This window comes from Micromonospora sp. NBC_00389 (assembly GCF_036059255.1).
Lineage (GTDB): Bacteria > Actinomycetota > Actinomycetes > Mycobacteriales > Micromonosporaceae > Micromonospora.
The window spans coordinates 1,988,637-2,044,435 of sequence record NZ_CP107947.1; the positions used below are offsets into that span (position 1 = coordinate 1,988,637).

Consider the following 55,799-nt stretch of genomic DNA (forward strand, 5'->3'; position numbering starts at 1 on the left):
CCTCGACCTCCTTGATCAGGCGGGCTCGGGTCGGCAACAGGTCTGGCTGCCAGGTCTCCGGCTGCCACAGCGCGGACCGCAGGAACGCCTTGGCGCAGTGGTAGAAGATCTGCTCGATCTCCACCACCACCGCGAGCACCGGCCGGTGTCCCTTGACCACCATGTCGTCGAACCACGGCGCGTCCCGTACCAGCCGGGCCCGCCCGTTGATCCGCAGCGTGTCGGTCCGCCCCGGGATCATGAAGAGCAACCCGACGTGCGGGTTGTCCAGGATGTTGCGGTAGCCGTCGGCCCGCTTGTTGCCCGGCCGCTCCGGCAGCGCGATGGTCGTGTCGTCCAGCACCAGGGCGAACCCGGCCGGGTCGCCCTTGGGCGAGACGTCGCAGCTGCCGTCCGCGCCGGCCGTCGCCACCAGGCAGAACGGCGCGGCGGCGAGCCAGTCGCGGTCCCGCTCGTGCAGGCGGGTGCGCTCCTTGTTCACGGCCCGCGCGTTCGGCACGCCGAGCAGATCGCGCAGCTCCTCGTGCGAGGTGATCTCCACCGTCACGTGATCCTCCCCCAGCCGTTGACCCGGGTGGCGGGTGCCACCGTCCCAACGGCGTCAGTCACCAGCCTAGGCCCGCGCGGCCAGCGGGAGGTTTGCGCCCGGTTGTCGGGGGTACGGCCTCACGCGGACGCTCCGCCGCACGAACCGTCACGCCAGGCAAAGCCGACCAGTGGAGGCCGGGAGATGGAGAGCCGACTCAAGGTGCTGGGCCACCCGGTCCATCCGATGCTGGTCATGTTCCCGGTCGCGCTGCTGGTCACCGCGGTGCTGTTCGACCTGGTGGACACCCTCGGCGGGCCCGACCTCCTCGGCGAGGTCGCGTACTGGAACATCACCGTCGGCCTGATCGGCGGCCTGCTGGCCGCGGCGGCCGGCACGTTCGACCTGCTGGCCATCCCGACCGGCACCCGCGCCAAGCGGGTGGCGTTGCTGCACGCCGGGGCCAACCTCGCGGTGATCCTGCTCTTCGCCGCGATCTGGGTGGTCCGGCTCAACGCCGACTCCCGCGCCGCCGGCGGAGCGTTGCTCGTCGTCGAGGTGGTCGCGGTAGCCATCCTCGGCATCAGCGCCTGGCTCGGCGGCGAGTTGGTGGACCGGCTCGGCGTGGGCGTCGACCGCGACGCCGGCCTGGACGCCCCGAGCTCACTGCGGCCGACCGCGGCCCCCCACCGGATCGGAGAGGTGTGATGAGCGAGCAACAGCAGACCGGCGGCTTCGGCCGGGGATGGCGGGGCCGGCAGCAGGGCTGGGACCCGATGGGCGAGCTGCAGTCGCTGCGCACCGAGCTGAGCCGGCTGGTCGGTGGCCGGGCCGGAGCGTCCGACGTCGAGCTGACCGAGACCTCGGACGGCTGGGAGGTCGTCGTCCGGCTGCCCGGGGTGGCGCCGGAAGAGGTGGCGGTCGAGCTGGACGACCGGGAGCTGTGCGTGCGGGCCCGATCCGAGGCGGAGGTCAACGCCGACCAGGGCATCCCGGGCGGCTTCGAGACCCGCGGATTCGAGTACCGCGTCGACCTGCCGTCCCGCGTCGACCCCGAGGGCATCGACGCGGTGATGGACCACGGCCTGCTCCGGGTCCGGTTGCCCCGCGCCGCCCGGCCCACGCCGCGCACCATCACCGTCGGCCGCACCGGGCCGCGCTCCGGCGGCCTCTCCCGTGGTACGCCGATGCCAGCCGATCCCGCCGCGGACCGGGAGCTGCACCGCCCGGACACCCTCGGCGAGATCGACCGGCTGTAGCGGGACTGCGTGGTCACCGCATCCCTGCTCGGCCCGTCGGCCGGGCTCGTGCCCGACGTGCGACGGATCGCGGTGCTGCGCGCCAACGCGCTGGGAGACTTCATCTTCGCCCTGCCGGCGCTGGAGGCGCTGCGAGTCGCGTACCCCGGGGCGGAGATCGTGCTGCTCGGCGCGCCGTGGCACGCGAAGCTCTGGCGCGACCGGCCCGGCCCGGTGGACCGGGTGCTGGTGGTGCCGCCGGCACCCGGCATTCGCGAGCCGGAACCGGGCGAGCCGGAGTCGGCGATGGACGACTTCCTGGCGGCGGCCGCCGGCGAGGGCTTCGACCTGGCGGTGCAGATCCACGGCGGGGGCGCCAACTCCAATCCGCTGGTCAGTCGCCTCGGCGCCCGGGTCACCGTGGGGCTGCGGGCCGACGACGCACCGCCGCTGGACCGGTGGATCCGCTACGTCTACTACCAGCACGAGGTGATCCGCTATCTGGAGGTGGTGGGTCTGGTGGGCGCACCCGCGACCACCATCGTGCCCGCGCTGGCGGTCACCGACGCCGACCGGGCCGAAGCGGCCCAGGTGCTCGGGCCGGCGGGCCGACCCCGGGTGGCGCTGCATCCGGGCGCCACCGACACCCGCCGCCGTTGGCCCGCCGAGCGCTTCGCCGAGGTGGCCCGCGAGCTGCACCGCGACGGCTACGAGCTGCTGGTCACCGGTACGCCCGCCGAGCGGGAGGTGGTGGACCGGGTGGTCGCGGCGGCGGGGGTGCCGGTCCGGCCGCTGGTCGGCTCGCTCAGCCTCGGCGGGTTGGCCGGTTGCTACACGGACTGCGCGCTGGTCGTCTCCAACGACACCGGCCCGCTGCACCTGGCCGCCGCGGTGGGTACCTCCACGGTCGGCATCTACTGGGTCGGCAACCTGATCAACACGGCGAGTCCGCTGCGCGGTCGGCACCGGCCGATCAGCTCGTGGACGGTGCACTGCCCGGTCTGCGGGGTGGACTGCACGCCGGGCATCTACCCGCACCGGCCCGGCGACGGCGAGTGCCCGCACCGGGATTCCTTCGTGACGGACGTGCCGATGGTGGAGGTGCTGGAGGCGGCCCGGGAGCTGCTCAACCCTGAGCCCGGCGCACCCTGACCGCCCGGTCGTCAGCGGATCAGGCCGGCTGCGGAGTGTCCTCGTCGGCGAGCACGACCTCCCACGCCTCGACGTCCCGCTCGGTGACCGTGGTGGGGGACTCCAGGTGATGGGCGCCGCTGGGCAGGATGCCGGCCCCGCCGTACCGGGCCAGCACCGCGAGTTGGGCGGCCACGTCCTCGCCCTGGTGCTTGTCCGGCAACCGACGCCAGAAGTCGAAGCCACCGGAGTCGACGAGCTTGGCCCGGTCGAAGAGCACGCACCCGCCGATCCAGGAGACCTTGTACGCCCGCCACGCGCCCGGCGGCAGCGCCAACTGCGCGGTGACGTGCAGCAGGTTCGCCGCCGAGTGGATCCGGGCCCGGTTCCACTCCGGGGTGCCCGGCCGGATCCGCTCCGGTGTGGGTGGCCCGATCCACTCCTCGTAGTGCCCGTGCGTCTCCGGTCGTACGTCGTCGACGTACGAGAGCCCGTGCACGCCGTTGCCGACGAACCCGCAGCCCAGCTCTCCGAGCGCGGTGACCAGCCGGTGCAGTGCCCCCGGCTCCAGCCAGACGTCGTCGTCGAGGCTGAGCACGTACCGGGCGTCCGAGGCGGCGAGCAGGTACGCCCGGTGTTCGGCCAGCCCACGCCGGGGTAGCCGGCGGGTCAGCAGCACTGGGTGACCCCGGTGGCGCAGCGCCCGGACCATGGTGGCCGCGGCGGGGTGGGCGTACGCCGGTTCCCCGTCGGACTGGTCGCTGACCACCACCCCGAAGCCGGGCACCCCCTCCTGGGCGGCGAGCCCGGCCAGGGTGACCGCCAGCTCGGCGGGCCGGTTACGGGTCGGGATCAGCACGTCGACCTGCCGGTCGGCGCGGAAGGCCGCCGGGGTGTCGAGATCGAGGGGCCGATTCACGACGCGCGGGTGCGGGTGCTCAGCGACGGGTCGGCCTGCCGGTGGTGGCTGTGCGACGACGGGTCGGGCTGCCGGTTGTGGCTGTGCGACGACGGGTCGGGTTCCCGGTCCTGGTTGTGCGACCGGATCCGCTCGATGATCGCCGAGGTGGATCGGTCCGGCACGTACCCCAGGGTGCGCACCTGGCCGCCCAGTCGGCGCACCAGCGGCGCTTCCGGCACCAGCTCCGGCGGGTAGTCGCCGCCCTTGACGTAGACGTCCGGCCGGACCGCCTCGATCAGCGCGGCGGGTGAGTCCTCCTCGAAGACGACGACGTGGTCCACGCAGGACAGCGCGGCGAGCAGGGCACCCCGGTCCTCGACCGGGTTGACCGGCCGGTCCGGCCCCTTCAGCCGGCGTACGCTGCCGTCCGAGTTGACCGCCACGATGAGCAGGTCGCCCAGGGCGCGGGCCTGCTCCAGGTAGCGCACGTGCCCGCGGTGCAGGACGTCGAAGCAGCCGTTGGTGAACACCACCGACCGCCCCGCTTCGCGATGCTCGGCGACGATCGCGTCCAACTCGTCGGTGCCGACCAGCGACGGATGCCCGCTGGTCACCGACGGCTGGTCGAGTGCGGTGAGCAGGTCCTCGCGCCGGCACACGCAGGTGCCGGTGTCGGACACGGTGATGGTGGCCGCCAGTTGGGCGAGCTGGGCGGCGGTGGGCAGCGGCGCGTCGGCGGCCAGGGCCAGCGTCATCGCCGCCAGGTACGCGTCGCCGGCACCCACGGCGTGGCTCGCCGGGACCGGTGTGCTGTGGCTGCGCCGAGGCTCCCCGTCGGCGCCGCCGACCACCGCGCCCTCGGTGTCCAGGGTCACCGCGACCACGTCGGCACCGGTGTGCGCGCGCAACTCGGCCAGGCGCGACTCGGCCAGTACGGCCCGGTCGACGCCCTCGCCGGCCTCGGAGTTCACGGTCACGCCGGTGCCGGTGACGCTGAGTCCGTCGCCGGTGAGGGCCACCCGGCCCTCGCTCGGGGTGGGCTCGCCGACGGGCCCCGGGCGGTCGGCCCGCACCGGGTCCGGGGTGGTCTCGGCGCTGACGTCGTCCGCGTGGGCCCCGCCCGGGGCGGCGCCGACGGTCAGTTCGGACGGTCCGTCGGCCGGGTCGCTGTCGGGGTGCTCCAGGTGCAGTCCGGCGCCGGAGGGCGGACGGGTCGCACCGCCGGCCCGGGCCAGCAGTCGGGTCGCCTCGGCGAAGCTGGGGGTGACCACGGTCGGCGCGAGGCCCCGCCAGTCGGCCAGGTCGTGGGCGTCCAGCGCGACCGTGGCGTACCGTTCCCGCTGCTCGACCAGCCAGGCGCGGACGGGCGCGGGCAGGGCGCCCAGGCCGTAGTCGCAGACCACCAGGGTCGGCGCCTCTCCACCTGCGGCGGCGCGCAGCTCCTCTGTGGCGCAGTTCAGGGCGGTGAGCAGCCGGGTCACCCCGTCCGGGTCGAGCGCGTCGTCCGGGTCGCCGGTGTCCTCCCGGAGCAGGATCTGGTTGCCGGCCAGCATCCGCCGCTTCACCGGGGTGGGCCGTCCGGCCTGGTTGACCGTGCGGTCCCAGACTCCGGCGCGGTCCAGACAGTCGTGTAGCTCGTCGCCGGCGACGTCGGCGCCGACGGGTGCCACCAGCACCGCCCGGCCGCCGAGGGTGGCGACGTTGACCGCGGTGTTGGCGGCTCCACCGGCGGCGGAGATCCGCCGGCGCAGGGTGAGGACCGGGGCGGGTGCCTCCCGGCAGAGCCGGTCGGAGTCGGCGAACCGCCATTCGTCCAACATGGCGTCGCCGACGATCAGGACCGGGCGCCCGAGCCAGCTCTCCACGACGGTCGCGAGCCGGCGCTGTTCCGCTGCTGCTCCTGCCATGCCTCCCCGGGTCCCCACCGCCCTGGAGGTCAAACCTCGCGGTGATCGACCCAGCCCGACCCACCGGCCTTCCAGCCCCGCCCCAGCACATCAGTGCCCGAACCACCCATCCCCCCGTTGATCATGAAGTTGGCGGCGCGACACGCCGTTGGCGGCGTTGCTAACTTCATGATCGACAGGGGGATGGGTGGAAGTCCTTTCCCGGTCCGGCGCATGTTCCTTGTCGGTCGGGAAAGAAGGCGAGATGACCACCGAAGCCTCCGCCGCGCCGGTGCTGAACCGTCAGCAGATCCGGCTGCTCATGATCGGTCTGATGACCGGCATGCTGCTGGCCGCCCTTGACCAGACCATCGTTGGTACGGCCCTGCCGACCATCGTCGGCGAGTTGGGCGGGATCAACCACTACTCGTGGGTGGTCACCGCGTACCTGCTCGCCTCGACCGCGTCGACGCCGCTGTACGGCAAGATGGCCGACCTGTACGGGCGCCGCCCGGTCTTCCTCTTCTCGATCGGCACGTTCCTGGTCGGGTCGTTGCTGGCCGGCCTGTCGCAGAACATGACCCAGCTGATCATCACCCGGGGCATCCAGGGCATCGGCGCGGGTGGTCTGTTGACGCTGGCGTTCACCATCATCTCGGACGTGGTCTCACCCCGGGAGCGGGGCCGCTACCAGGGTCTCTTCGGTGCCGTCTTCGGGATCTCGTCGGTCGCCGGCCCGCTGGTGGGTGGTTACTTCGCGGAGACCGACTGGCGGTGGATCTTCTACATCAACGTGCCGCTGGCGATCCTCGCCATCATCGTCTGCTACCACGTGATGCGGCTGATCCCGTTCGAGCGCCGGGACCACGCGATCGACTGGCTCGGCGCCGGCCTGCTGGTCGCCGGGGTGAGCTGCCTGCTGCTCGCGCTGAGCTGGGGTGGCAGCGAGTACCCCTGGGGCTCCGGCGTGATCATCGGCCTCCTCGCCGCGGGCGCGGTGCTCGCCGTGCTCTTCGTGCTCCAGGAGGCCCGGGTCGCCGAACCCATCCTGCCGCTGCGGCTGTTCCGTAGCGCGACCTTCGCGCTCGCCAACTCGGCCGGTTTCGTGCTCGGCCTGGTGATGTTCGGGTCGATCATCTTCATTCCGCTGTACCTGCAGATCGTCAAGGGCGCCTCGCCGACCCGAAGCGGTCTGCTGATGCTGCCGATGATGGCCGGCATCATCGTCACCTCGATCCTCACCGGTCGGGCGATGAGCCGGATCGGTCGGTACAAATGGTTCCCGGTGGCCGGGTCGGTGACCCTGCTGGTCGGCATGTTGCTGTTCACCCAGCTGGAGGTGGCCACCTCGCTCTGGATCGCCTTCGGTTTCATGGTGGTGATCGGCGTCGGCCTGGGCCTCTGCATGCAGTCGCTGGTCCTCGCGGTGCAGAACGCGGTCTCCGTGCGCGACCTGGGCGCCGGCACATCCTCGGCGACCTTCTTCCGGTCGTTGGGCGGTTCGTTCGGGGTGGCGATCCTCGGCGCGGTGCTCTCCTCCAGGCTCACCGGAGGACTGGCCGACCGGCTGCCCGGCGCGATCGCCCAGCTTCCGCCGCAGCAGCAGGCCGAGGTGGCGGCAAGCGGCGGAGCGAACATCTCGATCAACGATCCGGCGACCATCTTGGCCCTGCCCGGGCCGGTGCGGGCGGCGATCCAGGGCGCGTTCGTCGACGCGCTGGACATGGTCTTCCTGACCGCCGGTCTGATCGCGATCGTGGCGGTGCTGGTCACCGTGGCGCTGCCGAACGAGCAGCTCCGGGGCGCCGGTCCGCAGGGTGCCAAGGGCGGCGCCGACCCGCTCGGCGGTGAGGCCCCGGCACCGGGCGGCAAGCCGCTGACCCGCGAATCCAAGGAGGAGGCGGCCGCCGACATGGAGGCCAAGTCCCAGACGATGATCTGACCGCGTCGACCGACCGCCCCGGACCGGTCCGGGGCGGTCAGCGGTCAGGCGGGGCGGTGGTAGACGCCGTACCACCAGGTCGCGGCCAACTCCCGGGCGGCCGCGGCGTCGGCGTCGGGGTCGGCCGGGACCAGGCCGACGTGGTGGGCGAGGAACCGGTCACCGCCGAGCACGACCAGCCGGGTCGCGGCTTCCGGGTCCAGGTCCGCCGGGGTGCGTCCGGCTCGTTGCTCGGCCCGGAGCACCTCCTCGGTACGCGCCACGAACTGCTCGAACCCGGCCGCCCAGTACTCCCGGACCACCTCGTCGTACGCGGCGACCTCGGTGATCGCGGCCAGCACCGGCGCGTACGTCCGGTAGATCCGGATCACGTCGGCGAAGACCTCGGTGAGCGTGTCGAGCGGGTCGCCGGGTCCGGCCGGATCCCACCCGCGGATCCGGTCGAAGGAGGTTTCCTGCATGGTGCCGGCGAGGCGCATGAGCAGCTCGCTCTTGTCCCGGAAGTGGGTGTAGAAGGTCGACCGGGCGACCCCCGCCTCGGCGGCGATCCGCTGGACGCCGAGGTCGGTGAACCGGACCCCCTGCTGGAGCAGCCGCTCGGTGGCGGCCAGCACCCGCGCTTCGACGGCGGCCCGACCGTCGGGGTTGCGCGGGCGGCGTCGGGTGATCGAGGGCATGGTCGAAATCCTAGGTGTCCGGGTGCGGGATCGGCGACGTACGCTTTTGTCGGACATAGTGTCCGACATAGTGACCAGGGAGTGCCGACGGCGGCCCCCTACCAGCGAGGAGCAATACGTGAAGTACCGACTGCTGGGCAGCACCGGGGTGTACGTCTCGGAGATCTCGCTCGGCACGATGACCTTCGGCGGCAGCGGGCACCCGATCTGGAGCGGTCTGGGGGCGCTGGGGCTGCCCGACGCCCAGCGGCTGGTGGACACCGCGCTGGACGCGGGCGTCAACTTCGTCGACACCGCCGACATGTACAGCGATGGCGAGAGCGAGGAACTGCTCGGCCAGGCGCTCGGCAAGCGGCGTCGCGACGTGGTGCTCGCTACCAAGGTGCACGCCCGGACAGGCCCCGGCCCGAACGACGTCGGCACCTCGCGGTTGCACATCATGCAGGCGTTGGAGGACAGCCTGCGGCGACTGCGCACCGATCACATCGATCTTTACCAGATCCACAACTTCGACCACGTCACCCCCGATGGAGGAGACACTGCGCGCGCTGGACGACGCGGTCCGGCAGGGCAAGGTCCGCTACGTCGGCTGCGCGAACTTCGCCGCCTGGCAGATCTCCAAGGCGCTGGGTATCTCGGCCCGGGAGAAGCTGGCCGGCTTCGTCTCGGTGCAGTCGTACTACTCCCTGCTCGGCCGGGACGTGGAGCGCGACGTGGTGCCGATGGCGCTCGACGAGGGTGTCGGGCTGACCGTGTGGAGCCCGCTGGCCGGCGGCTTCCTCTCCGGCAAGGTCGGCCGGGACAGCGTGGTCGCCGACAGTGGCTCGCGCAGCGCCCAGCCCGGCTTCACCAGCTTCACGCCGTTTGACCCGGAGCATGCCTTCACGGTCGTCGACGTACTCAAGGTCATCGCCGAGCGGCACGGGGTCAGCCCGGCCCGGGTGGCAGTCGCCTGGCTGCTGTCCCGGCCGGCCGTGACCAGCGTGATCGTCGGTGCCCGCAAGCAGGAGCAGTTGGTGGACAACATCGCCGCCACCGACCTCACGCTGACCGCCCAGGATCTCAGCGAGCTGGACGAGGCCTCCAAGATGCCGGTCGCGTACCCGAACTGGATCCAGGACGCGTTCGCGGGGACCCGCTTGCCGCAGTGAGGCGTTCGCCCGGTCCGGCGTTCACCCGCCGGACCGGGCGCGGCGGGGCCGACCTACTTGAGGATCAGCCGGTTGGTCTGCTCGAAGACGTCCAGGTCGGCCAGGGTCTCGTTGACCGAGGCGGAGAGCGGGGCGGGAAACCGGTCCCGGGGGAAGAAACCGGCGTCGGTGGTCTCGTCGGTGACCCGGGCCAGCTGGCCGTCCCACTCCTCGACCCGGAACGCCGCGGTGAAGACCTGGTACGTGTGCCCGTACATGTTGGTGCTGGTCCGGTCCGGGCCGGTGTAGAGGGCGAACGCGCAGACGCGCAGCGCCCGTAGCCCGGTCTCCTCGCGGACCTCCCGTACCGCGCAGTCCGCGATCGACTCGCCCAGCTCCATCGCCCCGGCCGGCATGGCCCACTGGCCGTTGTCTGAGCGTTGGATCAGCAGGATGCGCCCGGCGTTGTCGCGGACCACGGCGCGGGCGCCCACGAACATCAGCGTCCGGTCCCCGGCGAGCGCACGCAACTGCCCTACGTATGAGTCGGCCCAGGAGATGCTCACCTGCGACAATTTACGGGGGTTCCCAAGCTGTGACCGGCGACACTAACTTGTTACCCATGCGTAGCACGATGATGGACGCCCCTCTGCAGATCTCCCGGATCCTCGACCACGGCGCCACCGTGCACGGCACGGCCGAGGTGGTCACCTGGACGGGCGCGGAACCCCGCCGAATGACGTACGCCGAGGTGGGGCGGTCGGCTGCCCGGCTGGCACACGCGCTGCGTGACGAGTGCGGGGTGACCGGCGACGAGCGCGTCGCCACCTTCATGTGGAACAACAACGAGCACCTGGTGGCCTACTTCGCGGTGCCGAGCATGGGCGCGGTGCTGCACACCCTCAACATCCGGCTCTTTCCCGACCAGGTCGCCTACATCGCCAACCACGCCGAGGACCGGGTGGTGCTGGTCGACAGCACGCTCATCCCGCTGCTGGCCCGGGTGATCGGCGAGCTGGCCACGGTGCGGCACGTCGTGGTGGTCGGCGGTGGCGACCCGGCGCCGCTGGTGGCGGCGGCCGGTGACCGGATCACCGTGCACCACTGGGACGCGCTGCTCGCGGACCGGCCGGAGGTGTTCGACTGGCCCGAGGTGGACGAGCGCGACGCGGCAGCCCTCTGCTACACCTCCGGCACCACCGGCAACCCGAAGGGCGTCGCCTACTCGCACCGGTCGATCTACCTGCACTCGTTGCAGGTCTGCATGCCGGAGGGCTTCGGGCTCGCGCCGACCGACCGGGAACTGGCCATCGTGCCGATGTTCCACGCCATGTCGTGGGGGCTGCCGTACGCCGCGTTCCTCTCCGGCGCATCGCTGATCATGCCGGACCGGTTCCTCCAGGCCGCGCCGATCGCCGAGATGATCGCCGCCGAGCGACCCACCCTGGCTGGCGCGGTGCCGACCATCTGGACCGATCTGCTGGCCTATCTGGACGGCCACGACGTGGACACCTCCTCGCTCAAGGAGGTGATCGTCGGTGGCTCGGCCTGCCCGCCGGCGCTGATGCACGCGTTCGACGAGCGGCACGGGATCGACGTCATCCACGCCTGGGGCATGACCGAGATGTCCCCGCTGGGCTCGGTCTCCCGTCCACCGGCCGGCGCGACCGGTGATGAGGCGTGGCGCTACCGCTACACGCAGGGCCGGGTGCCGGCCGGGGTGCAGGCGAGGATCGTCGGCGCGCTGGGTGAGCCGCTGCCCGCCGATGGCAGGGCCGTGGGTGAGCTGGAGGTCCGCGGGCCGTGGGTGACCGCCCGGTACGTCGGCGACGACGCCCCGGACGAGGAGAAGTTCCGGGACGGCTGGCTGCGCACCGGCGACGTGGGCAACCTCTCTCCGGACGGCTACCTGACCCTGACGGACCGGGCCAAGGACGTCATCAAGTCCGGCGGCGAGTGGATCTCGTCGGTGGAGCTGGAGAACGCGCTGATGGCCCACCCGGCGGTGCTGGAGGCGTGCGTGGTGGGCGTGCCGGACGAGCGGTGGGACGAGCGGCCGTTGGCCACCGTGGTGGTCCGGGAGGGTGCCTCGGTGACCGCCGAGGAGCTGCGCGACTTCCTGGCCGGCTCGGTGGCCCGCTGGCAGTTGCCCGAGCGGTGGGCGTTCATCGACACCGTGCCGAAGACCAGCGTGGGCAAGTTCGACAAGAAGGTCGTCCGATCGCGGTACGCGGGGGGCGAGCTGACTGTCCGGGAGCTGACAGCCCCGTAACGTTTTACCGGGCACCGTCGCCTGTTGGGGCAGAGGATTCTCCTGAACATTCCTCCCCAGGAGGGCGGCCCCGGCGTTCGCACCGCGCCGGGGCCGCCCTTTACTTGCGGGGCGACCCGCACCGTCATTGTTGCGAAAGTTGTTCGCCTCTGTCCTGATGATGGGGAAATCGCGTAGTCAATGCCTCGATCAGGCGTCGCTCGTCATGATCAGCACCTTGCCCACCGCCGAGTTCTCCACCGCCTGGTGCGCCGCCGCCGTCTCGGCCAGCGGGTGGTAGTGCAGCGGCAGGCCGGCGTCCACACCAACCCGGATGCCGCCCTGGTCCGCCGCCGCCGCCACGTCCCGTACGGCATGGGCCTTGGCCACCGTCGGCTCCGTATAGACCAGCACGAACTGCCACCGGACGTTCCGCATCATCGACGGCCGGACCGGGATGCTCACTTCGGGCTCGTCGTCGGCGTAGACGCAGACCGCCCCAGCGTTTCGGAGCACCTGCACGTCCGTCGCGGCGTTACGGGACGGGGACACCTCGACGATCGTGTGCACCCCGTCGGGAGCGATCTTGCGGATCTCCTCGACCACGTCCTGTTCCCGGTAGTTGATCACGAAGGAGGCGCCCGCCGCCGCCGCGAGCTGCGCCTTCTCCGCGCTGCTCACCGTGGTGATCACCGTGGCGTCGGACCAGCGGGCGAGCTGGATCGCGGCGTTCCCGACCGCACCCGCCCCGCCCTGGACCAGCACGGTGTGGTCGGCCAGCGCGCCGGGGCGCAGCGAGTCCGGCATGAACTCACCGGCGGTCAGGCAACGGTGCGCGGTGAGGAACGGGATGCCCAGGCTGGCCCCCAGGTCGAACGAGGCGTCGCCGAGGCGGACCACCTGCCGGACCGGCACCAGCGTGTACTCCGCCGAGGTGCCCCACGGCCGCTGCCAGGCCGCCTCCCAGATCCAGACCCGCTCGCCGATCAACTCCTGGTCCACCCCCGTGCCGACCGCCTCCACCACTCCCGCGCCGTCCTGCCCGGGGATCTGCCACCCCGCAGGCAACGGAGAGGAGCGGCGAGCCTTCCAGTCCGTCGGGTTCACCCCCGACACCGCCACCCGGACCAGGACCTCGCCCGCAGCCGGCTCCGGCACCGGCCGGTCGACCAACTCCAGCACCGAAGGGTCGCCGGTGCGCTCGTACACGATGGCTTTCATCCGTCGTCTCCTCACCCGTCCGGCGCGCAGCACCCGGGTCGAGCACCGCAGGCTGCGGTACCCCGCTCAGTCCCCGTCATGCCGATCCCGCCGGCCCCCGAAAACCGTATAACCGTACGCAGGTCGGCAGGGACCGGACGGCCGTGACGCCGCGCACCCGGCCGGGTCAGTCGGCGAGCGCGTCGATCGTCTCCGCGCTCAGCTCGTCGATCCCGCCCAGCGTCACCGCGGCCAGCCGGGCGGCGTCCGGATCCAGCGGGTACGCGCCGTGCGGCACCGCCACCACCCGCATCCCCGCCGAGGCGGCCGACCGCACCCCGTTGGACGAGTCCTCCACCGCCACGCATCGGGCCGGGTCGACGCCCAGGCGGCGCGCGACAGCCAGGTACACGTCCGGTGCCGGCTTGCCCCGCTCGGTCTCCTCGGTGGACAGGGTGGCGGCGAACGCGTCGGTCAGGTCGGTGGCGGCCAGCGCCGCCGCGATCAGCCGGGTCGGCGACGAACTGGCCAACCCGAGCGGCCACCGCGCGGCGAGCCGGCGCACCACCTGGTCGGCGTCATCGATCAGCGGTACGTGCTCCCGGTAGCGCCGGGTCATCTCCTCGACCACCTCGTCGGCGACCTGCTGAGCGGTGCGTGCCACGCCCAACTCGCCGCTGAGGTAGTGGGCCCACTCGCCGGTGCTCATGCCCATCAGCCGGCGCTGGGTGTCCGGCTGCCAGGTCCCGCCGTGCGCCGCCACGTACGCCCGCCGGACCTCCTCCCACACCGGTTCGGAATCCACGATCACGCCGTCCAGGTCGAAGACCACCGCATCCACCACGGGCCCATCCTGCCCGACCGGCGGGTCCCCGGTCAGCCGGGCAGTGCGGGCAGCCCGATCGGACTGCCTACCGGGATCACCGTGTGGCAGGCCCGGGCCATCGGCTCCAGCAACGCCCGCAGACGATCCGTGCCGTCCTGGCCGAGCGCCTCCCACGGGTGTGCGGCGGCACGGTCGGTGGCGTCCTCGACCGCCTGGAAACCGACCCGACCGTGGTCGGTGGCCGCGCCGTCCGGGGTCAGCCAGCCCCGCTGCGCCAGCCGCTCGCGGGCGGCCCGCCACTGCTCCTCGGACCAGCCCCGGCCGAGCAGGTTCTGCGGCGACATGTCCACGGCGACCCGCCAGGCCAGCGTCTCCACCGGGTCCAGGCCGGCGGCCACCAGCGCCGCCACGTGCCCGTCGCCCCGGTGCTCGCGCAGCGTCGTGGCGGCCTGCCAGAGCCGGGCCAGCGGGTACTCGCCGACCGGCAGCGCCGCGTTGACCGCGCCGAGCACCCGGCCGGCGGTCTGCACCGCCGAGGCGGCCCGCTCCAGCAGGTCGGCGGCCTCCGCCAGGTGCGCCTCCGGCAGTTCGTAGGTCAGCTCCGCGAGCGCCTGCACCGCGCCGGTCAGCCGGGCGCGCAGCGCCTCCGCGGGGGTGGCCAACCGCCACACCGCCGGCAGCGCCCGGCTCACCATCGGCGGCGCGAAACTGAAGAAGACGGCGATCACCGGGGCCGCCTCGGTGGCGCCCAACGGCGCGGCCCGGCCGGCGAAGTAGCCCCGCCAGTAGCCGCGCAACCCCACCGCCTCGTACGCGGCGCGGGCCCGGGGGTGAAAGTAGGTGACCGCGTGCACCGGCTCGAAGTGCGCCCACATCAACCGGGCGGTCCGCCCAGGCTCGTCCAGCGCCGTCACGTGCACCTCCGCGTCCCGTCCCGGATGCTCACCCCGGGCGGCGAGCCGCCCGGGGTGACGCCGAACCTACTGCCGGTGGGTGACGGGCCGGAAGCCCCATGTGAACAACTGCATCGCCCTCGGGCGACAACCGGGGCGATCCGGACGCGTCACTGGGCGGCGAGCACGTCCACCACGAAGCGCAGCGGGCCGGTCGGCCGGCCACCGGCGGCAGCCTCGTCGTTGCCGTACGCCAGCTCGCCCGGGATGTCGAGCTGCACCCGGCTGCCCACGGTCACGCCGACCAGGCCCTGGTCCCAGCCGGGAATGACCTGACCCACGCCGATCGGGAAGGTAGCCGGCTGGCCGGTCTTCCAGGACGCGTCGAACTCCTGGCCGTCCTTGTAGAAGACGCCCACATAGTTCGTGGTGATGGTCTGGCCCTTCGTGACCGCCGGGCCGGTGCCCTTGATCAGCGGCGTCACGGTGAGCTTCTTCAGCTCGCCCTTGCCCGCCTCGACGGTCGGCTTGGTGCCGAGCGCCGGGTCGGTGCCCTCCGGCAGCTGCGGCGCGGGGGGCGCGCCGGCGGCATCCGGGGCCGGGGCAGAGGCGGACGGGGTCGCGCCGGCCTGGTTCGCGGGCTTGTCGTCGCCCCCGCCGACCAGCACGAAGACGGTGATCAGCACCGCCACCACGGCGACACCGGCGAGCCCGCCGGCCCACGCCTGGCGACGCCGCTTCGCCTCGGCCGCCTTCTGCGCCGCCAGCTGGGCAGCCAGACGGCGCCCCGCCTTGGTTGCCGGGCCCTGGCCCTCCGACCGGTTCTGCTGCGTGCGCTCGCTCACGTCGTCGACTCCCTGCTGCGAAGGTGTGGCCGGCACACCCGGTGCCGGGGGGAAGGCCGACGCACACGGTACCCGCCTGTCGGCCCCCCGTGCCCGCCCCGGACCGGCCGAATCGCCCTGCGGCATCGTTCCCGGGCCATCCGGGCGGTTATTCCGGGACCACCATGAAGTCGGTCACGAACGAGGTGACCCGACCGTCGGGAGCACGCCCGATCCAGGTGCCGTAGCAGCCGTCGCCCCACCCCGTGGCGACAGTGACGACGTTCGCGCCGGTGGCCTCGTCCAGGACCGCGGTGATCAGCCCCGGGACCGGCGAGGCGGGCAGTTCGGCGGGGATGAAGACCTCCTCGACCTGGTCCTCGTCCCAGCCTTCCAGGGCGCTGAGCGCCGTCGGGTCGGCGAAGGTGCCGGCGCCGGCGTCCACCCCGTACCCGAAGTAGTCGTCCGCGCCGAGGGTCGCGACGTCCTGGTCGCCGGCGACGGCCAGCTCCCAGCGGACCGTCGGCTCATCGTGGATTACCAACTCCAGCGCGGCCACCCGCCGGTCCACCTCGGCGTCCTCCCGGAGCACCACCGCCACCCAGGCCCGGGCGGGATGCCGGCCCGGCAGCACGGTGACCGTGAACGGCTCGGCCTCCGGGCAGACCAGCGGGTCACACCCGACCACCCGGCCGGTCGGCAGCACGATGTCGCCCACCGGGTGGACCTCGATCAGGTACGCCCCGTGCTCGTCGGTGAAGCGGGCACCGGGCGTCAACAACCGGTCCAGATCAGGGGTGTACGGCATGGGGTCTCCTCCGGTGGCCAACGGCCGGCGGAGCGTACCCGGTGCGGCAGACGCCGTCGGCGCTGCCGTGCGGTCAAGCGGTCTTGCGGGGTGCGGCCTTCCTGGCCGCCGTCTTCTTCGCCGGCTCCGCCTTCTTGGCCGGGGTCTTCTTCGCGGCGGTCTTCTTCGCCGGCTCGGCCTTGGCCGCGGCCGCCTTCTTCTCGGCGGTCTTCTTCGCCGCCGTCTTCTTCGCCGGTGCCTTGGCCGCCTTCTTCTCGGCCGCCTTCTGCGCCGAACGCGCCGACGAGATGGGCGTCGGGGCGCCACCACCACCGCCCCGGGCGGGCTCGCCGCGGGCCGACTTGGCGCGCTCCACCGACGCCTTCAGCGCGGCCATCAGGTCCACCGCCGCGGCCGGGGCCTCCTCGACCTCCTCCGGCTGGACGACCTCCCGACCCTCCACCTTGGCGTCGATGACCTCCTGCAACGCCGCCCGGTAGTCGTCGGTGAAGACGTCCGGCTCGAACTCGCCGGTCATCGAGTCGATCAGAGAGCTGGCCATCGCCAGCTCCGGCGGGCGCACCTTCAGGTCCTCGTCGAGGAAACCGAAGTCCGGGTTACGGATCTCGTCCGGCCAGAGCATGGTGTTGAGCAGCAGTACGCCCTCGCGGACCCGCAGCGTGGCAAGCTGCTCCCGCTGGCGCAGCGCCACCTTGACGATGGCCACCCGCTCCGAGTCGATCAGCGCGTCGCGCAGCAGCACGTACGGCTTGGTCGCCGCGCCCTCCGGCTCCAGGAAGTACGCCTTGTTGTAGAGGATCGGGTCGACCTGCTCGGCCGGCACGAACTCCAGCACGTCGATCGCGCGTGAGCTGGTCAACGGCAACTCGGCGAAGTCCTCATCCGTGAGGATCACCATCTCGCCGCCGCCGATGTCGTAGCCCTTGGCGATGTCGTCGTACGTGACCTCCTCGCCGCAGACCGAGCAGGTGCGCTTGTAGCGGATCCGGCCACCGTCCTCGCGGTGCACCTGGTGGAACCGGATGTCCTTCTCCTCGGTCGCGGAGTAGAGCTTCACCCCGATCGAGACGAGCCCGAACGACACGGCTCCCTTCCAGATGGCCCGCATCCTGCGCTCCCTTCCCCGGTATCGACCATGCTCGCATCCAAAGGAACCGGACGCGAGGTGTTCGGCCTGCTACTACAGTCGGGTCGTGCCCGGCGCGCCGCTCAAGCCGATGCTCGCGATGACCGGGCCGCTCCCGGCGGGTGCCGGCTGGGCGTACGAGTTCAAGTGGGACGGGGTGCGCGCGCTCGCCGACATCTCCGGCGGCGGCCAGCACCTGTACGCCCGCTCCGGCGTGCAGATCACCGCCGCGTACCCCGAACTGGCCACCCTGCGCGAGCAGGTCGACGACGCGCTGCTCGACGGCGAGGTGGTGCTGCTCGGCGAGGGTGGGCAGCCCTCGTTCACCGCGCTGGCCGAACGGATGCACGTCCGGGACCGGAACAAGGCGGCCCGGTTGGCGGCGGTCCTCCCGGTGACTTACATGATCTTCGACCTGCTCCGCCTCAACGGCGACGACCTGACCGGCTGGCCGTACGAGCGCCGCCGGGAGGCCCTGGACCAGCTCACCCTCGGCGGCGCCCGGTGGGCGGTGCCACCGGTGTTCGCCGACGGCCCGGCCACCTATGAGGCGGCCGCCGAGCACGGCCTGGAAGGGGTGATGGCCAAGCGGGTGGGCTCCGTCTACCGCCCCGGAGTGCGCTCGCCCGACTGGGTGAAGGTCAAGCTGGAGATCACCGGCGACTTCGTCATCGGCGGCTGGCGACCGGGCGCGCGCCGGATCGGCGGACTGCTGGTCGGGGTGCCTGGTCCGGACGGCCGGCTGATCTACCGCGGCCGGGTCGGCGGCGGGATCGGCGCGGCCATCGAACGACAACTCCTCGCCGAGCTGGAGCCGCTGCGCTCCGGCGTGTCACCGTTCGCGCCGGGCGTGCCGCGCGAGGATGCCCGGGGTGCCATCTGGGTAGCCCCCAGGATGGTGGTGGAGGTGAAGTACGGCCAACGCACCCCCGACGGTCGGCTGCGCTTCCCCCGGGTGCTGCGGTTGCGCCCGGACAAGCCACCGGAGGAGGTCGACGATGCCGGCTGAGCGGCTGCGAGTGGATGTCGAGGGTCGTTCGCTGGAGCTGTCCAACCTGGACAAGGTGCTCTATCCGGCGGCCGGCTTCACCAAGGGTGAGGTGATCGACTACTACACCCGCATCTCCCCGGTGCTGCTGCCGCACCTGCGGGACCGGCCGGTGACCCGGATCCGGTTCCCCAACGGGGTGGACGACAAGTCGTTCTTCGAGAAGAACAAGCCGGCGGCGACTCCGGACTGGGTGCGGGTGGAGACGTTGCCCGCGCCCGGGTCGACCAAGGGCCGGGAGACCATCGACTACGTGGTCGCCGACGACCTGCCCACCCTCGTCTGGCTGGCCAACCTGGCCGCGTTGGAGCTGCACACGCCGCAGTGGAGGGTCGGCACGCACCCGGACATGATGGTGGTGGATCTGGATCCGGGGCCGCCGGCCGGGCTCGCCGAGTGCTGCCCGGTGGCGGTGCTGATGCGCGACCGGCTCGCCGACGACGGCATCGACTCGTACCCGAAGACGTCGGGCAAGAAGGGCATGCAGCTCTGCTGCCCGATCGCCGGCACCCAGTCATCCGACCTTGTTTCCGATTACGCCCGGCGGATCGCGCAGGAGCTGGAGCAGGCCCACCCGAAGCTGGTCGTGTCGAAGATGGCGAAGAACCTGCGCCCCGGGAAGGTCTTCATCGACTGGAGTCAGAACAACGCGGCGAAGACCACGGTGGCGCCGTACTCGCTGCGGGCCCAGTCGGTGCCGTCGGTGTCCACGCCGCTGACCTGGGACGAGGTCGAGGCCGGCGCCCGCGGCCGGAAGCCGGCCGTCCGCCAGTTCACCGCCGCCGAGGTCCTGGCCCGGGTCGACGAGAACGGCGACCTGCTCGCGCCACTGCTCGACGGCGGCCCGGAACTGCCCACCCGCTGACGGTGCGAGAAACATCCGCGGGCCTCGACAACCTTCTGTGACGTCGCCACGTGTTAGGGGCGTGACCGACCAACAGAAACCACTGTCCGCGGCGGACCGGTCCTACGTCGCGTTCGTCGAGGTGGCGTGGCAGCGACATATCCGGCTGGCCATGCTGCTCACCGGCGATCGGTGGCGGGCCGAGGAACTGCTCCAGGACAGCCTGGTCAAGGTCTACGAGCGGTGGCGGCGGCTGTCCCGGCTCGACGACCCGCACGCCTACCTGCGCCGGGCCCTGGTCAACAACCACACGTCCGGTTGGCGGCGGCGTCGCCGCGAGAGTCTCTTCGCGGACGTCCCCGACCGGGCCACTCCGGATGGCGGCATGGGTCCCGACGCGGTTGTCCTGCGCCGGGCGCTGATGTCCCTACCGGCGAAGCAACGAGCGGTGGTGGTGCTCCGCCACTACGAGGACCTGAGCGAGCGGGAAGTCGCCCAGGTGCTGGGTTGCTCGCTGGGCACCGTCAAGAGCCAGAACGCCCGGGCACTCAGCAAGCTTCGACACCTCCTCGAGGAATCCTTCGACGCAGTAAGCAGGTGATCATTCATGAACAACATCGATGACCGTCTCGCCCAACGGCTACACGACATCGTCGACGGCGAAACGGACTCCGTGCCCCCGGTGGGTGCGCTGATCGAGCGCGGCCGGCGGGGCCGCCGACGCCGGACCACCGCGGTGGTCGGTACGACGTGCGCACTGCTGGCGCTGGGCGTCGCCACTGCCGTGACCGTGACGACAAACTCCCCGTCGGGCCGTCCCGGCGTCACCGCCGAGGCCGCGCAGCCGGAGTCGGTCTCGCCGGCGATGCGGCTGGTCTCGGCCGCCGCCGCCAGCGAGAACATCAGTTACCGGATGCGGCTGACCAATTCGGGCCCGGACGGGCTGACGTACGAGGGCGCGTTCGACCCGAAGACCGCCACCGGGTACGTCCGTGTGCCGCAGGACGACTCGGTCATGACCGAGCTGCTGATCAACGGCACCAGGTACGAAGGCGGGGAACGACCGCTGGGCGAACTGCCGGCCGACAAGGGCCCGGGTGAGACGTACGGCCGCTATGGGCAGTACCCGGGGAAGTACGACCGGCTCTCCCTCTATGCCGACGGGAACGGGGTCCTGGGTGCCGCCGAGCCCGACCCGGCTGCCCTGTTCACAGCGCTGAAGCGCGAGAACGCGACCATCACCGAGAACCCGGACGGCACGCTGCACTTCGCGTACACCACGACTGACAAGAACGGGTCGAGCAGCACGGCCAGTGACGTCACGCTGGACCGCGACGGCCGGATCGCAAAGGTGGCGCTGACCTTCGCCTGGCAGTCGACGGCGAAGGGCCGGCTCGACCAGGGAACGGTCAGCTCGACGCTCGAACTGTTCGACTACGGCGCCGACGTGACGGTCAAGCGCCCGACCGACGTCGTCATGATCAAGAAGTAGGCCCGCCCGCAGAGGCGACGAGGCCCGGCGCCCACGTTGGTGGACGCCGGGCCTCGGCGGCTCATCCGGCCGGTGCCGGAGCGGGCGGACAGCCCCACCGGCGGTACCGGATCAACGGTGTCCGAAGACCTTGCGGCTGGAGCCGAGCCGCAGGAGGACCGTCTCGCCGGTGGCGTCCTGCACCGCGTCGTTGTCGGTGATCGCGAACACCTCGCCGTTGCCGGCCACGGTCAGACCCTCCAGCTTCTCCTGCGTCCACCCGTTGGTGGCGCGCAGCGCGGGCAGCACGTCGACGGCGAGCGTCTTCGGCAGCACCGTCAGCGGACCGGCCGGTGCCGCCGCACCCGGCAGCGGCACCGTGTAGACGCGCTTCACCGTGGCGGCCGGGCCGTTCAGCTTGTCCCGCTCGATGACCGCGAGCCGGTCGCCGACCACGGTGATCTCGGAGAGGCCCATCCAGTCACCCGGCACGCTGGTGCTGCCCAACTGGTAACCGAACCAGCTCCAGATGCCCGCCGCGACGTCGTAGCGGCCCAGCCGGACCACACCGGCCGGATCGGTGCTCAGCTCCCGCTGCACGGCCACCCAGACGATCTCCCGACCCTGCCGGTCGGTGGTGGCGGTGACCCCCTCCAGGCCCTGCTTGGCCAGGCCGGCGGCGACCTCAGTGGGCAGCGGGACGGTCTGCCGGGTGACCCCGGAGGCGTCCAGCCGGACCAGCTTGTTCTCCGGGCCCTTGGCGCCCTCCACGGCGAGCCAGAAGCCGCCCTGCGGGCGGGCGAAGATGCCCTCCGCGTCGTACCCGACCGGCGCGCCGGTCGCGTCCTTCACCGGCAGCGCACCGGTGATCACGGCCGGCGTCCGCTTCACGTCGATGGTGAGGATCCGGGTCTGGCTGTACGCCGCGTCGGTGACGCTGTAGAGCTGGTCCCGCTTGCCGGGCACCGCCGTCAGCGCGCCGAGGGCACCCCAGCCGATCGGCGTGCCGGCCTGGTCCGTGTCGGAGACGATGCTCGGAAACGCCGGGGCGCCCTTGCCGAGCTGGAACAGCGACACCGAGGCCCGGACGTTGACCGACGCGTCGTCCTCCTCGCTGGAGACAGCGAGCAGCCCTCGCGACGGGATGGGCAGCAGCCCCTCCGGGCCGTTGGTGGCCGGCAGCACCTGCTTGAAGACCGGCTTGGTGGGGTTGCCCAGGTCGTAGACGGCGACGAAGTTGCTGCGCTCCGAGCCGACGAACGCGTACCGCACGCCGTCGTACTCGGCGATGGCGACACCCTCCGGCTCGGTGCCCTTCTTCCCGGCACGGTCCTCGTTGTGCAGCCCGTACGTGACGGCGAGCCGCTCGAAGCTGTTGCCAGCGTCCCAGGCGACCCGCCCGTTGCGGCTGTCGAAGACGGACCAGCCGCGGGTGCCGCCCCGCCAGTCGCCCTCGTTGGCCGTGGCGAGGTAGCGGTCGTCGATCCAGGCGACCGCGTCCGGCTCGCGCGGCACATCGGTGATGCTGCCGGTCAGGTTGATCGTGCCGTCCTTGACGGTGTCGATCCCGCTGATGGTCGCCGTGCCCGCGCTGAACACCCGGGTGATCCGGCCGGTGGGCAGGTCGATCAGGGCGACGCCGTTGTTCTCCTGGAGGGTCACCGCCAGCTGGTTGTGGCTGTTGATCGAGACGTACTCGGGCTCCGGGTCGGTCGGCTCGGCGAGACCGGCCTGGACCAGCGCGGGCAGTGCCTGCCCGTTCGCGCCGGTCAGCGGGACGGGCCGCAGCCGCCAGCCGGCCGGGGTGTTGCCGGTGAGGTCGACGATCTGCACGAAGCCGGCCGGGAGCTGGGGCAGGTCGCCCTCCTCGCCGCCGGGCGGGGTGGCCTCCTCGTCGCGCTCGTTCTCGATGGCGATCGCGGCGTACCGCTGGTCCTTGCTGATCGCGATCGAGTCGGGCTGGCCGGCGAGGTCGAAGCTGGCGACCCGCTCGCGGCTGGCCAGCTCGATCACGTCCAGCCGGCCGGACGGCTCGGTGTAGCTGCTGCTGGTGTTCACCACCACCAGCACGTACTTGCCGACAACGGCGACCGAGGTGGGCTCGTCCTCGGCGTTGCCGAGCTGGGCGAGGGAGAGGGTGCCGAGGCCGCGTGGGCGGTCGGCCCGGGAGATGTCGAGGAAGCCGATCCGCCGGGCCAGTGCGTCGGTGTGGATCAGGGTGCGGCCGTCCGGACTGACCGCCGAGATCTCGGCCACCGTCGGGGTCGCCGGGTCCTCACCGGCCGGACGGTTCTGGAAGACCGGGTACGTGGCAACCCGGTCGAAGGCCATCGGCCCGCCCGGGTGGTGCCGCTCGCCGGCGGTCGCCGAGGTGGCGCCGGTGATGGTGGCGACCGCGACCCCGGCTACGGTGAGCGCGGTGATTGCTCTTCTCACTGACAAGGAGTTCCTCCGTCTGCTGATACCCGGACGGAGGCTGACACCCGAGAAGGAGCATCAGCTTGCGCGGACATGAACAGCCGGCGAAGTGCGGCGCAGCCGCCACCAGGCGGCACCGATCAGGACCACGGTGACCACGGTGACCGCGACGTCGCCGGCCAACGCCGCTGCCGGGCTCGCCGGGGAGTACGGCGGCACCAGGTACGCGAACGCGGCGGCGCTGACCAGGCTCGCCGAGCCGGCGGCGAGCACGTGTCGCTGCCGCCAGCCGGCGCGGGACGACCAGTATGCGATCAGGCCCCCGGTGCTGGCGGCGATCGCCAGCGCGATGGCCACCCCCGGCCAGCCGGGTGCCAGATCGGTGCCGAGGTGGACGAGGACGACCACCAGGCCCACCCAGAGTGGGTGCGGCGCTCGACGGACGCGTCGCGCCGTCGCCGTGCCCGAGTTGGCGGGCGGCGCGTCGGCGGGTCCCGTCTCGACGGCCGGTGTGTCGGTGGGTCGCGGGCGAGGGCGTCGCCAGCGGGGCAGCAGGGCCGTCGCGATGAGGGTCAGGACCACCGCGGCGGCGAAGGTCAGCTGGAGCGGGCTGGCCAGGAAGCCCTTCCGGCCGCTGTCCGAGAAGATCAGCAGACTGCCGAGCAGGTAGATCACGCCGACCACGACGAGGCCCGGCCGGCCGAGCCACGGCCGCAGCCGGCGGCCCCGCCCGAGGAACGACTCGATGATCACGATCGGCGCGCAGATGGTCAACGTGATGTGGTTGCCCACGTAGTCGAAGGCCTGCCGGACACTGAACCCGAGCCCCGGCACCAGCGTCGCCTCGGCGGCGGCCCGGGTGTCGGCGTACTCCGTGTCATCCAGGTAGCCGGGGTTGAACAGCGACTGGTCGACCAGGCCGGCCTGAAGCACACCGAACGCGGCGGCGAGCAGCACGATTGCCGGCCATCCCGCGCCGAGGTGCCGGGCGGTCTCCCGGATCAGGATGGCCGCCCCGCCGTACATCGGGCCGAGGAAGATCAGCACCGGGAGGAAGTCGGCGAGGGTGAAGCCGCCCCAGGAGCACTCGGCGGCCCAGGGCGCGAGCAGCAGCAACGCGACCACCGGCACGAGCCGGCGGCGCAGTGGAAGACGGTCGGCGGTGGCGGGGCGGGGCTCGGCCGGCATGGGCGCTCCTCGGCGACGCTTCGGGGTCACCCGTACCGTGCGCCAGCCACCCGGCCGGCCGCTACCGCCATCGGCCGACGGCTGGCGCGACCAAAGTCGTTGAGTAGGGTGGTTCCGACGTCGTCACCGGGGAGCGTGGAGATGCAGCCAACCGTCACGGCCGACCTGGCGGCGCGGCCCGCCGACGCCGAGCACCCGCTGCTCAGCTACCGCGACGAGACAACCGGCGAACGGGTCGACCTGACCGCGCACCAGGTCGGTTCCTGGGCGGCGCGTAGCGCGGCTCTGCTGCGGGACGGCTGCGGGCTCGGCCCGGGCAGCCGGGTCGCGGTGCTGCTGCCGCCGCACTGGCGTACCGCCGCGGTGTTGTTGGGGGCCTGGGCCTCCGGCCTGGCGGTGTCGTTCCGGCCGCGCGCCACCGCGGGCCTGCCGGTCATCGAACCGGGCGGCGACCGGCCGTTCGACGCGGTCTTCGTGACCCCCGAACGGCAGGACGACTGGCTGGAGGACGTCCCGGAGGCACCGCACCGCTACCTCGTCGGCACCGGGCCGGGGCCGCTGGCCGACGTGCCGCTGGGCTGGTTCGACTGGTCCGCCGAGGTGCTCCGGTACCCGGACGCCACGCCCGACCACACCGCCATCCGCCCGTCGGACCCGGCCAGCGCGGACGGCACCACCTACGGCCAGTGGGGCGCGATCGCCCAGGGGATCGCCGAGATGCTCGACCTGCGTGCCGGTGACCGGCTGCTGGTCGACGCCGCCGAGCACGAGCAGCCGCTGAAGTGGCTGCTGGCTCCGCTCTCCGCCGGCGCGTCCGTGGTCATCAGCGCCAACCTCGACCCGGCGCGGCGGGACGCGGTGGTCGCCGCCGAGCAGATAACCCGGGTCCTCTGAGTCCCGTCATTCGGCCGGCGAAACCAAACAGCGCTCCGCGATCTTCTTCCGTTACATCGACGTCTGCCCTGCTCAGAGGGTCTTTTTTCGATGCCGTCGGCGTGTTCTCATACCCGAACGACGACGTCATTGACCCGGTCATGACAACACCGCGTCGACCCGCACCGCCTCCCTGAAAGGTGCACCGATGCACAGGAGATCGACTTTCCGACTGGCCCTCCTCACCGCCACCGCTGCGACGTTCCTGACTTCCGGGGGCGCCTACGGCGCGGTGGGCGTGGCCGCGCCCGCGCCCGTCTCTCCGGGTGTCGCGGCGTGTGAGCCGGGCGCCGAGGCACACAGCGTGGCTCGGGTCGCCGAGGGCGCCACGGCGCACGAGCCGGAGCTGTATTCCAAGAACGAGGCGAACGCCTACGGGGTGATCAAGGATGCCCCGCGCCTGGCCAACGGCAGCGTCACCGTGCCGACGGTCTTCCACATGGTCTCCGACCATCCCCTCAGCGCGGCCGAGACCAACAGGTGGAACACCCTGATTGCGGCGCAGATGACCGTGCTCAACGACTCGTTCGCGGGCCGCACGGCGACGAGCGCCTCCAACACGCCGTTCCGCTTCTCGCTCATCGACACCACGTGGACGGTGAACAGCAACTGGTACACCGTCGAGCCGGGCAAGAACGAGCGGGACATGAAGAAGGCGCTGTACACCGGCGACTCCCGCACCCTGAACGTGTACGCGGCCAACATCGGCGGCGGGCTCCTCGGCTGGGCGTACTTCCCGAAGGGTTACAACAACGGCCGCGACTACATCGACGGCGTGGTGATGCTCGACGAGTCGATGCCGGGCGGCACGGCCGGCAAGTACGCCCTCGGTGACACGCTGACGCACGAGGTCGGGCACTGGCTGATGCTGGAGCACACCTTCGCGCACGGCTGCTCCGCCTCCGGCGACTTCGTCGCGGACACTCCGCGCGAGGCGGCGCCGCAGTTCAACTGCCCGGTGGGCGCGGACACCTGCACCGCACCCGGGCTGGACCCGATTCACAACTTCATGGACTACACGCAGGATTCCTGCATGGACATGTTCACCGCCGGACAGGCGGACCGGATGAGCGACGCCTGGGTGGCATTCCGGGCCGGCGGCGTCGGCTAGATCGGCACGTGTCGGGGTCGACGGGCAGCCGCGTGGCGGCTCGTCGACCCCGTCGCCTCACCCTTCCGGTGGAGCCGACGCGTTCCGCCATCTCTCACATTTTTCCTGCTCATACGCTTCGCCGAAGGCACGTGCGCTGTCGGAGCGCCGGCCACTTCCCACAGCGGCGGAGGGGATATGGCGTCGATCCGTGCACGTCGGACAGTGGTGTCGGTGGTGGCCGGCGGCCTGTTCGCCCTCGGTGTGATGGCACCGGGGCCGGCTGCCGCCCCGCCGCTTCCCCGCGCGGTCCAGGTCGACGGTGCTGCGGTCGACTCGTCCAGCCCGAAAGTGCCGCGTCCCCCGCAGCTTCCGGCGGATTTCCAGGGCACAGGCCGGTACATCGTCCGCGACCTCGGCATCGATGTGCCGTTCACCTGGCAGGGCAGGGACGGCAACAGCCAGATGGTCGCCGGCGGCCAGGAGTATCCGATCTGGTTCACGAACCTGATCTACGAGAACACGCTCTACACGCTCACCTACAAGTGGCCGAACATCCCGCTGTTTCCGCCACGCCCGTGCAGCAAGATCCCGGGGTTCTTCAACCGCCAGATCTTCAACGACAAGCTGAAGACGGCGCGCTTCGTGGGTCCGGAGATCCTGCAGGGGGAGAAGGATCGGCACGTCGACCACTGGCGCGTCGGTGTCGTCGGGGGTTCCACCGTGCCGGGCGAGTTCTTCCGGTTCCCGATCGCGCTCGGCGACATCTACGTCGACCAGCGGAACCCGAGCCAGTGGTGGCAGGTGTTGCAGTTCGGCCTGCAGAACCTCTTCGACCCGGAGCTGGACGAGTGGTTCACGATGACGACGTTCGACCACCGTCCGGGGGTCGTAACGCTCCCCGACCGGTGCCCACCGCCGACGTCGTGACGTCGTGGCCCTCACCCGGGCTGAGCGCGCGTCGCCCCGCTTGATCGACTCCATGTCGGCGACATCGGGGGCATCAAGGCGCCTTGATACCGCCACATCGCTGACGTGGAGTCGATCAACGACCACTCGGCCGCGCCCGGCTTGAGCAGGGCGACAGGTGATCGGTGGGCAGCGCACACCGCGTCCCGCCGGGAAGTGGTCGGTCGCAGAAGACCCAATGGCGTACGCCCTGCTGGTCCTCGGCCGAAACGGTGACCCCGCCCGGCTCGACCCGCGCGTTGAGCCGGACCAGCACCCGAGCCGCGGTGCGCGCGAAGATTCGGGCGCGGAGCAGGTCCGGCGCGGTGATCGGCAGGTGGATCACCCAACGCTCGCTCATCGGTAGCGGTGGTTCGCCGATTGGGCGCTCTGCCACGTACGCAGGGCGTTCTTGATCCGTACGTTCTCCTCCTGCACCGCGACCAGGGCGGTCTGCGCGACGGTGAGTTCGTCGGCCACCCGGTGCAGGAAGGCCCGGATCTCGACGGGATCGAGGCCCTGTCGGCGGACGTTGAAACATCGCTCGCGGATCTGCCAGGGCCGCAGCGGTGTCCCTCGCGGGATTTCTCTCGTCGGACGTGATGCGTCGCGTCGGCTCGCCAGCCGACGGATCAGGTTGCGCACGGTGACTGCCCTTCGTCGGGTGGAGTCGACGTGAAGGGGCGGTCTCCGCCGGTTGCGGTCGGCGAAGACCGCCCCGCCCCGCGGCCGTTCCGGAGGTACGGCAGCAGGGCCGCGCCGGGGGAGCGCGGAGGGTGAGGTCTCGTCGGCGATGCGAGACCAGTACGAGAGGCGCCAACCGACCGCAGCAGCACCGCATCACCGAGAGCGACGCTATTGCCACCGAGTCACCTATGTCAAGTACGTCTTTGAGTCATCTACCTACCTATGTCACTCGCGCTACGTGCGTTGCCTGCGTCGAAGGAGCTGATCAATACTGGGCGAGCCAACCGACTGCAAGGGGCCCCACGTGCCTATACCGCCCACGATGGACGAGCTGCTCGCCGATCTCCTGAAGAAGATCAAGGACGGGACCTATTCGCCCGGCTCCCAGCTCCCGTCTGGGCGCGTGCTGGCAGATGAGTACGACGTCTCGCAGTCCACGATCAGTCGCGCGGTGGCGAGGCTACGGAAGCAGGGTGTGCTGGTCGGTCGCCCAGGTCGCGGCGTCTTCGTCGCGGAGTCCCGCCGGCGCTAGACAGAACACTGTGGCCGCTCGGAGTCAGGGCCGGGCTGACGGCCCGCACGATGACCAACTCCGTATCGGCGACATGGGGGTGTCGGGGTGCCTCGGACACCGTTACCTTTCAGTGAGCAAACGTGACTCCTGATTGGCAGTCGTCCGTTGCCGGGCGACGTTGACCGGATGAGCCGGTCTAGACGCTTCACGGCCCGCCGCCCCGCCTGCGCATGCAGGTCTTACGGGTCTTACGTAGGCTCCACGTCCTGTTTTTGGATCGCCCAGCAACTCCAGGTCGACGTGCCGCACGAGCGCGGCAAGATTACGTGCGGCGTTGACGTCCCGGTCCAGGGACAGCCTGCACGCGGTGCAGTGGAACGTGCGCTCGGCCAGTGACAGCTTGGGTTTCACCGTCTTGCAGGCGGAGCATGTCTTGGAGCTGGGGTACCACCGGTCGGCGACGTACAGCGTGCCGCCGTACCAGCCGGTCTTGTAGCCGAGGTGCCGGCGCAGCGTCGCCGGGGCGGCGTCGGTCAGGGACCGAGCCAGTTTGCGGTTACGAACCATCCCGGCCACGTGGAGGTCCTCCACGACGACCGTGGTGAACTGCTGCGCCAGGCGGGTGGTGAGCTGGTGCCACGAGTCGGCGCGGACGGCCGCGACCGTGGCGTGCAGTCGAGCCACCGCCTCCTGTGCCCGCTGCCACCGGTTCGACGCGGTCCGCTTGCGCCTGGCCTGCGGGTCGTAGGGGCCGATCCGCCGGGCCGCACGGCGCTGCGCCTTGCCGAGTTTCTTCAACGCGGCCTTGAACGGCGCCGGGTTCGGCACCATCTCGCCGGTGGACAACACGGCCAGGTGCGTGATCCCGGCGTCCACCCCGAGCACCCGGCCGGCCTTCGGCGCGTGCGCCGTCCGTCCGACCGTGCGTCGGACGGCGACCTGGAATGAGCAGGACCACCGTCCGGCGGTCTCGGTGACCGTGGCGGACAGGATCGTCGCGGTGCCGGCCTTCACCCGGCGGGCCAGCTTACGGGTGGACTCGTGGGTGCGGATGCGGCCCAGCCGGGGCAGCACCACGTGCCGGTAGCCAGGGTCGACCCGGATCGCGCCGGTGGTGAACCGGGCCGACCTGCGACCGTGCTTCCTCTTGGTCCGGGGCCAGCTCATCCGGCGGCCCTTGCGGGCACCGGTACGCGAGGCATGCCAGTTGCCCAGCGCCGCGGACAGGTTCGCCAGCCCGGTGTTGAACGCCTCCTTGGAGCACTCCGCCCACCACGGCGCCGCCCACTGCTTGATCTCGTTCCAGGTGCGCCGCAGGTCCGGCAGGGACCAGCCCTGCCACGGCGTCAGGTCGGCCTCAGCCACCCCGTAGCTGGCCTCGGCAGCCCGCTGCGCCTTCACCGCGCTGACCCGACGCAGCATGTGGTTGTGCGAACCGGGCCGCACCGGTGTTGCGGCGCAGGCCGAGAACCTGGGCGTCACTCGGGTCCAGGGCGAACCGGTATGCCTGCACGGTCCAGCCGGCCGGCGGCTCGTACCGCTTCACGACTCGTCCTTGGCGGTGGCCGCGGCCACGGCGCGGCTGGCCCGGTTCGCCGCGGCCCGGCGGCCGTGCAGCCGGGCGCACAGGCTGGTCAGGATCTCCGTCACGTCCCGCACCAGGTCGTCGTCCACCTCGGCCGGGTCGGCGACCAGCAGCCGGCGGCCCTGGGCGGCCAGCGCCGCCTCAACGTACTCGGCGCCGAACCGGGCGAACCGGTCCCGGTGCTCGACCACGATCGTCGTCACGGACGGGTCGCGCAGCAGCCCGAGGAACTTCTTACCTCGGCCGTTCAAGCCGGAGCCGACCTCAGTCACCACGCTGGAGACGACCATGTTCTGCCCAGTGACCCAGGCAGCCACCCGGGCGACCTGCCGGTCAAGGTCGGCTCGCTGATCGACCGACGACACCCGGGCGTAGACAACCACCTGGCCCTGGTGTCGACACTGACAACGTCCACCATGATCGTTCCCGACGGAAGACGCCGAGCGGGCACCGGCATGGTTCCCTCGCGGAACCATCGGTACGCGGTCTGTGGGTGCACCCCGTTGCGGCGCGCCCACTCAGCAAGCTTCACGAGACCGACATTAACACTCACATATTCGCATGCCTGATCACAGAATCGGGAACTGCCAACAACCCCCATGTCGGGGATACGGAGTCGATCAAGGGCCGCCGGGGTCAGTCGAAGGACGGCAGTGACGGGCCGAGGACGTCGTCGGCGTCCACGATGGTGTACGCGTAGCCCTGCTCGGCCAGGAACCGCTGCCGGTGCGCCGCGTACTCGGTGTCGATGGTGTCCCGGGAGACCACCGTGTAGAAGTGCGCCTGCCGGCCGTCGGCCTTCGGACGCAGCACCCGCCCCAACCGCTGCGCCTCCTCCTGCCGCGACCCGAACGTCCCCGACACCTGGATCGCCACCGCCGCCTCGGGCAGGTCGATGGAGAAGTTGCCGACCTTGGAGATGACCAGGGTGCGGATCTCCGCGGACCGGAACGCGTCGAAGAGCCGTTCCCGCTCCTTGTTCGTGGTCGAGCCCTGGATGATGGGCGCGTCCAGGTACTCCCCGAGCTGGTGCAGCTGGTCGATGTATGCGCCGATCACCAGCACCTGGTCGTCGGGGTGCCGGTCGACCAGCGCCTTCACCACGGGCAGTTTGGTGCGCGCGGTCGCCGCCATCCGGTAGCGCTCCTCGGCCTCCGCCGTCGCGTACGACATGCGCTCCGCGTCGGTCAGGGTCACCCGGACCTCGGTGCACTCCGCCGGGGCGATCCAGCCCTGCGACTCGATGTCCTTCCACGGCGCGTCGTACCGCTTCGGGCCGATCAGGCTGAACACGTCGCCCTCGCGGCCGTCCTCGCGTACCAAGGTCGCCGTCAGGCCCAGCCGGCGGCGGGCCTGGAGGTCCGCGGTGAACCGGAAGATCGGCGCGGGCAGCAGGTGCACCTCGTCGTAGACGACCAGGCCCCAGTCGCGGGCCCCGAACAGGTCCAGGTGGGTGAACGTGCCGCCGCGCCGCGAGGTGAGCACCTGGTACGTGGCGATGGTGACCGGGCGGATCTCCTTGCGCTCGCCGGAGTACTCCCCGATCTCCTCCTCGGTCAGCGAGGTGCGCGCGATCAGCTCCCGCTTCCACTGCCGGCCAGCGACCGTGTTGGTGACCAGGATCAGCGTGGTCGCCTTCGCCTCGGCCATCGCCGCCGCGCCGACCAGGGTCTTGCCGGCGCCACAGGGCAGCACGACGACGCCCGACCCGCCGGCCCAGAACGCCTCGACAGCTTCCCGCTGGTACGACCGCAGCGTCCACGGCTTGCGGCCGTCCTTGCCGGCCTCGGCCAGCTCGATCGGGTGCGCCTCGCCGTCGACGTAACCGGCCAGGTCCTCCGCCGGCCAACCCAGCTTGAGCAGTGCCTGCTTGAGCCGGCCGCGCTCGGACGGGTGCACTCGGATGGTGTCATCGTCGATCTTGTCGCCGAGCATGCCGGCGAGCTTCTTGCTCTTGGCGACCTCGATCAGCACCAGCCGGTCCAGCGCCCGCAGCACCAGCCCGTACGCCGGGTCGTTGGCGAGCTGGAGCCGGCCGTAGCGGTCCATCGTCTCGGCCACGTCCACCAGCAGCGCGTGCGGCACCGGGTAGCGCGAGTACTTGATCAGGGAGTCGACCACGCCCTCGGCGTCGTGACCCGCGGCTCGGGCGTTCCACAGCCCCAGCGGGGTCAGCCGGTAGGTGTGCACGTGTTCGGGAGAGCGCTCCAGCTCGGCGAAGGGCGCGATCGCCATCCGACAGGCCTGCGCGTCCGGGTGGTCGATCTCCAGCAGCAGGGTCTTGTCCGACTGCACGATCAGTGGTCCACCGCTCACGCCAGCGTCCTCTCCTCGGTTGGCCGTCCGGCCGGGACGGGGCTGAATACCCGCCGCTGACCGACCATCCAGTGTTGCACGGTGCGGGGTGTCGCAAGAAAGATGCTCACCAGACGCAACCGTCACGGCAGTGACGAACGTCTAGGAAAGGGACGACTGTCCAGGGGAGGTCCCATGAAGCGTGTCCGGATCATTTCCCGGCTGGTCGCCCTGATGGTGGTCACGTTGGTCGGCGCCGGTGCGTGCGCGTTCGATCCGCAGGCGGGCGGGGGTGGCGGCGGGGGAGCCGCCCCGGCAGGCGCGGCGGAACAGGCAACGGGGGCGAGCGGCACGTCCGGGCCGGACCAGCGCGGCCGGCCCACGCCGGCCGCGCCGACGCCGAAGCCGACCCGGAGCGCCACGCCGAAGCCCACGCCCAAGCCGACCCGCAGCACGCCGGCACCGGCCACCAGCACCGCCGCGCCGGCCGCCGGCTGCCCGCAGGGCGAGCACCAGCGGGCGGTGGAGACGTACCTGGCCCGGCTGGGTGGGTTCGGGTCGGTGACCGTCGACGGCCGGCAGTCCGCCGCCGACTGCGCCGCGATCAAGAAGTTCCAGCGGCGGTACGGCATCCGCCCCGTCGAGGGTCGCGCCGGGCCCACCACACACGACGTGGCCCAGCGGCTCGCCACCACCGAGACGGCGCGCTGCAAGGCCGGCACCGGCACCACGTTCTGCGTGGATCTCACCCGGCAGACCGTCTGGGCTCTCCGGGGCGGCAAGGTGATCATGGCGCCGACGGTGACCCGGACCGGAATGTCCGGCTACCGCACCCCGGCCGGCACGTACACCGTCAACTACCGCAACCCGAAGGAGTGGTCCGACCCGTACGAGGTGTGGCTGCCGTACTGGCAGCACTTCATCCAGGGGATGGGCTTCCACGAGACCACCACGTACCTGCACGAGAAGTCGATCGGCTCACACGGCTGCGTCAACCTGCTGCACGTCGACGCCGTCCGGATGTGGGAGTTGGGGAAGGTGGGCACCCGCGTGGTGCTGATCGGCCGCCGTCCCCGCACCTGAGCCACGCGGCGAATCGCGGGGGATAACCCCCTGTCCCACCGGTCCCTTGAGTGACACCCTGGGAGTACAGGGCCGGACCGGGCGGGGAGGCTGGGCATGACGGTCGACCGTGACGTGATCGAAGCGCACGAGCAGGCACCACCCGACGAGGTGTCCCGCGCGACCGTGGTCGCGTACGCCGTCGCGGCGGCGCTCCTCGTCGGGTGGTTCCTCTTCGGCTGGCTGGTGCTGCGGCAGGGCTTCGTCGACTCGGTCGGGGAGTCCGCCGGCGCCGGCTTCGCGCTGCTGCTGATCGTCTCGGTCGTCGGCACCGTACGCCGCAGCCGACGCTGACCGGCGCGCCCCGGCGGCCGGCCGGCGGTGATACTGGTCAGTCCGCCAGCACCGCCGCGGTGACCCGGTGCAGCGCGAAGGTGTGCAGCATCTCCGTCCGCTCGTCCTCGGCGCGCAGGTAGCCGGCGCCGATCGAGACCGGCTTGACCAGCCGGGACGCGGTCGCCCCGTGCGCGTCCACGTACCCCACCCAGACCAGCGCCCGGTCCCGGACCGCCTGCTGGAGCACGGCCAGCGCCTCGCTGTGCGTGTGCACCGGCACCGGGCCGCCGCCGAGCCCCGCGGCCCCGCCGCGCACCACCGCCGGCGCCCGTCGGGCCGCCCGCGCCGCCGCCTCACCCCGCCGGATCTGCTCCACCACGCCGAGCAGCCGCGGCATGGGCAGCTTCTGGGTGGCCACCGGATCCAACGTCCAACTGGTCGACAGCACTCGGGCGGGGGCCCGCCGGATCCTTGGCCGGGACAGCACGGTGCTGCCGCTGGCGTCCTCCGGCACCGGGGCGTACCCGGCGTCGCGCAGCGCGCCCAGCAGCCGACCGACCTGGTAGGGGGTGCTCAGCACCGTCGGGGCGAGCCGGCGCAGATTCAGCGACTCCAACCGCCGGTCGGCCAGCACCTCGGTGAGCAGCGCCTCGTCGTCGCTGCGCAGGTACGCCCCGGCCGAGCCGACCCGCAGGCCGCCGTGCTTGCGGGCCACGTCGTCCACCAGGTAGCTGAGCCCCTGCGGCACCGGGGTACGGGACCGCCGCCGAAACACCTCGTGCAGGTCGTCGGCCGAGTAGCCGGCGTCCAGCGCCCGCCGCACGCTCGCCGTGGTGACCCGGTGCACGCTCGCCCCGCCGGCCGACTCGAGCTCGGTCATCGCCTCCAACTCGGCGGCGAGCGCCGGCTCGGGCGGCCCGGGCACCACCACGGTCAGGTCGGCCTGCACCAGGAAGTGGTCGACCGGGGCGGGCAGCAGCGCGTCCAGCGCTCGGGCGGCACCCGACGGGTCGCCGCTCTCGACGTCGGCGTGCAGCCCCAGCGGGTCGCCGCCGCCCCGCTCGTCGGCGGAGGTCAGGTCGACCAGCAGCAGTCGGCCGTACGAGGTGAGCGCCCCCAGGCCGGTGACGCCGAGCTGCGCCGCTTCGGTCAGCACCTCCCGGTGGGCGGCCTCCCGGCCCCGGCTGCGCCGTGGCGCCCGCCAGTCCAGCAGGTCCTGCACCTCTTCCGGGGTGGGTGCGGTCGCGGGCTCCAGGTCGGCGAGCACGCCGAGCACCCCCCGCCGGGTGGGCGGCGCGCCGGCCCGCTCGACCTCGGCGGAGAGCGCGGTGATCGGCCGGTCCCGGTCGTCGCGCCGGCCGACCAGCCCCACCTGTCGAGTCATGGTCAGCCACGCGCGGGCCAGCTGCTCCCAGCGCTGGGCCAGCGAGGCGGCCCGCCACACCTCGTACCCGCCGGTCGGCAGTACCTGCTGATCCGCCCCGTACCGGGTGGTGGTCACGCCGGGTAGCTCCATCTCGCCGGCGAGCCCTGCCGCGTACGCCACCTCCAGCAGCAGCGCGGTGGTCGGCTCGTCCAACCCGGCGGTACGGGCCAGCCGGCGCAGGTCCCGGACGCCGATGCCGCCCGAGCGCAGCACCGGCGCGGGCTCGGCAGCGAGCTGCTCCAACAGCCCCTCGGTGTGCCGGACCACCTCCATGGTCTGCCCGGCTCCGGCCGAGTCGACCGCCTTCGCCTCGCGTGGCGCGGCGGCCACCGGCGGCGGGCTGGTGCGCAGCGGCCCGAGCGGGCCGCTGTCGCGGCGCAGCAGCAGGCCGACCTCGCGGGGTAGCTCCACCGTGCCGCTGGTCGTCGACGAGCCGTTCGAGATGGGAACGAGCAGCCGGTTGTCGACCAGCCAGCGCACCGGGGAGCCGGTCGGGGCGCCGCCGTTGGTCGGGTCGGAGAGCACCGTGTCCTCCGCCCCGAGCGGCGGCGCCTGCAACGCGCCCGGGGGCACGCTGCCCACCGGTGGTCCGGCCGCCAGCCGGTCCAGGATCGCCCGGGCAGAGGGGGGCGCGGCGAGCAGCGTCCGACGTAGCTTCGCCGGGTCCGCGCAGAGCGCGGCCGTGCGCGGGTCCAGCTCCGCGGCGGGGCGGCCGAGCCCGGCGGGGTACGGGGCGACCTCGTCGACGGCGGGGACCACCTCAAGCGCGTGCTCCGGGCCGTACAGCAGGAAGAGCGCGCGCAGCCGGCCGACGGCGGCCCGGACGGCCGTCGGCGCCGGTGGTTGCGGTCCGCTGGTCGCCATGGCGAGCACCGCGTCGGTGGCGGTGGTGCCCTCGTCCGGGTCCCGGGTGAGTCGGGCGGCGTCGAGGATCTGGAGGGTGAACTGGTCCAGCCCGTCCAGCGCACGGGCCACCGAGACCCGGGACTGAGCGCGGATGGCCAGGGCGGAGATGTCGGCCGGTACGGGCACGACGAGGTCGGGCCGCAGCTGGAGGAGCGCGGCCAGCGACTCGTCGGGCAGCGACCGCAGGTGGTCGGCGAGTGAGGTGGTCATCGTCTTCCCACGCTAGCCCGGCAACGACCCGTCGCGCCCGTCGGACGTCCGCCCGGCCGGGAGTCGCCGGGTACGTTTCTCGACATGCCCGCACTGACCGTCGGATTCGATCTCGACATGACCCTGGTTGACTCCCGCCCCGGCATCGCCGCGGCCTTCCGGGCGCTGACCGCCAGGACCGGCGTGCCGGTGGATGCTGACCTGGCGGTGTCCCGGCTCGGCCCACCGCTTCGCACCGAGATCGGGCACTGGTTTCCGCCGGAGCAGGTCGAGTCGGCCGTGCACATGTTCCGCGAGCTGTACCCGGCGTACGCGATCACCCCGACGGTGCCGCTGCCCGGAGCACGGGCGGCGATCGACGCGATCCGCGCCCGGGGCGGCCGGGTGCTGGTCGTCACTTCCAAGCTCGGCCGGCTGGCTCGGCTACACCTGGACCACCTCGGCCTGGTCGTCGACGAACTGGCCGGCGACCTGTTCGCCGAGGAGAAGGCCACCGCCCTGCGGGAGCACGACGCGACCCACTACGTCGGGGACCACGTGGCGGACATGGTGGCGGCGGGGGTGGCCGGGGTGCCCGGAATTGGCGTCGCGACCGGGCCGTGCTCTCCGGACGAGCTGCTCGCGGCCGGGGCGGAAGTGGTGCTGGATGATCTCACCAGATTCCCAGCGGCGCTCGACGGCATGATCCAGCTAGCCTTGGAGCAGTAGACGGCTCAAGTGAAGCAGGGGATCTCAGGTGCCTACGGGTCGAGTGAAGTGGTACGACACGGCCAAGGGATACGGCTTCGTCACCAGTGACGAGGGCGGCGACGTTTTCCTGCCCAAGGGCGCGCTGCCTGCGGGTGTCACCGACCTCAAGGGCGGTCAGCGGGTCGACTTCAGCGTGGTGGACAGCCGGCGGGGTGCGCAGGCCATGGGCGTCAAGCTGCTGGACGCGCCGCCGTCGATGGCGGAGCTGCGCCGCCGGCCGGCCGAGGAGCTGCACGGCCTCGTCGAGGACATGATCAAGGTGCTGGAGGCGAAGGTCCAGCCGGACCTGCGCCGAGGCCGGTACCCGGACAGGAAGGCCGCGCAGAAAATCGCTCAGCTGGTCCACGCGGTCGCGCGCGAGCTGGAGGTCTGAGGCACCAGCCCGGCGTCGGCGGCCCGGTCGAGCAGCGCCGCGACCGCTGCGAAACCGGCCTCGCCGAGGTCGGCGGTGAACTCGTTGACGTAGAGGCCGATGTGTCGGTCCACGACGTCGAGCTCCATCTCCTGGGCGTGCGCGAGCACGTACTCCCGACTGGCCGCCGGGTCGGCCCAGGCCTGCCGGACCGATTCGCGGACCCAGCCGGCGGCGGCCTGCGGGTCCACCGCGCCGCGTCGGGCCAGGATCGCGCCGAGGGGAATGGGCAGGCCGGTGTCGGCCTCCCACCACTCGCCGAGGTCGACCAGCGCGGTCAGGCCGTGCCGGTGGTAGGTGAACCGGGCCTCGTGGATCACCAGCCCGGCGTCGTAGCGGCCGGCCGCGACGCCCGGCATGATCTCGTGGAACGGGACCACTTCGATCCGGGCCGGCGGCCGCCCGGCCGACCAGAGCCGGAACAGCAGGTACGCGGTGGTCCGGTCGCCTGGCACCGCCACCGTGGCACCGGTCAGGTCGGTGCGGTCCGGCCCGCCGGCGCGGTCGCCCCGGGTGAGCACCAGTGGCCCGCACCCGCGACCGAGCGCGCCACCGCAGGGCAGCAGGTGGTAGTCGTCGAGCAGCCAGGGCAGCGCCGCGAAGCTCACCTTCACGAGGTCGAACGCGCCCTGCTCGGCCGCCGTGTTGGTGACGTCCACGTCGGCGTACGTCACCTCGACCGGCGGTGCGCCGGGCACGCGACCGTGCACCAGGGCGTGGAAGACGAACGTGTCGTTGGGGCAGGGCGAGATCGCCAGGGAGAGCGCCACGCCCCCACGTTAGCCCCGCCCCCGCGCAGCCACCCGCGCCCACCCCGCCGACTGTGATCCGACCCGGTTGCTCGCCTGGTCGCCGGCCTGGTTGCTCGCCTGGTCGCCGGCCTGGTTGCTCGTCCCGCGCTATCGGTCATTCCAGCCCGACGTGCTCCGCGGCGGCCACCAGGGGCAGACGTGTCACCTCGCTGCCTGTCGAGCTGCCCCAGATATGGGGCAGTGGCCTGCCGGAGGGTGGGCCGGGATGCGCCAGCTGGTCGGACGAGTTCGGGCGGAGCCGGCCGGTCGGGCGAGTTTGGGTGGGGTCGGTTGGTGGGGCGAGTTTGGGTGGGGTCGGCCGGTCGGGCGAGTTTGGGTGGGGTCGGCCGGTCGGGCGAGTTCGGGCGGAGCCGGTTGGTCGGGCGAGTTGGGCGGAGTCGGTTGGTGGAGCGAGTTCGGGTGGGGTCGGTTGGTGGGGCGAAGTCGGGTGGAGCCGGCTGGCCGGGCGGGAGTTTGGGCGGAGTTGGTTGGTCGGGCGAGTTCGGGTGGGGTCGGTCGGTTGGTCGCGCACCCAGCCGGTTCGCTGCGGCCACTTTCTTGGTACCCGGCTCTGCCCCACATCTGGGGCAGCTCGACAGGCTCGGAGCACAGTGCCCGCACCCTGTCAGCCGCGGTGGGAGACCCGTTCACCGAGTTATCCACAGGACGGATCGGGGCTGTTGACGGCGCTCGGCCGATTGAAAAGCATGGACGGGTGGTCGACGGGGACGGGCTCATCAATGTGGGTGCGGCGTTGCGTTCGCTGCGTCGACGTGCGGATCTGAGCCAACGAGAGCTGGCCGAACGATCCGGTGTGCCGAAGAGCACGCTGGCGCGGATCGAGGCCGGGCGGGCGGCGACCCGGGGTTCCGCACGGTGGAGCGGCTGATTCGTGCGGCCGGGGGTGAGGTGGCCTTCGCCGTGCCCAGCGATGCCCATGCCAACGCCCACCCCAGCGCTGCCCACCCAAACCCCCGCCGTAGCGACGTCGAGCCGCCGGACGAGCCACGGGACCAGCCACGGGACGAGGCGGGGCGCCGCTACCCGGCGCATCTCGACGTGCGACCGGTCCGAACACTCAAGGACTGGCCGGGCGCGTGGTGGGCGTACTCGTACACCCTGCCGCCGGAGCTGTGGCCGCTACCGGTGCCGGAGTGGACCTACGATCTCGACCGCGCTCGCCGCGACGAGAAGCGGTGGCGGCAACGGATGTTGGGGCGGGTGTCCTACCGGCGCGACGTGGGCGGAGCACCGGAGACGTCCCGGCGGTTCCTCGCCGAGCTGTCTGACGGGGAGATCGTCGGCGAGCTGCGGGCGCACGAGCGGAGTGTTGATCTGCTCCTCGGTGACGACCTCGGTGATCGGCGCGAGCTGGTGCTGGAGAGCGTGGTCGTGGTGCCCGAGCTGCGATGGCTGGGCATCGGGCGCCGCCTGGTCGAGTTGCTGGTGGCGGAGATGACCGGGACCAGCATCCGGACCGTCCACGCCATTGCCGAGTACAGCATCGTCGACTTCCTGCTGGCCTGCGGGTTCGAGCTGGAGGCGGCCCGGCCGTCGGCGCTGGCCCTACGGCTCTGATCTCGGCGTCCGCCGGGTCAACACAGGGCCGGGGCTGCCGCGGTGAGGGCGGTGAGGGCCGCACGCAGCCGCCACGTGTCCCGATTGCGGGGGCCGATCGGGTTGGAGATGGTGCGCAGCTCGGCGAAGGGCACCCCGGCCTGTGCCGCGGCGACCGCCACCCCGTACCCCTCCATGGCCTCGGCGACCGCTTCCGGATGCCGCCGGCGCAGCTCTTCGGTGCTGGCGGCGGTGCCGGTGACCGTGCTGACCGTGAGCACCGGGCCGGCCGTGGCGGCCGGCAGGGCGGCCCGCAGAGTCGCCAGCAGCCGCGGATCGGCCGGCACCACGCTGCCGCTACCGAGCAGCGCGGGCGGCATGCCCAGCTCGTCGACGGGGATGAAGCCGTCCGGTGACTCGGCGCCCAGGTCGGCGGCGATGCTGGCGGTGCCGAGCACCGTGTCCCCGACCGCGGCCTGACCGGCGAAGCCGCCGGCCACGCCGGCGCTGACCACCGCGCGGTACGGGCGGCCGGCCGCCTCAGCCAGCGCCAGCAGTCGAGCGGTGGCGGCGCCGGCCACGGCCGGGCCCACCCCGACCGGAGCCACGGTCACGCTGGCGTCGGTCAGCCCGGCCCGGATCGCGTCCGCCTCGGCGGGCACCGCGGTCACCACCAGCAGGCCGGTCACGAGACGGACCCGGGGGACTCCCGGCGGGTGTCGTCGTCCGCGACGCCACCCGGTCCGCCGACCGCCGAGGAGGGGCGGTAGATGTGGTAGCCCGGTGGGGCCAGCCCTGGGTCGTCGAAGTGCGGCGAGCCAGCCTGGTTGGGTGCCGGCGAGGTGGGCGTGGGGTCCGCTGGCTCGTCGTCGGCCAACTCGTCGTCGCCCAGCGGCCGGCCGGCCAGCTTCTCGCCGCGCAGCCGGGCGGCGACCAGCACACCCCGGGTGGCGGCCAGTACGCCCACCCCGCCGGCGACCGCGATGCCCATCCGACCGTCGAACGGGACCAGCCCGAGCCCGCCACCGGCGACGAAGGCGAGCATCAGCACCGTCTCGGAGTGGGCGAAGGAGCTGGCCCGCAGCCGCTCCGGGATGCGCTCCTGGATCGAGGCGTCCACGGCCAGCTTGGAGACGCCGCTGGCCAGAGCAGTGACCAGGCAGAGCAGGGCGACCATCGGCAGCGAGAACTGGATGACGGCGAGCACGGCCACCCCGGCCAGGATGATCATGCTGCTGGACTGGATGGCGGCCGGCCGATGGATGCGCAGCCGGGTGCCGATGGCGGTGGCCAGGAAGGTGCCGACCGCCAGCGCGCCGCCGACCAACCCGAGCGCCCACTCGGCACCCAGGTCCCGGCCGAACACGACGGTGGTCAGGTCGCCCTTCTTGATCGCGAAGGCGAGGAAGAGCAGCAGGAAGCCGTAGACCGCGCGCAGGGTCGCGGCACCGATCAGGGTGGCGATCACCAGCCGGCCGGCCGGGCGGCCCCGGCCCAGTGGCCGGTCGCCCCGGCGTCGGCCCAGCGCGCGCAGCGCCCGAGGGACTCTTTCCGGTGGCTCGGAGTCGGCCTTCGGTGGCAGGCGCAGGGAGATCACCATGCCGACCAGGAAGATCACCGAAGCGACCCGAAGCGGCCACTGCGGCCCGAACCAGAACGCGGCCAGCCCGATCGGCGCCACCAGTGCGCCCGCCACCGTGCCGTAGACGCTGGCCCGGGCGCCCACCTGGGAGAGGCCGAGCCCTTCCGGCAACAGCCGGGGCACGGCCGCCGACCGGGCCACGCCGTACGCCCGGGAGAGCGCGAGCACGCCGAACGCGGCCGGATAGAGCCCGAAGCCGTGGATGTAGTCGGAGATCAACCAGGCCAGGAACGCCCGGCCGAGCATGGTGGCGGCCAGGGCGTACCGCCGGCCATGCCGGAAGTGGTCCAGCAGCGGACCCACCACGGGGGCGAGCATCGCGAACGGCACCATGGTCACCAGCAGATAGAGAGCGACCTTGCTGCGGGCCTCGCCCAGCGGCACGTTGAAGAAGATCGTCCCGGCCAGGCCGATGGCGATCAGAGTGTCGCCAGCGCAGGAGACGGCGTGCAGGTCGAACAGCCGGACCATGCCGACCTCGCCGCCGGCGCCCCGGGCCCGGGCCCGGCCGGCTCGGCGGGTCATCCAGCGCCCGCTGCCCACCGAACCACGCAGCAGCAGACGGACGGCGCGGATGCCGGTGCCGACGGTCCGCCCGAGGACGGATCGCCCGGAGCGGGAGTACGACGGCATGTGCACCATCCTCGCCCATCTGATCCAGGTACGCCGCACCACTGCGGCGAAAGGTTCCCCGGGAGTCCCTGTCACCCCTGCGGGGCGCATGGGGAACAATGGTGAGGTGACCAGGCCCGTCTCCACCCGTGCCGCCCGTCTCGACCAGGTCTGCGCCGCTGCCGTCGAGGTGGCCCGCGCTGGCATCACCGAGGTGGACGCCGACGATGTCGGCGACCACCTGCAGGTCGTGGCCGAGGGTGATCGCCTGGTCACCCATTACTTCGAATGCTGCCTCGCCGGCTACCGCGGCTGGCGGTGGGCGGTCACCGTCACCCGGGTGCCGCGCAGCCGCACGGTGACCATCTGCGAGACGGTGCTGCTGCCCGGCCCGGACGCGCTGCTCGCGCCGGGGTGGCTGCCCTGGCAGGAGCGGCTCAAGCCGGGCGACCTGGGCCCAGGTGACCTGCTGCCGACCTCGCCGGACGATGACCGGCTGGTCCCCGGCTACCTGCTCTCCGACGACCCGGCGGTCGAGGAGACTGCCTGGGAGTTGGGCCTCGGGCGAGCCCGGGTGCTCTCCCGGGAGGGCCGCGCCGATGCCGCGCAGCGCTGGTACGAGGGTGACCACGGCCCCGCCGCGGCCATCTCCGCTTCGGCGCCGTCCGCCGCCCGCTGCGGCACCTGCGGGTTCTACCTGCCGCTGGCCGGTGCCATGCGGCAGGCATTTGGCGCGTGTGGCAACTTCTACGCCCCCGATGACGGCCGGGTGGTGAGTGCCGACCACGGTTGCGGCGCCCACTCCGAGACGCTGATCGAGGCGGCCGAGACCGCCGTCGAGGAGTTGCCCACGGTGTACGACGACAGCGCGGTGGAGGCCATGTCGGTCAGCCGTGCCCCGGGCTCGGTGGAGGCCGCCGAGCCGGCGGAGCCGTACGGGCACTCCTGACGGTCTGCGCCGGGTGTCCCGGCGCACCCGCCCGGGTCAGCTCGCGCGGCGGCGGCGTCGGTTGGCGTCGTGCCGCAGCATCACGGCGAGACCGGGGAAGCCCCACAGGAAACCGGCCAGGCAGGTCCACAGCCAGTTCTCGTGATCGTGCTCGGTGAGCCAGCCCCGGAAGAAGATCAACAGGACCAGCCCGGCCACTGCCCACGCGATCAGCCCGGCGACGGCGAACGGCACCATCGGCGGGTCCAGCGGCGCGGGCCGCGGTGGCTGCTCGTTCGGCATCGCGCAAGCGTACGCGATCGACTTCCCCTGCCGACCCGCGATCTGGGACGATGCGCGCGACAACCGGAAGATCACCTGCGAGGACCTGATGGCAGTAGAGCCGCCCGAGAACGGCACACCACCCGACCCCGCTCACCCGCGTAACGGCTTCGACCGGTTCTTCGAGATCTCCGCCCGCGGCTCGACGGTGAGCCGTGAGGTACGCGGTGGCCTGGCGACCTTCTTCACGATGGCGTACATCGTGGTGCTCAACCCACTGATCCTGGGCGGTGCCGTCGACGGTGATGGCAAGACCCTCCCGATCCCCGCGCTGGCCGCGGCGACCGCGCTGGTCGCCGGCCTGATGACCATCCTGATGGGTGTGGTGGGCCGGTTCCCGCTGGCGCTCGCCGCCGGTCTCGGTGTCAACGCGCTGGTGGCGTACGAGATCGCCCCCGAGATGACCTGGGCCGACGCCATGGGCCTGGTGGTGATCGAAGGTGTGATCATCGCGGTGCTGGTGCTCACCGGTCTGCGGACTGCGGTGTTCCGCTCGGTGCCGACCCAGATGAAGACCGCGATCGGGGTCGGCATCGGCCTCTTCCTGACCATCATCGGCCTGGTGGACGCCGGCTTCGTCCGGCGGATCCCGGACGCCGCCAACACCACCGTCCCGGTCGGCCTGGGCATCGGCGGCAAGCTGGTGAGCTGGCCGATGCTGGTCTTCGTGGTGGGTCTGCTGATCACCCTGGTGCTGGTGGTCCGCCGGGTGAAGGGCGCGATCCTGATCGGCATCCTCGCCTCGACGGTGCTGGCGGTGATCGTGGAGGCCATCGGCAACATCGGCCCGTCGTTCGTCAACGGTCAGCCCAACCCGAAGGGCTGGTCGCTGAACGTGCCGGAGCTGCCGAAGACGGTGGTGGACCTGCCGGACCTGTCGCTGCTCGGCAAGTTCAACGTGCTCGACTCGTGGGGCCGGGCCGGCTGGCTGGTCGTGCTGATGTTCGTCTTCACGCTGCTGATCACGGACTTCTTCGACACCATGGGCACGATGGTCGCGGTGGGCCAGGAGGGTGGCCTGCTCGACGAGAAGGGCACCCCGCCGAAGGCCAAGGAGATCCTGCTGGTCGACTCGATCGCCGCGGCGGCCGGCGGCGCGGCCAGCACGTCCAGCAACACGTCGTACATCGAGAGCGCCGCCGGTGTCGCGGAGGGCGCCCGGACCGGGGTGGCCAACCTGGTCACCGGCGTGCTCTTCCTGCTGGCGATGTTCCTGGCGCCGCTGGTGGTGGTCGTGCCGTTTGAGGCGGCCTCGACGGCCCTGGTGGTGGTCGGCTTCCTGATGATGACCGCGGTGCGGACGATCGACTGGTCCGACTACGAGATCGCCATCCCGGCGTTCCTCACCATCGTGCTGATGCCGTTCACCTACTCGATCTCCAACGGCATCGGTGCTGGCCTGATCACCTTCGTGGTGGTCAAGCTGGCCAGGGGTAAGGCCCGGGAAATCCACCCGCTGCTGTACGGGGTGGCCGCGCTGTTCGTGCTGTACTTCCTGCGCGGGCCGATCGAGTCTCTGGTGCTCTGACCGCACGTCCGGGCGGGGAGCCCAATCGGATTCCCCGCCCGGGCCAGCACAAACTTCCTCGTGAGCCTGGTCATATCGGATGTCGTTAGCCAGGCTCATTAGTTAAGCTAACTATCGTGACGGAGCGGACGGTGACGGCGAAACGCGTGCCACCGGCGCAACTGGCTCCCCAGTTGCGTGATGCGATCACCCGACTCAACCGACGGGTCCGCCAGGCCCGACCGGTCGGCGACCTCACGGTCACCCAGGTCTCTGCGCTCACCAGCCTGCGGCTGGCTGGCGCGCTGACGCCCCGGGAACTGGCCGACGTGGAGCGGGTGCAGCCACCGACGATGACCAAGATCGTTGCGAAGTTGGAGGACCGCGGCCTCGTGCAGCGGACCCCCCATCCGACCGACGGCCGGCAGGTCATCCTCGCGGCGACCGAAGGAGGGCAGGCCGTGCTCGACCAGTTCGAGCGGGCCCGCGATGAGTGGTTGGCCCACCGGCTGGCCGCGCTCGACGATGACGAACGGGAGACCCTGCACAGGGCCGCCGGGATTCTTCAGCAGCTCGCTCGCGCCTGAGCCCGCGCCCGCGCCACCGGGCCGTGCCGTCACGTGTCGATGACGCGTACGTCCCGGAGGAGGCGCACTAAGAGTGCAGTCCAAGCTGAGCACGATGTTCCAGTCCCTACAGGTCCGCAACTACCGCCTTTTCGCATCCGGGCAGCTGATCAAGCTGATCGGCGTCTGGATGATGTTCATCGCCCAGGACTGGCTCGTCCTCGAGCTCTCCGACAACTCGGCCACCGCGCTCGGCGTGGTCACTGCACTCCAGTTCACCCCGGTGCTGCTGCTCACGCTGCTCTCCGGCCGGCTCGCCGACCGGTACGACAAGCGGGTGCTGCTCTTTGCCGCGAACGCCTTCTGGACCGTGTTGGCGCTCGGCATGGCCGTGCTGGTCCTCACCGACCTGGTGCAGCTCTGGCACGTCTTCGCCTTCGCCGCGCTGCTCGGCACCGCCAATGCTGTGGAGACCCCGGTCCGCCAGGCGTTCGTCTCCGAGTTGGTCGGTACGCCACTGCTGCCCAACGCGCTGTCGCTCAACGCGGCCGTGTTCAACTCCGCCCGGATCGTCGGCCCGGCCGTCGCCGGTCTGGCCATCGCCGCCTTCGACGTGGGGCCGGTCTTCCTCTTCACCGCGCTCAGCTCGATCGCGCCGCTGGTCAACGTGGTCCGGATGCGTACGGCCGAGCTGCACCGCGACGCCCTGCTGCCCCGGGACGAGCGGGCGTCGGCCCGGGTGATCGACGGGCTGCGGTACGTGTGGCGCCGCCCGGACCTGCTGCTGCCGATGGCGGTGATGTCGGTGATCGGCATGTCGCTGTTCAACTTCCAGCTCACCCTGGCTGCGCTGGCCAAGACGGTGTTCCACACCGGTGCCGCCTCCTTCGGCCTGTTCAGCACCGCGCTGGCGGTTGGCGCGCTGGGTGGTGCGCTCAGCGGCACCAGCCGGCGCAGTCGACCGTCGGTCTGGCTGGTGCTCGGTGCCGCGATCGCATGCGCCAGCTTCGGCACCATGGTCGGCTTCGCGTCGGCGTACTGGTTGGTCGTGACGCTGCTGGTGCCGACCGGCTTCTTCATGGTCTTCTTCGCTCAGGCCGCCAACCAGCGGGTCCAGTTGGGTGTGGACGCGGCCTTCCGGGGTCGGGTGATGGCCCTGTGGGTGCTGGTGTTCCTGGGTACCAACCCGGTCGGCGCGCCGCTGATCGGCTGGGTCGCGGAGCACTACGGTGCCGGCGCGAGTATCTGGATGGGTGGTCTGATCTCGCTGGCCACCGCGCTGATCGCGCTCACCTGGCAGCTGCGCCGCTCGGGTGCCCGGCTGCGCTTCCGGGTGCTGCCGATGCCCCGCTTCTACGTCACCTCCACCGACTGCTGAGGTGTGGGGAAGGGCCCCCTGTTATCGGATTCCGCGTAACAGGGGGCCCTTTCCGTACTGTCGAGCCCGGGCAGGTCCCGTTGAGCGGATGGCGCGGATGCGGCCAATTCGGTGGCGGGGCGGCACGACGGGGCTTAGCGTCGATACGTGGGAGTCGGACGTGCGCTGATGCTGGCCCTGGCGTTCCTCGCCGTGGCCAGTCTGCCGGCGGCCTTCGCCCTGCTCTTCTGCGCCGACGAGATCCTGGACCGGGTGGTCTGCGGCTGGTCCGAGTGGCGTGAGCGCCGGCGGGAGCGACGAACCATCGCCCGTCTCGACCGTGCCATCGAAGCCGACGCACTGACCCGGGACATCGACCTCAGCGAGTTCGACCGGATCGACCGACGCCCTCTCGAACAACTCGCCGCCGACCTGCGCCGCCTCGGCGGCCAACGGCTCGGCGGGACCGGCCGGTCGATGGTGTGGCACGGCGCGGTGCTCCAGGCGTACGACGACCGGCTCCGGCTGGCCTGCCGCGCCCTTGGCATCACCGAACATCTCGCCGAGTTGACCGGCGTCGACCAGGAGATCGAGCGGGTCCGGGTGGAGGGCGTGTTGCACGCCGCCGGGCTGGCCCTGCCGGCGGCCCGGGCCGGGCACCGGCAACGGCACCGCTGAGAGGCCCGACGGTTGCGGCTCTTCGTGGCGGTCTGCCCGCCCCTTGAGGCCCTTACCCACCTCGGCGCAGAGGTCGCCCGACTGCGGATCGGCGCGGCGGCCGCCGCCGGCACCAACGTCCGGCTCGCTGACCCGCCCGAACTGCACCTCACCCTGGCCTTCCTTGGTGAGGTCGAGACGGCCCGGCTGGTCGAGGTGGAGAGCGCGCTCGGGCTGGCCGCCGAGTGGTTCCGCGACGGTCGGGACGCCTCGCCCCGACTGAGCCTCGGCGGTGGCGGCCGGTTCGGCCAGGGTCGGTCCACCGTGCTCTGGGTGGACCTCCAGGGCGACGTCGAGTCGCTGCACGCACTGGCCCGGCTCATCCGGTCCCGGCTACGGCACGCCCGGCTGCCGTACGACGACAAGCCGTACCGCCCGCACCTGACCGTCGCCCGGCCCGGCGACCGGGTGGACCCGGCCGACATCGAGGCCGACCAGGCCACCCTGGACGGCTACCAGGGGCCGCCGTGGCCGGCGACCGAGCTGCTGCTGGTACGCAGCCACCTCGGCCCCGGGCCACGCTACGACCGCCTCGCCGCCTGGCCGCTCTGACTCAGCCCACGGTGACGGATGATCACCAGGCCCACGCCTCCGGGCCGGGGCCGCCCTTGCCGACCGGCGGGAACAGCTCGTCCAGCCGACCCAGCGTCGCCTCGTCGAACGTGACCTCCAGCGCGCCGAGCGACCGGTCCAACTGCTCGGTGGTGCGCGGGCCGATGATCGGTGCGGTCACCCCCGGCCGACTCAGCAGCCAGCCGAGCGCCACGTCGGCCGGGTCGTGGCCGAGATCGGCGCAGAGCTTCTCGTACGCCTCGATGGTCGGCCGGTGCTCAACCAGCGAGTCGGCCGCGCGGCCGCTGGTGCCGCGCGCGGCAACGCCCTCGGCCATCTTGCGCAGCACCCCGGCGAGCAGCCCACCGTGCAGCGGCGACCAGGGGATGATGCCCAGGCCGTGGTGCTGCGCGGCCGGTACCACCTCCAACTCGACGTGTCGGGTGAGCAGGTTGTAGATGCACTGTTCGGAGACGAGCCCGAGGAAGTTGCGCCGGCCGGCGGCTTCCTGCGCCACTGAGATGTGCCAACCGGCGAAGTTGGACGACCCGACGTAGAGCACCTTGCCCTGCGCCACGAGCGTCTCCATTGCCTGCCAGATCTCCTCCCATGGCGTGCTCCGGGAGATGTGGTGCATCTGGTAGAGGTCGATGGTGTCGGTCTGCAACCGGCGCAGCGAGTCCTCACAGGCCCGGATGATGTGCCGGGCGGAGAGGCCCTGCTCGTTGGGCCAGGTGCCCATCTTGCCGTAGACCTTGGTGGCCAGGACGACCTTCTCCCGCCGGCCGCCGCCCTGGGCGAACCAGCGGCCGATGATCTGCTCGGTGATCCCCTCCCCGGTCTGCCAGCCGTAGACGTTGGCGGTGTCGAAGAAGTTGATCCCGTGCTCCAGCGCGCGATCCATGATCGCGAAGCTGTCCGGCTCGCTCGTCTGCGGCCCGAAGTTCATCGTTCCCAGGCAGAGCCGACTGACCGAGAGGCCGGTGCGGCCCAGATTCGTGTACTCCATGAAGCCCACACTGCCACGGGGGCACTTCGAGTGCCTCGCGCCGACGGGTGGCGAACCGCCACCCGTCAACGCGAAGCGTCAGGAGGACTCGCGGGCGGCCGGACCGCTGCCGAAGAGCACGTCGTCCCAGCTCGGCAGCCGCTTGCGCGGCTTGCCGTTGGCGTCGGTGGACTCGCCACCGGCCGCCGCCGCGCCAGTCCGGCGGGGCCGCAGCACCGCCAGCGACGGCACGGCCGGCACCTCCTTGGGCGCGTCCGAGTCGTCGTCGAAGGCCGACCCCTGGCCGCCGCCGAGCAGTGCCGCGGCACCACCGCCGACCGGCCGCTGCCGGGGTGCGTCCGAGCCGGCAAGGGCGGCCGGGGTACGCGGCTCCAGGCCGCGGCCCGACGAGGCGCCGAGCGGGCGGTCCAGCGAGGCGAGCAGCGCGTCCCGCCCGGCCCGGATCGGGTCCCGGCCGGTGCGCGGGTGCTCGGACGCCGCCGGCAGCCCGTGCCCGCCGCGACTCGGCTCACCGCGCGACGGACCGGGCAGGGAGTGCCCGCCCCGCTCCGGCGCCGGCTCCTGGCCGAGGATCGGCGTGGGTCGCTCGGCGCACAGGTACTGCGCCATGTCGTCGTGCGGGGTGACCGCCTGCCGGGTCTTGTCGAGATCCCAGATCGCCTGTGCGGTGGCCTTGCCGGACGGCCAGGTGGCGATGATCCGCCAGGTGCCGTCGTCGCGCCGGTACGCGTCCCAGGAGATCTTCTCGGTGTCGATGCCGTGCTGGCTCAGCCGGCCGTTGACCACCTCGGCGAGCGGGGTGGGCTTCTCCGCGCCCTTGAGCCGGGTGCGGCGGGCGTGCTGGGCGAGCATCGCCCGCTCCTGGAGCACCGGGCCGGCGTAGCGCAGCACCCGGTCGACCGGCACCCCGGCGATCCGGGCGACGTCCTCGGCGGACTCACCGGAGCGGATGCGGGCCTGGATGTCCCGAGGGGACAGTGAGGGGATCGGGTCGGCAGCCGTCGGTGCCGCCGCGAGCGGCGGGGCACCCGGCTCGGCGTGCATCGCGCCGGCGATCCGCTCGTCGATCGGCAGGGCGAGCAGCCGCCCGACCTCGTCGGCGAGAACCAGGGCATGGCCGTCCTCGGAGAGGGCGACGAAGCGTACTGGGCGCATAGCGTTGCCTCCGTCCCGCTTCGCTGGCCGCACGCCACGAGTCGGCCACCCAGGCGTCTCGGACCACCGTACGCGCATCTGTCTCGGGGTGGGGGAAGCGACACCCCGCATGTCGCGACTGAGCTGCAACGATGATCACGGTCGGTGTCCGCCGGGGCCCCGACGAACACCGTCCGTGACGATCCTCAGAGCCGTTCGACCACGTAGTCGATGGACGCCGTCAGCGCCTCGACGTCGGCCGGCTCGATGGCCGGGAACAACGCCACCCGCAGCTGGTTGCGACCGAGCTTGCGGTACGGCTCGGTGTCCACGATGCCGTTGGCGCGCAGCGCCTTGGCGATCGCGGTGGCGTCCACCCCGTCCGCGAAGTCGATGGTGGCGACCACGTTGGACCGCAGCGCCGGGTCGGTGACGAACGGAGTGGCCACCGTGGACCGCTCCGCCCAGCCGTACACCGTGGCGGCGCTCTCGGCGGTGCGCTTGGCGGCCCAGGCCAACCCGCCCTGCGCGTTCATCCAGTCGGTCTGCTCGGCGGCCAGGAAGATGGTGGCCAGCGCCGGGGTGTTGTACGTCTGCTCCAGCCGCGAGTTGTCGATCGCGGTGACCAGGTCGAGGAAGGCGGGGATGTACCGCCCGGACGCCTTGATCTCGGCGGCCCGGTCCAGCGCGGCCGGCGACATCAGGGCCAGCCAGAGACCACCGTCGGAGCCGAAGCACTTCTGCGGCGCGAAGTAGTAGACGTCGGTCTCGCCGACGTTGACCTCCAGGCCGCCGGCGCCCGAGGTGGCGTCGACCAGCAGGAGCGAGCCCTCGTCCGCCCCGGCCACCCGGCTGATCGGCACCGCCACACCGGTCGAGGTCTCGTTCTGCGGCGTCGCGTAGACGTCCACGCCGGCCTCGGCGACCAGGGTCGGCGCAGTGCCCGCGTCGGCCTTGCGGACGGTCGGCTCGCCCAGGAACGGGGCGTCCTTGACCGACTTGGCGAACTTGGCGCCGAACTCGCCGAAGCTGGCGAACTGCGCCCGGTCCCGGATCAGGCCGAAGGTGGCGACCTCCCAGAACGCGGTGGTGCCACCGTTGCCGATCACCACCTCGTAGCCCTCGGGCAGCGAGAAGAACTCGGCGATGCCGGCGCGCAGCCGAGCCACCTGGTCGCGGACCGTCTTCTGCCGGTGCGAGGTGCCCAGGTAACTGGTCGCCACCTCGGCGAGGGCGGACACGGCCGCCGGCCGGACCTTGGACGGGCCGCAGCCGAAGCGTCCGTCGGCGGGCTTGATCTCGTCGGGAATCCGGATGAGCGGTGCGTCAGCCACGGTCTTGAAGGTCCTTCCGCAAGGGCGAGGGCGGGCTCGGTGCGGACCGGCGGCGGGCGCGTACGCGGGCGCACGGCAGCCGGGATCCGACCGGCGATCCGGCGACACTGCCGACCCTCATCCTCGCACCCTGACCCGCGCGGGGCAGGCGGGGTCCCGAGGGACGGCCTGAGTCCTTCGCCACACCCGGCGCCGACCGCTCGGACGGCGGTTGGGAAGGGCCCCCCTCTACGTCCGCCGTAGAGGAGGGGCCCTTTCTTACCGCTCAGACGCCGTGCGGGATGGCGCTCCAGCCTTCGACCTCGCTGGGCTTGCGGGTGTTCGGGCCGATGTACCGGGCGGACGGACGGACCAGCCGCTGCAGGCGCTTCTGCTCCAGGATGTGCGCGCTCCAGCCGCCCATCCGGGCGCAGGTGAACATCGAGGTGAACATGTGCGCCGGCACCTCGGCGAAGTCCAGGACCACGGCCGACCAGAACTCGACGTTGGTGGCCAGCACCCGGTCCGGGCGGCGGGCCTGCAACTCGGCCAGGGCCGCCTTCTCCAGCGCCTCGGCGATCTCGAAGCGCGGCGCGCCCAGCTCCTTGGCGGTGCGCCGGAGCACTCGGGCGCGCGGGTCCTCGGCCCGGTAGACCCGGTGGCCGAAGCCCATCAGCCGCTCGCCGCGGTCCAGCACGCCCTTGACGTAGCCCTCCGCGTCACCGCTGCGCTCCACCGCCTCCAGCATGCTGAGCACCCGGGACGGGGCCCCGCCGTGCAGCGGGCCGGAGAGGGCGCCGATGCCGGAGGAGATGCAGGCCGCCGCGTCCGCCCCGGTGGAGGCGACGATGCGGGCGGTGAAGGTGGAGGCGTTCAGGCCGTGCTCGGCGGCCGAGATGAAGTACGCGTCAACGGCCTTGACGTGCCGCGGGTCGGGCTCGCCCCGCCAGCGCTTCATGAACCGCTCGACGATGGTCTGTGCCTTGTCGATCTCCTTCTGCGGCACCGCCGGCAGGCCGAGGCCCCGGGCGGACTGGGCGACGAAGGAGAGCGCGGTCACCGAGACCCGGGCGAGGTCCTCGCGGGCCTGCTCGTCGGAGATGTCCAGCAGCTGGTTGAGCCCCCAGTACGGGGCCAGCATGGCGACCGCGGACTGCACGTCGACGCGGATGTCGCCGGAGTGCACCGGCACCGGGAACGGCTCCGCCGGCGGCAGGCCCGGCCCGAACCGGCCGTCGACCAGCAGCGCCCAGACGTTGCCGAACGAGACCTGGCCGATCAGATCCTCGATGTCGACCCCGCGATAGCGCAGCGCGCCACCCTCACGGTCCGGTTCGGCGATCTCGGTCTCGAAGGCGACTACGCCCTCCAGCCCGGGTTTGAAATCGGCCATGTCGCTCTCCTGGATCTGGTCGGTGCGCCCGATCAGCTCATCCGGCCCGGTCGGCCGAGCGCCTTAGGCGACCCTCAGGGATGTGTTCGGAACATCTTGCCTGGTGAGTAACCGGATACGCGACCCGCTGCGACTGTGCTGCACATGACATCCCCGGACGCGCATTCTCCGCGCCGCTCAGTGAGACTGGGCGGTGCGGGCTGGCCAGCGCGGGAGGGCGCCGACCAGGCCGCCGAGAAGGAGTGGGGACGTGACGGGCGACACACCCGCCCCGGCCGCGATGCGTAACGAGTACGCCGCGGACCTGGGCCTGACCGAAGCTGACCTGGCCGCCGACTGGCACACCCAGTTCGACCGCTGGTTCGCCGACGCGGTGGCCTTCGGGCTACCCGAACCGAACGCGATGGTGGTCGGCACCGCCGACGCCGCCGGCCGGCCGAGCGGGCGGACCGTACTGCTCAAGGGGTACGACCCGGACGGCTTCGTCTTCTTCACCAACCACCTCTCCCGCAAGGGCGTCGAGGCGTCGGCCAACCCGTACGCCAGCCTGGTCTTCCCGTGGTTCCCGATGCAGCGTCAGGTGCTGGTCACCGGGCGGATCGCGCCGGTCGACCGGGCGGCGGTCGAGTCGTACTTCGCCAGCCGCCCGCGCGCCTCCCAGTTGGGCGCCTGGGCCAGCCCGCAGTCCCAGGTGGTGCCGGACCGGGCCGCGCTGGAGGAGCGCTACCGCGCGGCGGCCGAGCGGTTCGCCGACGAGGCCGTCATCCCGACCCCGCCGCACTGGGGTGGGTTGCGGGTCCGGCCCGAGTCGGTGGAGTTCTGGCAGGGCCGGGCCGGCCGGTTGCACGACCGGCTCCGCTTCCGCCGCACTGACGACGGCCCACCCGGCGACGGTCCGCCCGACGGCCCCCGCACCGAGGGCGAGAGCTGGACCGTCGAGCGGTTGGCGCCGTGACGGGGGTGCAGGAGGCCCGGCCGCGCGGAGCGCGCCGCTGGGCGATCGACGTACGTCCGCTTCGCGTGCCGGCGTACCGGCGGCTCTGGCTCGGCAACACCGTGGCCATGTTCGGCTTCCAGTTCACGGCCGTCGCGGTGCCGGTGGAGATGTACGCGCTGACCAGGGACTCGTTCTGGGTCGGCCTGCTCGGCGTGGCGGCCTTCGTACCGCTGCTGGTCTTCGGTCTCTGGGGTGGCGCGGTCGCCGACGCCCGCGACCGCCGGGTGGTGCTGCTCGGCGGGTCGGTCCTGCTCTGGGCGTCCACTATCGGTCTGCTGGTCCAGGCGCTGCTGGACGTGGGCAGCCCGGTGCTACTGCTGGCGTTGATGGCGGTGCAGTCGGTGGCGTTCGCGATCAGCTCACCGGCCCGCAGCGCCATGTTGCCCCGGCTGGTGCCGGCGGATCTGGTGCCGGCCGCCAGCACCCTGAACTACACCACCTTCACCGCCGCCTCGGTGGCCGGCCCGCTCGCCGCCGGCCTGATCCTCGCCGCCTCGCCGGACACCGCGGTGGTCCTGCCGATCGCGTACGGGGTGGACGCGCTGCTGTTCACCGCGATGCTCTGGGCCGCGCTGCGCCTGCCCTCACTGCCCCCCGAGCCGACCGACGACGGCGAGCCCCGCCGCGCCGGGCTGGCCAGCGTGATCGACGGGTTCCGCTACCTGGCCACCACGCCCGTGCTGCTGCTCTCCTTCGGGGTGGACCTGATCGCCATGATCCTGGCCATGCCGCGGGCGCTCTTCCCGGAGATCGCCCACGAGCGGTTCGGCGGCGGTGGCGCGGTCGGCCTGCTCTACGCCGCCATCGCCATCGGATCGATGATCGGTGGGCTCACCTCCGGCTGGATCGGTCGGCTCCGCCGGCAGGGGCTCGGCCTGGTGGTCGCGGTGGTCGCCTGGGGGCTCGCGATCGCCGCGGCCGGGCTGGCCCACCAGCTCTGGCTTATGGTCCTGCTGCTCGCCGTGGCCGGTGCCGCCGACCTGGTCAGCGCGGTGCTGCGCCAGTCCATGCTGCTCGTGTACGCGCCGGACCGGATGCGCGGCCGACTCCAGGGCGTCAACACGGTGGTGGTGGCCGGTGGTCCGCGCCTGGGTGACCTGCGGGCCGGCACCATGGCCGCCGGGTTCGGTGGCGGGGTGGCCTGGGTGGCCGGCGGGCTCGCCTCGGCGGTGCTCGTGGTGGTGCTCGCGGCCGCCTTCCCGGCGCTGCTGCGCTACCGGGCCGCTACGGCGTCGAGCGGCGACCGGACGTGACCGGTTAGGGTCGCCGGCATGGAAAGCCCCGATCGGCGTCCGTTCTCCGGCGCTCAGTGGACCATCTCCGCGGCCGGCCACGAGGCCGTCATCGTGGAGGTCGGCGGCGGGTTGCGGACGTACCGGCATGACGGTGTCGACCTGGTCGACGGGTACCAGGTCGACGAGGTCTGCCCCGGCTGCGCCGGGCAGGTGCTGGCCCCCTGGCCGAACCGGATCCGGGATGGTCGCTACCCGTTCGGGGATCGGACCCACCAACTCCCGCTGACCGAGCCGGAGCGGCACGTGGCCATCCACGGGCTGGTCAACTGGGTGCCGTGGCGGCTGCTGGAGCAGTCGGCGGACGCGGTGACGGTCGGCTACGACCTGCCGCCGCAGCCCGGCTACCCGTGGCCGCTGCGGCTGCGCAGCCGGTGGAGCGTCGGCGCGGACGGACTGCGCGCCGAGCACGAGGTGACCAACACCGGTGGTGAGCTGGCGCCGTTCGGCTTCTCCGTGCACCCGTACCTGCAGCTGCCGGGCGTCGCGGTGGACGACCTGGTCATGCGGCTGCCGACCCGTACCCGGCTGCTGGTGGACGGGCGGCTGCTGCCGGTCGGGGCGACCCCGGTGGCCGGCACCGAGTTCGATTGGACCAGCCCGCGCCG

Annotated in this window: 55 protein-coding genes and 2 pseudogenes (2 of these 57 cut by a window edge); 30 read left to right on the forward strand and 27 right to left on the reverse strand. The window is 72.1% G+C overall.

Annotation, left to right across the window (positions count from 1 at the left end):
* On the reverse strand, positions 1-547 hold the 5' portion of the coding sequence (locus tag OG470_RS09495) for a pyridoxamine 5'-phosphate oxidase family protein (protein WP_328422782.1). Its footprint begins 71 nt before the window's first position; the window shows 547 of its 618 coding nt (coding positions 1-547); it begins with the start codon at positions 545-547; its stop codon lies off the left edge, out of view.
* Between the two features lie 183 nt (positions 548-730).
* Here OG470_RS09495 and OG470_RS09500 point away from each other — a divergent pair, with 183 nt between their 5' ends.
* The 3 genes from OG470_RS09500 to OG470_RS09510 are packed head-to-tail and all read left to right on the forward strand — an operon-like array spanning position 731 to position 2,916.
* Positions 731-1,234, forward strand: coding sequence for a DUF2231 domain-containing protein (locus tag OG470_RS09500; RefSeq protein ID WP_328422785.1), 504 nt, complete (start codon positions 731-733; stop codon positions 1,232-1,234).
* Positions 1,234-1,785, forward strand: a complete 552-nt coding sequence (locus OG470_RS09505) for an Hsp20/alpha crystallin family protein (protein ID WP_328422787.1) — start codon at positions 1,234-1,236, stop codon at positions 1,783-1,785. The genes OG470_RS09500 and OG470_RS09505 overlap by 1 nt, the downstream gene beginning before the upstream one ends.
* A 9-nt stretch (positions 1,786-1,794) precedes the next feature.
* The gene (locus OG470_RS09510; RefSeq protein WP_328422789.1) at positions 1,795-2,916 is read left to right on the forward strand and encodes a glycosyltransferase family 9 protein; all 1,122 of its coding nucleotides are present in this window, start codon (positions 1,795-1,797) and stop codon (positions 2,914-2,916) included.
* A 19-nt stretch (positions 2,917-2,935) separates the two neighbouring features.
* Here OG470_RS09510 and OG470_RS09515 read toward each other — a convergent pair whose 3' ends face one another.
* Positions 2,936-3,814 carry a glycosyltransferase family 2 protein gene (locus OG470_RS09515; protein ID WP_328422791.1) on the reverse strand — a complete coding sequence of 293 codons (879 nt, stop codon included), beginning with the start codon at positions 3,812-3,814 and terminating at the stop codon, positions 2,936-2,938.
* Positions 3,811-5,703 (reverse strand): D-glycero-beta-D-manno-heptose 1-phosphate adenylyltransferase, encoded by a 1,893-nt coding sequence (rfaE2, locus tag OG470_RS09520; RefSeq protein ID WP_328422793.1) that lies wholly within the window; start codon positions 5,701-5,703, stop codon positions 3,811-3,813. Before rfaE2 ends, OG470_RS09515 begins: the two co-directional genes overlap by 4 nt.
* A gap of 244 nt (positions 5,704-5,947) precedes the next feature.
* Here rfaE2 and OG470_RS09525 point away from each other — a divergent pair, with 244 nt between their 5' ends.
* Complete coding sequence (locus OG470_RS09525; RefSeq protein WP_328422795.1) at positions 5,948-7,624, forward strand: MDR family MFS transporter; 1,677 nt, start codon at positions 5,948-5,950, stop codon at positions 7,622-7,624.
* A gap of 44 nt (positions 7,625-7,668) precedes the next feature.
* Here OG470_RS09525 and OG470_RS09530 read toward each other — a convergent pair whose 3' ends face one another.
* The gene (locus OG470_RS09530) at positions 7,669-8,301 is read right to left on the reverse strand and encodes a TetR/AcrR family transcriptional regulator (protein WP_328422797.1); all 633 of its coding nucleotides are present in this window, start codon (positions 8,299-8,301) and stop codon (positions 7,669-7,671) included.
* Between the two features lie 178 nt (positions 8,302-8,479).
* Here OG470_RS09530 and OG470_RS37190 point away from each other — a divergent pair.
* Together OG470_RS37190 and OG470_RS09535 are read left to right on the forward strand one after the other, a co-directional pair.
* Positions 8,480-8,764, forward strand: a pseudogene (locus OG470_RS37190) (aldo/keto reductase); the annotation flags it as partial.
* Positions 8,765-8,828: 64 nt separating this feature from the next.
* Positions 8,829-9,452 (forward strand): aldo/keto reductase, encoded by a 624-nt coding sequence (locus OG470_RS09535; RefSeq protein ID WP_328422799.1) that lies wholly within the window; start codon positions 8,829-8,831, stop codon positions 9,450-9,452.
* 53 nt (positions 9,453-9,505) lie between these two features.
* Here OG470_RS09535 and OG470_RS09540 read toward each other — a convergent pair whose 3' ends face one another.
* Positions 9,506-9,997: an NUDIX domain-containing protein gene (locus tag OG470_RS09540; RefSeq protein ID WP_328422801.1), complete on the reverse strand. Its 492-nt coding sequence runs from the start codon at positions 9,995-9,997 to the stop codon at positions 9,506-9,508.
* 56 nt (positions 9,998-10,053) lie between these two features.
* Between OG470_RS09540 and OG470_RS09545 the strand changes: the two genes are divergently transcribed.
* On the forward strand, positions 10,054-11,703 hold the full coding sequence (locus OG470_RS09545; protein WP_328422803.1) for a fatty acid--CoA ligase: 1,650 nt from the start codon (positions 10,054-10,056) through the stop codon (positions 11,701-11,703).
* 189 nt (positions 11,704-11,892) lie between these two features.
* Here the strand turns inward: OG470_RS09545 and OG470_RS09550 are convergent, their stop codons facing one another.
* From OG470_RS09550 to ku, 6 genes are all read right to left on the reverse strand, one after another.
* A complete protein-coding gene (locus OG470_RS09550) occupies positions 11,893-12,903 on the reverse strand; it encodes an NADPH:quinone reductase (RefSeq protein WP_328422805.1) in 1,011 nt (336 codons plus the stop codon).
* 166 nt (positions 12,904-13,069) lie between these two features.
* On the reverse strand, positions 13,070-13,726 hold the full coding sequence (locus OG470_RS09555) for an HAD family hydrolase (RefSeq protein ID WP_328422807.1): 657 nt from the start codon (positions 13,724-13,726) through the stop codon (positions 13,070-13,072).
* A 32-nt stretch (positions 13,727-13,758) separates the two neighbouring features.
* A complete protein-coding gene (locus OG470_RS09560) occupies positions 13,759-14,583 on the reverse strand; it encodes an SCO6745 family protein (RefSeq protein ID WP_328426249.1) in 825 nt (274 codons plus the stop codon).
* A 188-nt stretch (positions 14,584-14,771) separates the two neighbouring features.
* Positions 14,772-15,482 (reverse strand): FKBP-type peptidyl-prolyl cis-trans isomerase, encoded by a 711-nt coding sequence (locus OG470_RS09565; RefSeq protein WP_328422809.1) that lies wholly within the window; start codon positions 15,480-15,482, stop codon positions 14,772-14,774.
* 112 nt (positions 15,483-15,594) lie between these two features.
* On the reverse strand, positions 15,595-16,233 hold the full coding sequence (locus OG470_RS09570) for a DUF4241 domain-containing protein (RefSeq protein ID WP_328422811.1): 639 nt from the start codon (positions 16,231-16,233) through the stop codon (positions 15,595-15,597).
* A 73-nt stretch (positions 16,234-16,306) separates the two neighbouring features.
* Positions 16,307-17,341, reverse strand: a complete 1,035-nt coding sequence (gene ku, locus OG470_RS09575) for a non-homologous end joining protein Ku (RefSeq protein WP_328422813.1) — start codon at positions 17,339-17,341, stop codon at positions 16,307-16,309.
* Positions 17,342-17,426: 85 nt separating this feature from the next.
* Between ku and ligD (OG470_RS09580) the strand changes: the two genes are divergently transcribed.
* From ligD (OG470_RS09580) to OG470_RS09595, 4 genes are all read left to right on the forward strand, one after another.
* Positions 17,427-18,368 carry a non-homologous end-joining DNA ligase gene (gene ligD / locus OG470_RS09580; RefSeq protein WP_328422815.1) on the forward strand — a complete coding sequence of 314 codons (942 nt, stop codon included), beginning with the start codon at positions 17,427-17,429 and terminating at the stop codon, positions 18,366-18,368.
* A complete protein-coding gene (gene ligD, locus OG470_RS09585; RefSeq protein WP_328422817.1) occupies positions 18,358-19,272 on the forward strand; it encodes a non-homologous end-joining DNA ligase in 915 nt (304 codons plus the stop codon). The genes ligD (OG470_RS09580) and ligD (OG470_RS09585) overlap by 11 nt, the downstream gene beginning before the upstream one ends.
* A gap of 61 nt (positions 19,273-19,333) precedes the next feature.
* Positions 19,334-19,852: a SigE family RNA polymerase sigma factor gene (locus tag OG470_RS09590; protein ID WP_328422819.1), complete on the forward strand. Its 519-nt coding sequence runs from the start codon at positions 19,334-19,336 to the stop codon at positions 19,850-19,852.
* A 6-nt stretch (positions 19,853-19,858) separates the two neighbouring features.
* A complete protein-coding gene (locus OG470_RS09595) occupies positions 19,859-20,743 on the forward strand; it encodes a hypothetical protein (RefSeq protein ID WP_328422821.1) in 885 nt (294 codons plus the stop codon).
* A gap of 111 nt (positions 20,744-20,854) precedes the next feature.
* Here the strand turns inward: OG470_RS09595 and OG470_RS09600 are convergent, their stop codons facing one another.
* Positions 20,855-23,158: an esterase-like activity of phytase family protein gene (locus OG470_RS09600; RefSeq protein ID WP_328422823.1), complete on the reverse strand. Its 2,304-nt coding sequence runs from the start codon at positions 23,156-23,158 to the stop codon at positions 20,855-20,857.
* 60 nt (positions 23,159-23,218) lie between these two features.
* Positions 23,219-24,328 (reverse strand): hypothetical protein, encoded by a 1,110-nt coding sequence (locus OG470_RS09605; RefSeq protein ID WP_328422825.1) that lies wholly within the window; start codon positions 24,326-24,328, stop codon positions 23,219-23,221.
* A gap of 141 nt (positions 24,329-24,469) precedes the next feature.
* Between OG470_RS09605 and OG470_RS09610 the strand changes: the two genes are divergently transcribed.
* The 3 genes from OG470_RS09610 (at position 24,470) to OG470_RS09620 (ending at position 27,281) form a co-directional block, all read left to right on the forward strand.
* Positions 24,470-25,222 carry a TIGR03089 family protein gene (locus tag OG470_RS09610; protein WP_328422827.1) on the forward strand — a complete coding sequence of 251 codons (753 nt, stop codon included), beginning with the start codon at positions 24,470-24,472 and terminating at the stop codon, positions 25,220-25,222.
* A 187-nt stretch (positions 25,223-25,409) separates the two neighbouring features.
* Positions 25,410-26,372 (forward strand): zinc metalloprotease, encoded by a 963-nt coding sequence (locus OG470_RS09615; RefSeq protein ID WP_328422829.1) that lies wholly within the window; start codon positions 25,410-25,412, stop codon positions 26,370-26,372.
* Positions 26,373-26,549: 177 nt separating this feature from the next.
* Positions 26,550-27,281 (forward strand): hypothetical protein, encoded by a 732-nt coding sequence (locus OG470_RS09620; RefSeq protein WP_328422831.1) that lies wholly within the window; start codon positions 26,550-26,552, stop codon positions 27,279-27,281.
* 115 nt (positions 27,282-27,396) lie between these two features.
* On the opposite strand, the gene OG470_RS09625 is transcribed toward OG470_RS09620, so the two are convergent.
* Entirely contained in the window at positions 27,397-27,660 is a 264-nt protein-coding gene (locus OG470_RS09625) for a hypothetical protein (RefSeq protein WP_328422833.1), read from the reverse strand.
* Positions 27,657-27,932 (reverse strand): DivIVA domain-containing protein, encoded by a 276-nt coding sequence (locus tag OG470_RS09630; RefSeq protein WP_442931184.1) that lies wholly within the window; start codon positions 27,930-27,932, stop codon positions 27,657-27,659. Before OG470_RS09630 ends, OG470_RS09625 begins: the two co-directional genes overlap by 4 nt.
* Positions 27,933-28,308: 376 nt before the next feature.
* Between OG470_RS09630 and OG470_RS09635 the strand changes: the two genes are divergently transcribed.
* Positions 28,309-28,518: a winged helix-turn-helix domain-containing protein gene (locus tag OG470_RS09635; RefSeq protein ID WP_328422835.1), complete on the forward strand. Its 210-nt coding sequence runs from the start codon at positions 28,309-28,311 to the stop codon at positions 28,516-28,518.
* Positions 28,519-28,620: 102 nt separating this feature from the next.
* Here OG470_RS09635 and tnpB read toward each other — a convergent pair whose 3' ends face one another.
* The 3 genes and pseudogenes from tnpB to OG470_RS09650 all read right to left on the reverse strand — a co-directional run bounded on the left by tnpB (position 28,621) and on the right by OG470_RS09650 (position 32,401).
* The gene (gene tnpB / locus OG470_RS09640) at positions 28,621-29,922 is read right to left on the reverse strand and encodes an IS607 family element RNA-guided endonuclease TnpB (protein WP_328422836.1); all 1,302 of its coding nucleotides are present in this window, start codon (positions 29,920-29,922) and stop codon (positions 28,621-28,623) included.
* Positions 29,923-30,042: 120 nt separating this feature from the next.
* Positions 30,043-30,617: pseudogene (locus OG470_RS09645) on the reverse strand (IS607 family transposase).
* Between the two features lie 104 nt (positions 30,618-30,721).
* Positions 30,722-32,401 (reverse strand): DNA repair helicase XPB, encoded by a 1,680-nt coding sequence (locus OG470_RS09650; RefSeq protein WP_328422838.1) that lies wholly within the window; start codon positions 32,399-32,401, stop codon positions 30,722-30,724.
* A gap of 174 nt (positions 32,402-32,575) precedes the next feature.
* Here OG470_RS09650 and OG470_RS09655 point away from each other — a divergent pair, with 174 nt between their 5' ends.
* Positions 32,576-33,463, forward strand: coding sequence for a L,D-transpeptidase family protein (locus OG470_RS09655; RefSeq protein ID WP_328422840.1), 888 nt, complete (start codon positions 32,576-32,578; stop codon positions 33,461-33,463).
* Positions 33,464-33,559: 96 nt separating this feature from the next.
* The gene (locus OG470_RS09660) at positions 33,560-33,796 is read left to right on the forward strand and encodes a hypothetical protein (protein WP_328422842.1); all 237 of its coding nucleotides are present in this window, start codon (positions 33,560-33,562) and stop codon (positions 33,794-33,796) included.
* A 37-nt stretch (positions 33,797-33,833) separates the two neighbouring features.
* Here the strand turns inward: OG470_RS09660 and OG470_RS09665 are convergent, their stop codons facing one another.
* Entirely contained in the window at positions 33,834-36,320 is a 2,487-nt protein-coding gene (locus OG470_RS09665) for a helicase-associated domain-containing protein (protein WP_328422844.1), read from the reverse strand.
* Positions 36,321-36,404: 84 nt separating this feature from the next.
* Between OG470_RS09665 and OG470_RS09670 the strand changes: the two genes are divergently transcribed.
* Both OG470_RS09670 and OG470_RS09675 read left to right on the forward strand, forming a co-directional pair.
* A complete protein-coding gene (locus OG470_RS09670) occupies positions 36,405-37,028 on the forward strand; it encodes an HAD family hydrolase (RefSeq protein WP_328422846.1) in 624 nt (207 codons plus the stop codon).
* 28 nt (positions 37,029-37,056) lie between these two features.
* Entirely contained in the window at positions 37,057-37,443 is a 387-nt protein-coding gene (locus OG470_RS09675; RefSeq protein ID WP_030329652.1) for a cold-shock protein, read from the forward strand.
* Here the strand turns inward: OG470_RS09675 and OG470_RS09680 are convergent.
* On the reverse strand, positions 37,404-38,252 hold the full coding sequence (locus OG470_RS09680; RefSeq protein ID WP_328422849.1) for a 1,4-dihydroxy-6-naphthoate synthase: 849 nt from the start codon (positions 38,250-38,252) through the stop codon (positions 37,404-37,406). The two genes, OG470_RS09675 and OG470_RS09680, sit on opposite strands and share 40 nt — an antisense overlap.
* 736 nt (positions 38,253-38,988) lie before the next feature.
* Here OG470_RS09680 and OG470_RS09685 point away from each other — a divergent pair.
* On the forward strand, positions 38,989-39,162 hold the full coding sequence (locus OG470_RS09685; RefSeq protein ID WP_328422851.1) for a helix-turn-helix transcriptional regulator: 174 nt from the start codon (positions 38,989-38,991) through the stop codon (positions 39,160-39,162).
* Positions 39,150-39,851, forward strand: a complete 702-nt coding sequence (locus OG470_RS09690) for a GNAT family N-acetyltransferase (RefSeq protein WP_328422853.1) — start codon at positions 39,150-39,152, stop codon at positions 39,849-39,851. Before OG470_RS09685 ends, OG470_RS09690 begins: the two co-directional genes overlap by 13 nt.
* A gap of 17 nt (positions 39,852-39,868) precedes the next feature.
* Here the strand turns inward: OG470_RS09690 and OG470_RS09695 are convergent, their stop codons facing one another.
* Positions 39,869-40,519: a futalosine hydrolase gene (locus OG470_RS09695; RefSeq protein WP_328422855.1), complete on the reverse strand. Its 651-nt coding sequence runs from the start codon at positions 40,517-40,519 to the stop codon at positions 39,869-39,871.
* Positions 40,516-42,105, reverse strand: coding sequence for an MFS transporter (locus tag OG470_RS09700; RefSeq protein WP_328422857.1), 1,590 nt, complete (start codon positions 42,103-42,105; stop codon positions 40,516-40,518). Before OG470_RS09700 ends, OG470_RS09695 begins: the two co-directional genes overlap by 4 nt.
* Here OG470_RS09700 and OG470_RS09705 point away from each other — a divergent pair.
* Complete coding sequence (locus OG470_RS09705; RefSeq protein WP_442931185.1) at positions 42,104-43,033, forward strand: DUF3027 domain-containing protein; 930 nt, start codon at positions 42,104-42,106, stop codon at positions 43,031-43,033. The genes OG470_RS09700 and OG470_RS09705 overlap by 2 nt on opposite strands.
* 36 nt (positions 43,034-43,069) lie before the next feature.
* Here OG470_RS09705 and OG470_RS09710 read toward each other — a convergent pair whose 3' ends face one another.
* Positions 43,070-43,315: a DUF2530 domain-containing protein gene (locus OG470_RS09710; protein WP_328422861.1), complete on the reverse strand. Its 246-nt coding sequence runs from the start codon at positions 43,313-43,315 to the stop codon at positions 43,070-43,072.
* Positions 43,316-43,403: 88 nt separating this feature from the next.
* Between OG470_RS09710 and OG470_RS09715 the strand changes: the two genes are divergently transcribed.
* The 5 genes from OG470_RS09715 (at position 43,404) to thpR (ending at position 48,053) form a co-directional block, all read left to right on the forward strand.
* Positions 43,404-44,882, forward strand: a complete 1,479-nt coding sequence (locus tag OG470_RS09715; protein ID WP_328422863.1) for an NCS2 family permease — start codon at positions 43,404-43,406, stop codon at positions 44,880-44,882.
* A gap of 116 nt (positions 44,883-44,998) precedes the next feature.
* Complete coding sequence (locus OG470_RS09720; protein WP_328422865.1) at positions 44,999-45,448, forward strand: MarR family winged helix-turn-helix transcriptional regulator; 450 nt, start codon at positions 44,999-45,001, stop codon at positions 45,446-45,448.
* Between the two features lie 73 nt (positions 45,449-45,521).
* Entirely contained in the window at positions 45,522-46,805 is a 1,284-nt protein-coding gene (locus OG470_RS09725) for an MFS transporter (RefSeq protein WP_328422870.1), read from the forward strand.
* Positions 46,806-46,952: 147 nt separating this feature from the next.
* Positions 46,953-47,462: a hypothetical protein gene (locus OG470_RS09730; protein WP_328422872.1), complete on the forward strand. Its 510-nt coding sequence runs from the start codon at positions 46,953-46,955 to the stop codon at positions 47,460-47,462.
* Positions 47,463-47,474: 12 nt separating this feature from the next.
* Positions 47,475-48,053, forward strand: a complete 579-nt coding sequence (thpR, locus tag OG470_RS09735) for an RNA 2',3'-cyclic phosphodiesterase (RefSeq protein ID WP_328422874.1) — start codon at positions 47,475-47,477, stop codon at positions 48,051-48,053.
* Positions 48,054-48,075: 22 nt separating this feature from the next.
* On the opposite strand, the gene OG470_RS09740 is transcribed toward thpR, so the two are convergent.
* The 4 genes from OG470_RS09740 to OG470_RS09755 form a co-directional block, all read right to left on the reverse strand.
* The gene (locus tag OG470_RS09740) at positions 48,076-49,062 is read right to left on the reverse strand and encodes an aldo/keto reductase (protein ID WP_328422876.1); all 987 of its coding nucleotides are present in this window, start codon (positions 49,060-49,062) and stop codon (positions 48,076-48,078) included.
* Positions 49,063-49,140: 78 nt separating this feature from the next.
* Positions 49,141-50,217, reverse strand: coding sequence for a septation protein SepH (sepH, locus tag OG470_RS09745; RefSeq protein ID WP_328422878.1), 1,077 nt, complete (start codon positions 50,215-50,217; stop codon positions 49,141-49,143).
* A gap of 185 nt (positions 50,218-50,402) precedes the next feature.
* Positions 50,403-51,530: a phosphoserine transaminase gene (gene serC / locus OG470_RS09750; protein ID WP_328422880.1), complete on the reverse strand. Its 1,128-nt coding sequence runs from the start codon at positions 51,528-51,530 to the stop codon at positions 50,403-50,405.
* A 265-nt stretch (positions 51,531-51,795) separates the two neighbouring features.
* Complete coding sequence (locus OG470_RS09755; protein ID WP_328422882.1) at positions 51,796-52,902, reverse strand: citrate synthase 2; 1,107 nt, start codon at positions 52,900-52,902, stop codon at positions 51,796-51,798.
* A gap of 280 nt (positions 52,903-53,182) precedes the next feature.
* Between OG470_RS09755 and pdxH the strand changes: the two genes are divergently transcribed.
* The 3 genes in view from pdxH to OG470_RS09770 are tightly spaced (at most 18 nt apart) and all read left to right on the forward strand, a layout consistent with a single transcriptional unit that may run on beyond the window.
* On the forward strand, positions 53,183-53,857 hold the full coding sequence (gene pdxH / locus OG470_RS09760) for a pyridoxamine 5'-phosphate oxidase (RefSeq protein ID WP_328426253.1): 675 nt from the start codon (positions 53,183-53,185) through the stop codon (positions 53,855-53,857).
* Complete coding sequence (locus OG470_RS09765) at positions 53,854-55,152, forward strand: MFS transporter (RefSeq protein ID WP_328422884.1); 1,299 nt, start codon at positions 53,854-53,856, stop codon at positions 55,150-55,152. Before pdxH ends, OG470_RS09765 begins: the two co-directional genes overlap by 4 nt.
* Positions 55,153-55,170: 18 nt before the next feature.
* On the forward strand, positions 55,171-55,799 hold the 5' portion of the coding sequence (locus tag OG470_RS09770; RefSeq protein WP_328422886.1) for an aldose 1-epimerase family protein. The gene runs 301 nt beyond the window's last position; the window shows 629 of its 930 coding nt (coding positions 1-629); it begins with the start codon at positions 55,171-55,173; its stop codon lies off the right edge, out of view.

Coding starts and splice junctions, on each gene's coding strand:
- OG470_RS09500 (WP_328422785.1), top strand. CDS start 731: ATGGAGAGCCGACTCAAGGTGCTGGGCCACCCGGTCCATCCGATGCTG.
- OG470_RS09505 (WP_328422787.1), top strand. CDS start 1,234: ATGAGCGAGCAACAGCAGACCGGCGGCTTCGGCCGGGGATGGCGGGGC.
- rfaE2 (WP_328422793.1), bottom strand. CDS start 5,703: ATGGCAGGAGCAGCAGCGGAACAGCGCCGGCTCGCGACCGTCGTGGAG.
- OG470_RS09525 (WP_328422795.1), top strand. CDS start 5,948: ATGACCACCGAAGCCTCCGCCGCGCCGGTGCTGAACCGTCAGCAGATC.
- OG470_RS09530 (WP_328422797.1), bottom strand. CDS start 8,301: ATGCCCTCGATCACCCGACGCCGCCCGCGCAACCCCGACGGTCGGGCC.
- OG470_RS09535 (WP_328422799.1), top strand. CDS start 8,829: ATGGAGGAGACACTGCGCGCGCTGGACGACGCGGTCCGGCAGGGCAAG.
- OG470_RS09545 (WP_328422803.1), top strand. CDS start 10,054: ATGCGTAGCACGATGATGGACGCCCCTCTGCAGATCTCCCGGATCCTC.
- OG470_RS09550 (WP_328422805.1), bottom strand. CDS start 12,903: ATGAAAGCCATCGTGTACGAGCGCACCGGCGACCCTTCGGTGCTGGAG.
- OG470_RS09560 (WP_328426249.1), bottom strand. CDS start 14,583: ATGTGGGCGCACTTCGAGCCGGTGCACGCGGTCACCTACTTTCACCCC.
- OG470_RS09570 (WP_328422811.1), bottom strand. CDS start 16,233: ATGCCGTACACCCCTGATCTGGACCGGTTGTTGACGCCCGGTGCCCGC.
- ku (WP_328422813.1), bottom strand. CDS start 17,341: ATGCGGGCCATCTGGAAGGGAGCCGTGTCGTTCGGGCTCGTCTCGATC.
- ligD (WP_328422817.1), top strand. CDS start 18,358: ATGCCGGCTGAGCGGCTGCGAGTGGATGTCGAGGGTCGTTCGCTGGAG.
- OG470_RS09595 (WP_328422821.1), top strand. CDS start 19,859: ATGAACAACATCGATGACCGTCTCGCCCAACGGCTACACGACATCGTC.
- OG470_RS09605 (WP_328422825.1), bottom strand. CDS start 24,328: ATGCCGGCCGAGCCCCGCCCCGCCACCGCCGACCGTCTTCCACTGCGC.
- OG470_RS09610 (WP_328422827.1), top strand. CDS start 24,470: ATGCAGCCAACCGTCACGGCCGACCTGGCGGCGCGGCCCGCCGACGCC.
- OG470_RS09615 (WP_328422829.1), top strand. CDS start 25,410: ATGCACAGGAGATCGACTTTCCGACTGGCCCTCCTCACCGCCACCGCT.
- OG470_RS09620 (WP_328422831.1), top strand. CDS start 26,550: ATGGCGTCGATCCGTGCACGTCGGACAGTGGTGTCGGTGGTGGCCGGC.
- OG470_RS09625 (WP_328422833.1), bottom strand. CDS start 27,660: ATGAGCGAGCGTTGGGTGATCCACCTGCCGATCACCGCGCCGGACCTG.
- OG470_RS09635 (WP_328422835.1), top strand. CDS start 28,309: ATGGACGAGCTGCTCGCCGATCTCCTGAAGAAGATCAAGGACGGGACC.
- tnpB (WP_328422836.1), bottom strand. CDS start 29,922: ATGCTGCGTCGGGTCAGCGCGGTGAAGGCGCAGCGGGCTGCCGAGGCC.
- OG470_RS09655 (WP_328422840.1), top strand. CDS start 32,576: ATGAAGCGTGTCCGGATCATTTCCCGGCTGGTCGCCCTGATGGTGGTC.
- OG470_RS09660 (WP_328422842.1), top strand. CDS start 33,560: ATGACGGTCGACCGTGACGTGATCGAAGCGCACGAGCAGGCACCACCC.
- OG470_RS09665 (WP_328422844.1), bottom strand. CDS start 36,320: ATGACCACCTCACTCGCCGACCACCTGCGGTCGCTGCCCGACGAGTCG.
- OG470_RS09670 (WP_328422846.1), top strand. CDS start 36,405: ATGCCCGCACTGACCGTCGGATTCGATCTCGACATGACCCTGGTTGAC.
- OG470_RS09705 (WP_442931185.1), top strand. CDS start 42,104: ATGTGCACCATCCTCGCCCATCTGATCCAGGTACGCCGCACCACTGCG.
- OG470_RS09700 (WP_328422857.1), bottom strand. CDS start 42,105: ATGCCGTCGTACTCCCGCTCCGGGCGATCCGTCCTCGGGCGGACCGTC.
- OG470_RS09710 (WP_328422861.1), bottom strand. CDS start 43,315: ATGCCGAACGAGCAGCCACCGCGGCCCGCGCCGCTGGACCCGCCGATG.
- OG470_RS09715 (WP_328422863.1), top strand. CDS start 43,404: ATGGCAGTAGAGCCGCCCGAGAACGGCACACCACCCGACCCCGCTCAC.
- OG470_RS09740 (WP_328422876.1), bottom strand. CDS start 49,062: ATGGAGTACACGAATCTGGGCCGCACCGGCCTCTCGGTCAGTCGGCTC.
- sepH (WP_328422878.1), bottom strand. CDS start 50,217: ATGCGCCCAGTACGCTTCGTCGCCCTCTCCGAGGACGGCCATGCCCTG.
- OG470_RS09755 (WP_328422882.1), bottom strand. CDS start 52,902: ATGGCCGATTTCAAACCCGGGCTGGAGGGCGTAGTCGCCTTCGAGACC.
- pdxH (WP_328426253.1), top strand. CDS start 53,183: ATGCGTAACGAGTACGCCGCGGACCTGGGCCTGACCGAAGCTGACCTG.